Source organism: Botrimarina colliarenosi (genome assembly GCF_007859955.1).
GTDB lineage: Bacteria > Planctomycetota > Planctomycetia > Pirellulales > Lacipirellulaceae > Botrimarina > Botrimarina colliarenosi.
On record NZ_SJPR01000005.1, the window covers coordinates 1 to 57,671 of the forward strand.

Here is a 57,671-nt window from a genome sequence, read left to right on the forward strand (position 1 = left end):
CCCCCACGACTCGCGTGCGACGCCGGATCTCTCGCATCAGCCGCTCCAACGCGTTGTTCGTCCGCAGCCGCGTCCAGTGCTCTCGCGGGTAGCCCATGTAGGCGAGCGTCTCACACGCTCCCTCCTCAACGCACCCGGCCGCCTTGGCCAGTTTCATGCCGCGGAGCTTCTCGACCACGTCGGCCGCCTTCTTGAGCGCCGCCTCGCGGTCCTCCTGGGCGTGGATCGCCTTGAGCATCGCCGCGACCTCGCGAGACTTGCTCTTGGGAACCGTCGACAGCACGTTGCGGTACCAGTGCACCGTGCAGCGTTGCCAGTCCGCCTCGGGGTAGAACTCGCCGAGCGCCTCGACCAGACCCAGGCACTTGTCGCTGGTCACCAGGCGAACGCCTTTCAGGCCACGCTCCTTCAGGTGACGCAGGAACTGCCGCCAGCTCTCGGCGTCTTCCTTGGCGCCCTCGGCCACGCCCAGCACCTGCCGGTAGCCTTCCTCGTCCACGCCGATCGCCACGAGCACCGCTACGTTCTTCACCTCGCCTCCCCACGAGCGTTTCAGCCACACCCCATCCAGGGCGATGTAGGCGAACGAGCCCTCGATGGGCTGGTTCCGCCACGCCTCGATCCGCTCGTAGAGCTTCTGGTTGAGCTCGCTCACCGCGCTGGGCGACACCCGCGTCCCCCACAACGCCTCGGTGATGTCCTCCACCCGGCGGACGCTCACCCCCGCCAGGTACATCTCCATCAACGCCTCCTCGACCGAGGATTCTCGCCGCCGGTACCGCTCGATGATCTGCGACTCGAACGGCAGGCTCCGCAAGCGAGGGACCTTCAGCTTCACCTCGCCCGCCTTCGTCTGCAGCTTCCGCTCGTACGAGCCGGCCCGCCTGTCCACCCGCTCGGCCGAACGCTCGTAGCGGCCCGCCCCGCACAGCCGGTCCGCCTCCGCGTCCAACAGCCCGTTGAGCGTCTCTTCCACGCTCGAGCGGACCACCTCGTCCACGTGACCACGCACGGCCTCCTCGTCCACCTGGACCATCCCGCCATCTACGCCTCCTGCTACACTCGACATCGGTCGCCTCCTGGCCTTGGTAGGGGTTCGAATCTCACAACTCGATTCCTACCAAGCCGGGGCGGCCTCTCATATGTGCGCAACTATCCGGACGTTATCGCTGCGATTGCTTCCCAATCATTTAGACTTCCAAAGCCGATAGCGTCTAGACTTCGTGACTCACACTCGAAGATTTCTGAGCTAGGGCGTCACGTAAACGATGGCCGATACTTGGATGCAGAGAAGCATTTAAGTGCTTTTGGCGAATCATACAAATCGGCCGTAACAGCGGCGGCCGGGTGGCGACTAAAGTGGTCCCTTCCACTCCGAAGTCGAGTCAACTCCGATGCCAACGAAGATGTCGACTCTTTCGATTTGCAACCGACATCCAAAGAAATGTCTCGAGTGATGGAACTCGTCCACAAGCGAGTTACGTCGCAGTCCCTCAACACCTTTGCAGTGCACGCACCCGCAAAACTCTTACGCACCCCCGGCCTAGCGAAGTCGGAGACTGTTATTGACGAACTCAGGGACTGCATCTTCGTCGTAAGATTTCAGGACGGCGATACGCACATGCTCAGCCTGCCAGAGCTTATCGCTTTTATCCACTCATTGGTCATGGCCAAAATCTTGCATGACAAGGCGGAGCGAATCGCCCAAGTATCGAGTCCACAGCAAGGGGACGACTTTTCGTTCAATTACTCGATTAACTTTAGAGAAATCATGCAGCCGCAGAGTGTTATTTCCCTGCTAGATTTGGTTGAATTCGCGGAAACCCCTAGCGATGAATAGCTAGGTATCAGACTTCCCCCAAGTTTGCGGCGGGTGGCACCGACGCAAAGGATCGGGCGTGCCACTGACTCCGCCAGTGCGGTCCTGGGAATCGCCCCGCCGGCAGGTCACAATGGCAAAGCCAGTGGCTCACCAACGCCCACCAACCGACGGCGCCCGATATCCGTGAAATACCTCGCTCTTAGCTTTGTTGCCGCCCTCGTCGGTCTGCCCGCCCTCGCCGCGGATCGGGTCGCCGTCCCGCGTCCGGCCAACTTCGTCTCCGCCGAGGACTGGGGCTCACGGCCTGATCCGATTCCTGACGAGCGCCGGCACACGCCCCAGTTCGTCACGCTCCATCATGCCGGGGTGCGGTGGACCATCGATCGCGACCCGGTCGAGTTCATCCGCAACATGCAGGCGTGGGGCAAGCGGCGGCCGGAGATCGAGGAGCCGCCGCGCAACACGTTTTGGGCCGACCTGCCGTACCACTTCTTGATCGCTCCCGACGGGCGGATCTTTGAGGGGCGGTCGCTCGACTACGAGCCCGAGTCGAACACCAAGTACGACCTAGCCGGCCACCTCGGCGTCGAGCTGATGGGCAACTTTGAGGAGCAGCGGCCGAGCCCCGCCCAGGTCGAGTCGGCCGTGCGGCTCGTCGCCTGGTTGGTCGCGAAGTTCGACCTGACGCTCGAGGCGATCAGCACGCACGCCAAGGTCGCCGACGGGCAGACGAGTTGCCCGGGGCGGGATTTTAATCGCTATATGGAGGGGAGCCCGTCCCAGTTCGAGAAGTGGGTTGGCCAGGTGCTGCGAGGCGAGGAGCTGATGATCGACCTCGGCCCGCCGCTGGAAGAGGGTCCGACTGAGTTGATCACCGAGTCGACGAAGCCGACCGAGTGACCGTGGCCTAAGGTGGTCATTTGTGGGAGGGGTCTCCAGACCCCGATGACGCGCACCATCACGTAGCGGAATGGATACCGTTATCGGGGTCGGGAGACCCCTCCCACAGTCGTTGTACTCTTCATATAACCCACGAGGGTCATATAGCCCACGAGGGGCCTTACGGCGCCTTCGTCTCGCCGCGCAGAAGCAACTCGCCGGGCCGCACGTCGACGCCGGTGAGCCGTAGCGCTTTGTCGTGGCCCGCCTTGATGCGGTCGAGATCGACCACCACCGCGGCGGTCTCGCCCGTTTGTGAGAGGCGGATCGGGCCGATCTCGGCGAGCGGGGTCTGGCGGATCTGCGCCATGATCGCGTCGAGCGGCAGCGACAGACGGCCGATCTTCGCCGACTCGATCTCGAGGGCGAGCTCGTCCGACTCGGTGACCAGCGGCAGCAGGGTCACCGACAGGATTCCCTCGATGCGGCTCATCCGGCTGCGGGCGGCGAGGATGACCTTGCCCTCTTCGAGCATCACCCGCGGCGCCAACAGGCCCGCCTTCTGAAAGCCGGGGAAGTCGCGTTCGAGCCGCAGGGCGAGCCAGGCGTTGATCTGGTCGGCCGTGACGCGGCTCTTCCACTCCGGGAGGGCCCGGGTGTCGCTGACGAGCGTCGAGAGCTGGCTCTCGAACTCGCGGCGCTGGGTCTCGGCGACGGCCGGGTCGACCTCGACGACCGCCTCGTAGGCGGGCACCGCCGCGGTCGCCGACTTGTAGAGGCCAAAGACGACGCCGATCGCCACGAACACCATCAACCCCATCGACGCGAGCACGATCAGCGCCAGCCGCCGGAACCCGCCAGCCACGCGGACGCCTTCGGCCGGCGCCTCGCTGTTGGCGGGATCGATAACGGCGGGGTCCGTGACGGCGGGCGTCGCGTTCTCGGCGGGTTCGGAGGGCGTCGTCATGGGCGGCGAATCGTAGGGTTGGCCGGCGATGGCGTCAAAGGAAGTGAACCACCAAGGAACGAAGGAACAAAGTTTTTTGCCCGCGAATAACGCGGAGGGCCGTGAATTGAAGTGCTAATTTGCAGGCCCGATTAGCGGAGATTCGCGTCATTCGCGGGCCTTTGTCTTTTTCCCGTCCGTCGTTCCTTGGTGGTTCCCTAATCCGTCGAGGCGTTGACCATCAGCGGGGGCGGGCGAGACAATCTGGCCCTTTGACGCTCCGCCGGCGCCGCCGGTTCTGCTAGCACGACCTTTATTCTAGACGCCGATGTCCGACGCCGACCCCGATCTGACCGACCCGCTGGTCGCCCGCCGCAAGAAGCTCGAGGCGATTGCCGCGATGGGGATCGACCCGTGGGGCCAGCGGCTCGACGACCACACGCCGATCGCCGAGGTCCGCGCCCAGGCGGGCGCCGTGAAGTACCGCTGCGCCGGCGGCAAGGAGGTTGACCTGCCCCCTTTTGACTCAGGAGAAGCGGCTGTCGAAGGCCTCGACTTCCGCGCGTGGAAGGCGGCCCAGGACGCGGAATACGGGGACGGCGAGCGGGGCGAGATCACCGGCCCGACGCTCCGCGTAGCCGGCCGGGTGGTGCTGATGCGGACCGCCGGCAAGCTGGTCTTCGCCAGCCTCCGCGACCAGACGGGCGACCTGCAGCTGATGATCGGCAAGCAGCAGGTTGGCGACGACTGGGACCTCGTCGACAAAATCGACCTGGGCGACCTGATCGCCTGCGACGGCACGCTGGTTCGCACCAACACGGGCGAGCTCACCATCGCCGCCACGGGGCTGACGTTCCTCACCAAGAGCCTCGAGGTCCCGCCCGAAAAGCACCACGGCCTCACCGATCCCGAGGCGCGGCAGCGGATGCGCTACGTCGACCTGGCGTACAACGACGGCGTGATGCCGAGGTTCCTCGCGCGTAGCCTGATCGTCCGCAGCATCCGCGAGTCGCTCGCCGAGCGGCGCTTCGTCGAGGTCGAGGGGCCGACACTCCACGCGATCGCCGGCGGCGCCGCGGCCCGGCCGTTCACGACGCACCATAACGCGCTCGACATCGACCTGTTCTTGCGGATCGCTCTGGAGCTGCACCTCAAGCGGCTGATGGTGGGCGGCATCGAGCGCGTCTATGAGATGGGCCGCGTCTATCGCAACGAAGGGATTTCGCCCCGGCACAATCCCGAGTTCACGATGATCGAGCTGTACCAAGCGTACGGCGATTACAACTCGATGATGGACCTCACCGAGGCGCTGATCATCGACGCGATCGACCGGCTCCGCGAAGCGGGCTACGCCCCCAGCGGCGACAAGCCGTACGTCTTGCCATGGGGCGACGACACGATCGACTTCACGCCGCCGTTCAAGCGCCGCACCTACGACGACCTCTTCCAAGAGTACGCCGGCTGCGACCCGAACGACGAAGCAGCCGTCGCTGCCAAGGCGAAGTCGATGGGCTTCGCCGTCGTCGACGAGGCCGGCGCGCCGCGGCACGCCGACGTCATCAAGAGCGAGGTCTTTGAGGAGACGGTCGAGGACGCGCTGGTGGGCCCGATCTTCGTGACCGACTACCCCGCGAGCCTCTGCCCGCTGACGAAGCGCAAGACGGGCGCCCCGCACATCGCCGAGCGGTTCGAGCTGTTCATCAAGGGGATGGAGCTCGCCAACGCCTACACCGAGCTGAACGACCCCGACCTGCAAGAAGAGCTGTTCAAGAGCCAGCTGGCGGGGCTCGACGAGTCGGAGTCGATGGCCAAGATGGACGACGACTTCGTGCGGGCCCTCCGGCACGGCATGCCCCCCGCGGGCGGCCTGGGCATCGGCATCGACCGCCTCGTGATGCTGCTGACCAACAGCCAGACGATCCGCGACGTGATCCTGTTCCCGCTGCTGCGGCCGGAGCGGTAGGGCGGGGCGTCTCCGTAAGTTTGACCGGATCGGCGGCGGCGGCTTAAGCTGCCCGGGTCTTCACCCTGGGCGCTGCCGCTATGCATGGTCTCCACGTTTCTGCCGCTGCGATGGCGATCGCCGCGTCGCTGCTGCCCGCCCCGGCGGCGTGGGGAGTGGTGATCGACGACTTTTCGTCCGGCGCGTTCGCTTACACCGCGACGAGTCCCTACGCGCCGTCTGCCGCGTTCGTGCAACAGGGCGCCGATTTTGCCGGCGGCGGGACGCCTCCGCTGGGGTCGCTGCGGACCTTCGATCGGCTCGCGGCGAGCGGCGGCGTGGGGTCGTCATCGACCTACGCCGTCAACACCTTGGACGGGCTCTTCCGAATCGACAGCGTCGATACGCAAGACCGAAACACTTACAAGTACTTCGATCTCACCTACGGGTCGCCGGACTCGCCGCTCGGTGTTGATCTGACGGCGGGGGGGGCGGATCGGCTAAGGCTGCGTTTCGTCGGCGAGGCGCCGGGCATTGGTTTAGATGTCCGTGTGGTTGGGATGGTTGAAGGGCAGACGTGGAGCTTGTCCACAAGCATCGGCGACATCTTCGCGGTCGGTCCCGCCGAGAGCATCGTCGATTTGCCCTACAGCGAGTTCTCCGGCAACCTGGCCGCCCTTCAGGACGTCGTCACGATGTCATTCTCGTCGAGTCGTCTGCAGGCCGACACCGCCATCGACCTGATCGAAACCGCCACGGCGCTGCTCACCGGTGATTTCAATCGAGACGGCGTCGTCACGCTCCAGGACCACGCCTTCTGGAGCGACAGCTACGCCGGCGTCCGCGCCATCCGGGTCGACGGATCGCTCTACGTGCCGACGAGTTCGCGGCTCGACGAAACGACCGTCGACGCCAATCGCGACGGCGCCATCAACGCCGCCGATTACACGGTCTGGCGTGACGCGTACGCGACGGCGACGGCCCAGGCGACCGCCGCCCCCGAGCCGACGGCGCTGCTAACTTGCGGTATGGCGATGCTGCTCGCGGCGGCGGGGCGATGTCCCGCGCCGAGGCGGGCCTGATCTGGCGCCGCGACAGTGCCGCCAGTACGGTCGTCGGTTCCTTCCGTCCTCCGCCCCGAGCGCTGTTTCAAATGTTCAAGATCCCCTACGGCGACGACCTCGCCAAGCTCTTGCTCCGCCTGATGGCGGGCGGGCTCATGCTCTTTCACGGCGTTTCGAAGCTGACCGGGGGGATCGACGGCATCGCCGGCATGCTCACGGCGAAGGGGCTCCCCGAGGCCATGGCTTACGGCGTCTATGTCGGCGAGGTGCTGGCGCCCCTGCTGCTTGTCGTCGGCTTGTTCACACGGCTGTCGGCGGCGGTCTTTGCCTTCAACATGGTGGTCGCCGTCGGGCTCGCCCACGCGGGCGAACTACTGTCGGTAGGCGAACATGGCGGCTGGGCCGTCGAGCTGCAGGCGTTCTACCTGTTCACGGCGCTCGCCATCGTGCTAGCAGGCCCCGGGGCGTTCTCGATCGACGGCCAGCGGCGGCGTGCCGGCGCGAAGCCCGAGTAGCGACAAACGTCTTTGGACGTGGCGGCTTGATCTGGCGGCTGGCGGGGTGGTGCTGGTACGGTTCGCAACCCGCTGCCGACCGTCCGCTGCCCCCCGTCTGCTAGCACGCATGTACAAACTCGTCCTCTGCCTCCGCTACCTGCGGACGCGCTGGATCGCCCTGGCGTCGATCATCAGCGTCACGCTCGGCGTGGCGACCATGATCGTCGTCAACAGCGTCATGGCCGGCTTCACGCACGAGATGCGCGACCGCATCCACGGCATCCTCAGCGACGTGATCCTGGAGGCCCGCAGCCTCGACGGCGCCCCCGACGCGGCGCGCCACATGGAGCTAATCCGCAAGCAGGCGGGCGACCTGATCGTCGGCATGAGCCCCACGGCCCAGGTGCCGGCGATGCTCGGCTTCACCGTCAACGGCCAGCGGGTGAACCGCCAGGTGATGCTGATCGGCATCGACCCCAAGACGTATGGCGAGGTGAGCGACTTCGGACGCTTCCTCCAACACCCGGCCAACCGCGGCGAGCTGCGGTTCGACCTCCACGAAGGGGGTTACGACACGGCCGACCATCAAGCCGAAGACCCCGCCAAGGCCGCCCCACGGCCGATGATGGAGACCGCCGGCTGGGAACACCGACGCCGCAAAGCGTTCTGGCAACAACGCGAAGCGGAGCTAGCGAAACGACTGGCGAAGTCGGAAGTTGCTGAGGCAACGACCCCCCCAACAGAATCCACAACCCGCGATCAGCAATCCGCAATCGCCGACCCCTTCGCCAAAGCCGAGGCGGACAGTGGTGAGGTCGGCGAGACGTTCGATCCGACCTCGCAACAACACCCGGGCGTCGTGCTCGGGATGGCGCTCGGCAGCTTCCGCGACGCGTCGGGCGAGGACAAGTTCTTGTTGCTCCCCGGCGACGACGTCGAAGTGACCTACCCGATGTCGACAACACCCCCCAAGCCGGGCTCGGCGTTCTTCACCGTGGTCGACTTCTATGAGTCGAAGATGAGCGAGTACGACTCGTCGTTTGTCTTCGTGCCGCTCGACGTGCTGCAGGACAAGCGTGGCATGATCGACCCGACGACCGGCGTTGCGAGCTTCAACTCGATCCAGATCCGCTGCAAGCCGGGTGTCGACCTCAACGCACTGCGTGATCGCCTGCAAGAAGTCTTCGACCCGCGGGCTTACGTCATCAGCACTTGGCAAGACAAACAGGGCGCGCTGCTGGCTGCCGTCTCGATGGAGACCGCCGTCCTCAACGTGCTTCTCTTCATGATCATCGCCGTCGCCGGCTTCGGCATCCTGGCGATCTTCTACATGATCGTCGTCGAGAAGACCCGCGACATCGGCATCCTCAAGAGTCTCGGCGCGGGCGCGGGAGGCGTCATGGGGGTCTTCCTCGGCTACGGCCTGACACTCGGCGTCGTCGGCGCCGGCGGCGGCATGGTCGGCGGCCTGCTATTCGTCGCCTACATCAACGAGATCGCCGACGTCCTCGCCTGGGTCACCGGCACGCCGGTGTTCGACCCGGCCGTCTACTACTTCGCGAAGATCCCCACGGTCGTCTACCCACACACTGTCGCATGGATCGTCGCCGGAGCGATGGCGATCGCCATCCTGGCAAGCGTGCTGCCGGCCCGCCGCGCGGCGGCGCTGCATCCCGTTGAAGCACTCCGCTGGGAATGAGTACGAGTGCGGATTTCGGATTGCGGATGGAAGAAACCAGGGAACCCACAGTGACAACACAAGCCGCAATCCGAAATCCCCAATCCGCAATGGCCCCCACGGTCCTCGCCGCCCGTGGCGTCACCAAGACGTACCGCAAGGGCGCCGTCGCCGTGCCGGTGCTGCGCGGCGCCGACATCGACGTCGCCGAGGGCGAGATGCTCGCCATCGTTGGGCAGTCGGGCAGCGGCAAGAGCACGCTGCTGCATGTGCTGGGGACGCTCGACCGGCCGGACGAAGGCGAGGTGCTTTACCGCGGGCAGCGGATCGACACGCTCAGCCGCCGGCGCCGTGACGCGTTCCGCAACACCGAGTTGGGGATGATCTTCCAGTCGTACCACCTGCTCCCCGAGCTGACGGCGCTCGAGAACGTGCTCGCCCCGGCGATGATCCGTTACGGCGTCTTCGCGTATCTCGGCAAACGGCGTCAGCTACGCGAGCGGGCGACGGCGTTGCTCGAGCGTGTCGGCCTCGGCCACCGGATGACGCACAAGCCGCGCGAGCTCTCCGGCGGCGAGATGCAGCGCACCGCGATCGCCCGGGCCCTGATGAACGAGCCGCGGCTGCTGCTCGCCGACGAGCCGACCGGCAACCTCGACCCCACCAGCGGCGACGGGGTGCTCGAACTCATGCGGGGCCTGAACCAAACCGACGGTTTGACGGTCATCATGGTGACCCACGACCGGGCGATCGCCGCCCTGGCCGACCGGACGGTCACGCTCGTCGAGGGCCGCGTCGCCGAAGAGGCCGAGGGCCTCCGCGTGCAGGGCTGACGCCCGATTCTTGTGGGAGGGGTCTCCGACCCCGATTACGGCATCCATTCCGAAACGTCGTGGTGCGCGTGATCGGCGTCGGAGACGCCTCCTACAGGTAAGGACGCTTACGGCTCGCCTGCTGCCCCTGCCCGCCCACGTCTCCAGTGTTAGAATCATGCCCCTTGCCCAAGCCACCCACCTCCAATCTCTTCCCGCTTCCCTCATGTCCCGCACCGTTTGGATCAACGGCGATCTCGTCCCCGCCGAGCAGGCGACCGTCAGCGTCTTTGACCACGGGCTGCTGTACGGCGACGGCGTCTTTGAAGGGATGCGGATCTACAGCGGCAAGGTGTTCCGCCTGAAAGAGCACCTGGAGCGGCTCTACGAGTCGGCCAAGGCGATCTGCCTGACGATCCCCATGCCGCCGGAGGCGCTCGTTGACGCGACCAACCTGACGGTCGAAGAGAACGCCCTCGAGGACGGCTACATCCGCCTGCTGGTGACACGGGGCTCGGGCACGTTGGGGCTCGACCCCAATCGTTGCGGCAACCCTCAGGTCATCATCATCGTCGACAAGATCGCCCTCTACCCGGCCGAGCTCTACGAGAACGGCCTCGAGATCATCACCTCGAGCGTCATCCGCAATCACCCGGCCGCCCTCAGCCCGCGGATCAAGTCGCTCAACTACCTGAACAACATCCTGGCGAAGCTCGAGGGTCTGCAGGCCGGCTGTGTCGAAGCGCTGATGCTCAACCACAAGGGCGAGGTCGCCGAGTGCACGGGCGACAACATCTTCGTCGTTAAGAAGGGCGAGCTCTACACGCCGCCGCTCGACGCCGGCATCCTGGCGGGCATCACCCGTGAGGTGGTCCTCGAGATCGCCGACGCCGACGGCGTGCCGACCTGGGAGGCGTCGATGACCAAGCACGACGTCTACGTCGCGGACGAGGTCTTCCTGACCGGCAGCGCCGCCGAGGTGATCCCCGTCGTGAAGGTCGACAGCCGGCAGATCGGCGACGGCCGACGGGGCCCGGTCACCAAGCGCCTGAACGAGCTGTTCAAGGCCGCCGTTCGCGCTTGAGCGATGCGCAAAGGCGAGGCCGCGCTGAACTATGCTGGGAAGGACCCACCCCTTCCCGCCCGCGAGTCGGTGATGTTCGACGCGAAACCGCTTTGTCGCCTCGCTATTGTCGCCACCGCCATGGGGGCAGGCGTCACGCAGGCGGAGCGGCCGCGCCTTCGTGATCTGGGCGTAAGCGTCGGCATCTTTGCGCCCGGCCGGCTGAATGCGATCACCGACGTCGGCGGCGTCCGCGTCGGCCACGACACGCTGATCGAAGGGGACCGCGTCCGCACCGGCGCCACGGCGATCCTCCCCCATGGGGGCGACCTCTTTCAACAGAAGGTCCCCGCCGCCATCGTCGTCGGCAACGGCTTCGGAAAACTGGTCGGCTCGACTCAGGTCGAGGAACTCGGCCAGCTTGAGACGCCGATCTTGCTAACCAACACCCTAAACGTTTGGGAAGCGGCGGCCACGCTGGTTGAAGCGACCCTCGCCGCGCCCGGTAACGCGGACGTCCGCTCGGTGAATCCCGTTGTCGGCGAGACGAACGACGGCTATCTCAACGACATCCGCAGCCGACCGCTGAGGCCTGAGCACTTCCGCGCCGCTTTGCGGGCCGCGTCCCCGGGACCGGTCGCGGAGGGAGCGATCGGCGCGGGGACGGGCGTCCGGACGATGGGCTTCAAAGGGGGGATCGGCTCCTCGTCGCGGCGGTTGCCGGGGTCGCTCGGCGGCTACACCGTCGGCGTCCTCACGCAGACCAACTTCAGCGGTCTGCTGACCATCGCCGGCGCGCCGGTGTGGCGTGACCTGGGCCCGGCGCCATACCCCGAGCACGACCTCTCCTCCAAAGACGGCTCGTGCCTGATCGTCGTCGCCACCGACGCTCCGCTCGACGCTCGACAGCTCAAACGCCTCGCGCGCCGGGCGCTGATCGGCATGGGCCGCACCGGCGCCGACTTCTCAAACGGGAGCGGCGACTACGTCATCGCCTTTAGCGCCAACGATGCGGTTCGCATCGACGCCGACACGCCCGTCGCCACGATTCCGCGTCTTGCCGAGGTGGGCCTGACGCCACTCTTCGAAGCGGTCGCCGAGGCGACCGAAGAGGCGATCATCAACGCCCTGCTCCGCGCCACCACCGTCCGCGGGCGCGACGGGAACATCAGCGAAGCGATCCCGATCGGACCGCTCAAAGAATCGCTACGTCGCTACGGCGTCACCGCCGACGACCTGCCCTGACCCGCCGTCAACGGGTTCTGACCAGCCGTCAACGGGTCGTTGTTTCCTCAACGTCCGTCTCGTCCGCCAGGCGGTGGGCGAACTTGCTGAACTCGGTGTTCTCGACCGATTTGTACTCCGCCAAGCGCCGGTTCGTCTGGTCGATGCGGTGACGGTCGTCACGGGAGAGGATCCACGTCACGAGGTGCTCGGCGCGGAGGTCGGGCTCGCCCTCGATCAGACCGCTGTAGAGCTCGACTTCGATCGGCACCACGTCGCGGTTGGCGAGCGCCTCGTTGACGAGCATCCGCGGCGCCGGCGGCAGGCCCGCCTCGAGCAGCGTGTGCAGTTGGGCGTAGGCGTCGAGGAACGCCCGCAGCTCTTTCATCGCTTCGCGGCTCGCCACCGGCATGGTCACCAGGCGATACGACATCTGCTTGCTGACGAACCGCATCTCGCCGGTGTCGGCGTCGAACGCCTGATCGAACGAGGGGTCGCCCGTGAAGCGCAGGAACGGGTCTTTGTGAACCGCGGCCCAGCGGCGGAGCTTGGTGGTGGCGATCGCGACGCGGTCGGCGCCGATCTCGGTGCGATACTCCCGCGTCGTGTCGAGCAAGACGAACCGCCCCGGCTTGTCGGCCGCGCCGGGTCGGAAGATGGTCACCCGGTGGTCGGCGTCGCGGAAGTCATAGGCGGCCCCGCCGGTGAAGAGCGTCACGCTCTGGCTGGCCGGCTCTTCCTCGCCGGGGGCGAAGACGCGGGTCTCGATACGAAAGTCGGCCGCTGCGGCAGTGAGCGCAGAAGCAGCGACGAGGGCGAGGGCTAGCAGTTGGCGCATGGCGACACTCTTCGGGTACGGATCTCCGAGCGCCCGGACGTTATCAGTGTCACGGCGTGGAGTGAAGAGCGAATGCCGAGGGCGCCGCTAGCGTCCGGCGTGCCCGCCGCCCCACATGTCGAAACCAACGCCGATCTCATAGAAGCGGCCGATTGTTTCGCAACGCATCACCTCGGACTCGACGGCGATCCAGGCATTCGGGATCGTGAGCGAACGCCAACGGAGCGCCAGCCGCTGATTGCCGATCGACCGCGTGTGCGCCAGCCGCGCGCCGGTCATCGACAAATCGCCGACCAGCACCGGGAACGCTGGTCCGCAAGGCTCGCCGTTTGGCCGCAGAAGGACGGCCGAGGCGACCACATCAACCGGAAGACGCTCGTCCAAGCGACGATTCCCCTGCCCGTGTTGCTGCTCGTTCTCGAGACGCCGGTGCCGTGCTCGCTCGACGCACTTCGATAGCGACTCGAGCAGGCTACTCGGCATCGAGTCGCTGATCAGATGATCGCCAAGCCGCTGCTGGATTGTCGCCGAGCGCCGAAGCAAAGTGGTCTCGATCAAGCAGAGCTCTTCCCCCTCGACGGGCGGAGCGACGGCCTCGTTTTCCACCGGTACGAGGCGGTTCCGCGGCAGGAGGGCGGCCGCTTTCGCGCCGAGCAGCTCGGCGTCGATGGGATCGACAAAGGCCCCGTCGAGGCGCTGGTCGAGCCGCCGTAGCACCTCCTGACCCGAGTCGGGCGAGAGCGCCGCCAAGACCTTGGCTCCGTTGCGGCGAGCGAAGGCCGTGGCCGCCACCTTGAAGTGCATCGCGTCGGGTTGGCGGAGGTCGAGATAGAGCAGATCGTATTTTCCGCCCCGGATCCTCTCGATCGCCAGCTCGGGGCGGTGCACAACGTCGCTCCCGATCCCCTGAGCCGCGAACGCGCGAGACGCGACGCTGCCGCGCAGGATCTTGCTATCGAACACAAGCGACTTGCCGCGCGAGGCCCCGCCGTCAGCCGCTCGGGCGTGAGCGGGAACGGCAATCTCCATGGAAGTGAGGGAAGACATGGGCGGGTGTTTGGTGTTTTGACAGCCGTGCTCGGGACGTTTTGCGAAGGACGCGTGCGCAAAGCTAGGGCTCATAATCCAGGTATTCGTTCTGTGACTTTGCGGTCCTCCGAAATACTACGGACCCGCTGCCGATTGTGACGGTGACGCGGCCTACGACAGACGCCGGCGCGGCCGAGTGCTGTTAGAGACAGGAAGCCTGACAGAACGGGTCGCAAAGCGTCGTCACAGCGAGTGGTGTTCCGCCCGGTGCGGGGCCCCTCGGTCTGCTACACTGCCGGTTCCCCGAGAGGGCTGGGCGACCGCCGGGCGCTGCGAAGCGCCGGGAGGAAAGTCCGGGCGGCGTAGGACAGGGTGGTGGGTAACGCCCACCAGTCGAAAGGCTAGGGAAAGTGCAGCAGAGAGTAGACCGCCTAAGGGAGCGGTCAGTGTTCAGCTGTCAGCGATCAGACGCGCAAGCGGCAGCTGAAGGCTGACAGCTGATCGCTGACCGCTCCCCGGCAAGGGTGAAACGGTGCGGTAAGAGCGCACCAGCGGGCGGGGTGACTCGCTCGGCTTGGTAAACCCCACCCGACGCAAGGCCAAACAGGGGGCAGAGCTTGTCCGGCTCGCTACGACCCCCGGGTGGGCCGCTTGAGGCGACGGGCAACCGTCGTCCTAGAAGAATGGTCGCCGCCGCCGCCCCCCTTCGAGAGAAAGGGGTCGGCGGAGACAAAACCCGGCTTACAGGCCCTCTCGGGGCCTTTTGATTGCGGAAGGGAGATTTCGGATTGCGGAATGGCTGTCGCCACTGCAAACGGCGGCCTCTGGCTATCATTCCGCAATCCGAAATCCCCATTCCGCAATCAAAAAGAGCCGCCCCGGCCCATCAGGACCGAGGCGGCTTTCGTTCTTTCGTCATGGTGGCCCGGCCGGGGCGCCAGAACTCAGAAGCCCGACTTGAACGGGCTGTCGCCGTTGGAGTGGCTGGCCGAGGGCGCCGGGGTCGGCGTGCCGGTCAGCGACGGCGTTGTCGTCGTCCGACGCTTCGGCAGGGCGGTCTGGTCCGCGGGGATCAGGTCCTGCTCGATCATCTGCAGCAGCTTCGAGATACAGAGCTTGTTCATGCTGGTCCGGAGGTCGTGGGCCTCGGTCCGCAGGTACTCGTGCATGCTCTTGGGGAGGCGGACCGTGATGACACGGGTCGGCTCGCTCTCGCTGTCGGCGGTCGCCTTATTCTCGCGGAGCTTGACCAGCATCTTCTGGACCTGGCTGAACTCTTCCGACCGCTCGAAAGCGGTGAGGTCGTCGAAGTTCGGGAACGTGCGGCGGATGACGCCGTCGATACCCATGACTTCGCGGAAGAAGGTGACCCAGTCGGGCGACTGCTGGCACAGACGCTCGGCGACCTGCAGGAGCTGCTGGTACTGAGGGTTGGTTTCGGTGGGCTGGCTATTCGTGGACGTGGCGTTGATCGGGGACTCGGTCAGCACGGCGTGCGTCTCCATCCGTTCGTGCGGGGGGGCGGTGGGGCCAACTCCAGCCCCACGTACGCTGGCATTCTCTGACGCCAGCAAACGACCCCCTCACACCCCGTTCGGCGCCAGCACTTGCAGCGAATCCGCCCCGCTGCCTATCTGGCGGCAGCCGCTGCTTAACCTCCAGGCACGGCCGCCGTGCACAAACCTTGTGCACGGCCTCTTTTCCCGCTCCGCTGGGTGTCCAGTGAAATCACCCGATGAATCTTTAGCCGAAACCCTGCTTCTGAGAGCAAATCACGCCCCCACGTGGCAACTTGGGCGAACCACGCAAAAAACTCCGGGCGCTGACGCTTCCGGCTCCCACCCAGTTGGGCTAGGAGCCGGAAGCGTCAGCGCCCGGAGTGGAGCGCGACCATGTCTTGCTAGCAAGCGGCCGACCGGCGGCGTCAAACGACCGAGTCGCGGATCCGCTCGAGCAGCGCCTTCGTCAGCTTGATCCCCTCGTACTCGCACGGGTTGCCCCCCTCCCACTCGATGCCGACGTAGCCCGAGTAGCCGTGGTTGAGCACCGTCTTCATCACCCGCGGGAAGTCGGTCTGGACCTCTTCGCCGGCGTCGTTGAACTCGTAGCTCTTGGCCGACACCGCCTTGGCGAACGGCATCAGGTCTTCCATCCCCTGATAGCGGTCGTACCAGACCGCGTCGGGGGTCCCGCGGCCGCTGATGCAGAAGTTGCCGAAGTCGGGCAGCGTCCCCACGTTCGGGCGGCCGACCCGCCGCATCACGCCGGCCAGCCACTCGCCGTTGCTCGACAGCCCGCCGTGGTTCTCCACCAGCACGTTCAGGCCGTACTGGTCGGCGATCTCGCCCAGCCGGCCCAGGCCGTCGGCCGCCAACGCTAGCTGCTCGGCGTAGCTCCCGCTCGACTGGGCGTTCACCCGGATCGCGTGGCAGCCGAGCTCGCGGGCCGCTTCGAGCCATTTTTTGTGGTTGTCGATCGCCTGCGACCGCTTCGCCCCGTCGGCGTCGCCCAGGGCGCCCTCGGCGTCGACCATGATCAGCACGCTGCGGACCCCGTGGTCGTCGCACTGCTGCTTCACCTTGGCGACATACTCCGATCCGGCCTGCTTATCCCCCCACAGCTGGCTCACGTACTCGACCGCGTCGATGCCGAACTCTTCCTTCGTCACCCGCGGAAAGTCGAGATCGGTCAGGTCCCCGCCGCGGATCGCCTTGTGGAGCGACCACTCGGCCAGCGAAATCCGGAACGGCACGACTTTCTCGGCGGCAAAAGCCCAGCGGGGCGCGGCGGCGACGGCCACCCCGGCGGCGGCTGTCTGGAGAAACTGACGGCGGGCAAGCGACATCGGGTGAAGACCTCGGTGGTGTTCCGGACGCGGGACAGAGGGACCCATCTTCACCCCACGGACTGCCCAATGCAATCAAGGGCCCCATGCAATCAAGGGAACCGCCTAGACGCCAACAAGGGAACCGCCAAGACGCCAAGGCCGCCAAGGATCGCCAAGTTCAATCCTTCAGACAGGATGAACAGGACCGACAGGATCAACCCTCCGCCTGATCCGGTTGATCCTGTCAATCCTGTCCAAGGACTTCCTGGCGTTCTTGGCGTCTTGGCGGTTTCTCCCTCCCGCCCGTTGACCCCCCGCGCCGGCCTACCGAGAATCGCTACCCCAACCCAATCCCCCCACGCCCGAAGGCGCGCCGCCGGCCCCCTCATCCGGTCGCCCGCGCAACCTTCAGGCCCCAAGCCTCACTCCGGAGCCCTCATGGCCGCCTCCCCCATCACGATGACCGCCGGCAAGCTCAACGTGCCCGACGAGCCCATCGTGCCGTTCATCGAGGGCGACGGCATCGGCCCCGACATCTGGAAAGCCAGCCAGCTCGTCTTCGACGCCGCGGTCGAGAAGGCCTACGGCGGCAAGAAGAAGATCGCCTGGAAAGAAGTCCTCGCCGGCCAGAAGGCGTTCGACCAGACCGGCGAATGGCTCCCCGAGGCCACGCTCGAGGCGTTCCGCACCTACCTGATCGGCATCAAGGGCCCGCTCACCACGCCCGTCGGCGGCGGCATCCGCTCGATCAACGTCGCCCTCCGCCAGATCCTTGACCTCTATACCTGCCTGCGTCCGGTCCAGTACTTCACCGGCGTCCCCTCCCCCGTGAAGCAGCCCGAGCTGACCGACATGGTCATTTTCCGGGAGAACACTGAGGACATCTACGCCGGCATCGAGTTCGAGCACGGCTCGGACGACTGCAACCAGTTCAAAACCCTCTTCGCCGAGGCGTTCCCCGAGCGCTGGAAGAAGGTCCGCTTCCCCGAAACGGCCGGCATCGGCATCAAGCCCGTCAGCCAAGAGGGGACCGCCCGCCTGGTGAAGGCCGCCATCCAGTACGCGATCGACAACGACCGCGACTCGGTCACGCTGGTCCACAAGGGGAACATCATGAAGTTCACCGAGGGCGCCTTCCGCGACTGGGGCTACCAGGTCGCCGCCAGCGAGTTCGACGCCCAGCCGCTCGACGGCGGGCCCTGGCACGTTATTAAGGGGGGGACGCACGGCGCCAAGCGGGACATTGTCATTAAGGATGTCATCGCCGACGCCATGCTCCAGCAGATCCTCACCCGCCCGGCCGACTACAGCGTCATCGCCACGCTCAACCTCAACGGCGACTACATCTCCGACGCCCTGGCGGCCTGCGTCGGCGGCATCGGCATCGCTCCCGGCGGCAACATCAACTACGCCACCGGCCACGCCATCTTCGAGGCGACCCACGGCACCGCCCCCAAGTACGCCGACCAAGACAAGGTGAACCCGGGCAGCGTCATCCTGTCGGGCGAGATGATGTTCCGCCACCTCGGCTGGACCGAGGCGGCCGACCTGATCCTCAAGGGGATCAACGGCGCCATCGGCGCCAAGACGGTCACGTACGACTTCGAGCGTCAGATGGAAGGCGCCACGCTCGTGAAGTGCAGCGAGTTCGGCAAAGCGATCATCAAGCACATGGGCTGAGCCATCCCCCCCGTGAGCCGTAGGCGCTAGCCTCGGGCAGCCCACCGAACCGGCCCCCACGCCGTCAGGGAGCGAACGAAAAAACAACAACGCCGCGATGGGGACACCCCCCCATCGCGGCGTTTTTCATTCGCTGGCTCGAACCACCAAGGAACCAAGGAACAAAAGCAAGCTCCTGTAGGACGGGTCTCCGACCCCGATCACGGCGCCCTGGCCGTTGGGGCCGGCTGCGAAGGAAGGGAACCACGAAGGGCACGAAGGACACGACGGCCGGTGGCGTGGGACCGACCGCCGCGGCTGGTGAAGCGATTAGTAGTTTTCGCCTAGCGCCGAACGAATAGTGCCGCCAGAGAACCCAAGTAGGACATATGTCGGCACCGCTTTGGTATCCTGCCTGCTTGCGTGCCACCCGTCGGCCAATCGTAGATCTGGCTGTGACTGTTACTCCAACTGACAAGAGACGCCATATCAGACGGCGACGCCCACCCGACAGCATTGAATGCAAACGCATTCCGACCTTTCTTACCACAACCCGACAAAATGATCGCATCCGCTTACTATGTAGATAGCTATTCCTGCTTTCGCAATGCAGCAATCGGGTTTGATTCATTCACACCAATTACCGTGATTATAGGAAAAAACAACAGCGGCAAATCTAAGCTTCTCGATTTTGCACAAGAGTTATGCGCAAACACAATTGACACTGCAAAGCACAGGACCAACGGGACCGCCACGCTAGATGAGCAAGGATTGAAATCAATTTTTAGAGAGGGCACTAGCGGCGGTGAACTAGGCTCGTATGAAGACCACTGGAGCGGCCACGGCAGCAAACTTATCGGATGCAAAGTGCAATGGCAATCAGACACTGCAGGAAAAATAGACATAACAGTGCCGCAAGATTATCACCACGGCAACAAAAACATACAGATGGCAAGGGAAAAGTATATTGCCGGCGCACTGCGGCGCGCGACAACGCCGCTTTCTAACAAAACTTTTCGTCGCATCCTAGCAGATCGGGACATTCGCGCCGAACCCGCATCGTATGAAACCAATATTTCCGCAGACGGGACCGGCTCCACTAACACCATCAGACGAATCCTCACCAGCTCAGAGCTAGACGAGTCACTGGTTAGATCAACGCTACTGAATGGAATGCAAACGGTATTCGGTTCAGATGCTGATTTCACACGCATCGAGATAAAGCAGCATGACGGCGAAGACGGTGACACCAAACTCCGGGAGGTTTTCTTCGAAGAGCCTGGAAAGGGACTTGTGCCATTAGGGCAATCCGGCAGCGGCCTAAAAACAGTACTTTTGGTACTGCTAAATCTTCTTGTAATCCCCACTGTCGAGAAACGCGATCCGAGTAAGTACGTGTTCGCACTTGAGGAACTCGAAAACAATCTACATCCTTCCTTACTAAGGCGTCTTTTCGATTTCATCACTGATTTCGTCTCCCAACAGAAATGCTCGTTACTGATAACTACTCATTCAAGCGTCGCTCTTGATTACTTTGGGACGTGCAATGACGCTCAAATAATTCGAGTGTTTCATGACGGAAGTTCTGCTACTGCCTCTAGGGTCCTAGCTCACTTTGACAGAGTCGGGCTCATTGCGGAACTTGGAGCTAAACCATCCGATTTACTTCAAGCAAATGGAGTGATCTGGGTGGAAGGTCCTTCGGACAGAATCTATATCAACCGAATGATCGAGCTCTATTCAGACGGGGAACTCCGGGAAGGACGTGACTACCAATGCGCGTACTACGGCGGGTCTTTGCTAGCCCGAGTAGAATTCTGTGATCCGGAATCGGAGTCGGCAGAACTATCCAACTTACTTCGCTTAAACAACCACGTGGCTATCATATGTGACGGCGATCGCACTGCCTCCTCCGGACGCAGATCGCGAATAAAACCTCGCGTCGAAAAAATAAAAGAACAGCTAGCGACCATTCCCAACAGTTATATTTGGATTACTGACGCTAAGGAAATCGAATGCTACATACCATCGCAAGTGTGGAATACCATTTACAAGAAGAAGGGTTTGCCCGACCCTCGTGTGCACGATTCGTTTCCAGACGGCCCGTCTGGTGACGACCATTACGTTTTTCGAGAAATATCCAAAACTTCTTTTAACAAGTTCGATTTCTCACTAAAATCTGCTCCCAAGCTAACAAAAGAATTACTCGAAGGGAAGTTTGACATTGAAGCCGCGATGAATGATTTAATTAAGTGCATTCGAAAATGGAATGAATGATTGGTGCTGCAACTCGGCCGGGCGTCATGCCCACGCTGAAGCGCGAGGGCATGGCGCCCTCTCTCGTCGGCTCCCACGCTCACCCCGTCGGCGCCGGTTTCTTGCCCCTTCCCGCAATCGAGCCCACCTCCACGGGGCGGCCGTCGTGCCCTTCGTGTCCGTCGTGGTTCCCCTCTCCTTCCCACGAGGAGCCTCGGGCGCCCATCGTCACTCGACGGGGGCGGGGCGACCCCTGAGTCGGCGGTCCGGGCGCGTGATTCCGCCGTTCTAGTACTTGAACCAAGTGTTTTTTGGGATTTTTTCCGGCGGCCGTGAGCGGCTTTTTTGGGGGGTCTCGGCGCCCCCTCGATTGGGTGGTCTCTGCCGACGCCGCCCCCCACCGCCGGCCGCTGAATCACCGAGGGTTTTGAAAACGGGGCGCTAATTCCTAGGCGCTGCGGTGCGCAAAAGCGACCTCGCCGATCGGGCGCTTCGCGCCTCGTCTGCCGGCCTTATCGACCCGTTCAACCGCGCCGCACTGCTCGACTCGCGCCGCCGTTTGTCGCTAAGCTGCCCGCACTTTTCACAAGGCCCGTCGTTCGACGCCGAGGCCCCCTTCCAATCGGAACGTTTTGCTAATGGAGACACCCTTGTCCATGCCCCACCGATGCGCCTTGCGCGCGCTGCTCGCCCTGCTCGTCACGGCGGCGGCCTCTAACGTCGGCTTCGCCGACACGCCCCTCAACCTGCTGTTCATCGGCAACAGCTTCACCGCGGGGGGGCCGATCGCCCACCTCGTGCGTGACCTCGCCACCGACGCCGGCTGGGCGACGCCGAACGTCCAGTACGTGGCCCCCGGCGGTCAGTCGCTCGGCTTCCACACCACGAACCCCGACACCGTGAACGCGATCGGCCTGGGGGGTTGGGACTTTGTCGTGCTGCAAGAGTTCAGCACCGGCCCGACCGACAACGCCGGCAACCCGGCCGCCTTTAAGAGCAACGCCACCGCGCTGTACGACCAGGTGAAGCTCTCGAGCCCCAACGCCAACGTGGTGCTCTACGAGACCTGGGCGCGGGAGGCCGATCACTCGTTCTACCCCGGCACGTTCACCGACCCGGCCCAGATGCAGGCCCAGCTGCGGACCCACTACAACGACGCGGCCGACAACTACATCCCGGCCAACTCGACCGCCGCGGTCAAGACCGACGTCGTGGTGGTGCCGGCCGGCGACGCCTGGGAGAACTACCTGAACTCGGGCGGCACGATCCGCCTGCACGACACAGACGACTACCACGCCGGCCCGAACGGCCAGTACCTGTCGTCCGCCGTCATTTATTCGACGATCTACGAGCGCTCGGTGGCGGGGCTCAGCGGCCTGGTGGCCGCCCCGGCCGACGCGGCGGTGCTGCAGACGTTCGCCGACGCCACGACCGGCATGACGATCACCGGCGGCCCGATGGGCAACGGTTTGTCGCCCCTCGCCGCCGGCGGCGGGATCCTCATCGACTTTGGTGGCACGGACCGCCCCACCGCGGCGCCCTGGAACAACTTCAACGAGTTCCTCACCGGCAGCAGCCTGATCAACGTGCTCGACGATTCGGGCGCGACGACCAGCATCGACGTGACGCTCACCGACGGTTTCTCGGGGGTCAACTCCGCGGGCAGCGCGGGCAACACGCTCGGCTACCCCACGACCGCCACGAGCGACAGCTTCTACACCGGTTCGTTCGACGGCCACGAAGCGGCCCTGCCGAACCGCGCCCAGGTGACCATCAGCGGGCTCGACCCCAGCCTCGTGTACGACCTGGCGCTGTTCAGCTCGCGGACCGGCACCGACTCGGGCATGGGCCGGCTGACCCGTTACACCGTCGACGGGCAGTGGATCGACTTCGACGTGTCGGACAACACCGGCACGGAGGTCCTGTTCGCGAGCGTCCCCGCCGCGGGCGACGGCACGCTGACGCTCGACGTCGAGGTCAGCCCCGACGGGACGGGCCGCTTCGCGTACCTCGGCCAGCTCAAGCTCACCGCGCACGCGGTCCCTGAGTCGACGAGCCTGCTGATGCTGGGCGTCGGCGGCCTCTCCCTGCTGCAACGCCGCGGGCGCTGAGCTAGCGCTACGCCATCGGATCGCCAGCAGCCGCCCGCCCTCACGGGGGCGGGCGGCTGCTTTTTTGTTTCGTGGGGACGGTGTGTCTGATCGGAGGACGGTGGCGGTGTGGACCGCCTCACGTCATCGGGTTGGGGGAATCGAGCGGACGAGAACTACTCGGGCTTTGGCTGTTCGGCTGGCAGCCGGAGGCGGAGTAGCGTCTGACCGGTCGGCTCGTGGGTCGATTGGCCGAGGGGGATGAAGCCATGGCGGGCGTAGAACGCGCGGCCGATCGGGTTGGCCTCGAAGACCTCGACCTCGAGCGTCCCCTTCTCCTCTCGGGCCCGTTGCAACAGCGCGCCGCCGATCCCCTGCCGGCTGTAAGGGGGATCGACGAAGAGGCCGCCGATTTCCGCGCCGAGCAACGCCACGAACCCAACGACCCGGCCCTCGGCGACCCCGCCCTGGCCTTCGGCGACCCAGACCCAGGTCTCGGCGTTGGGCAAGTAAAGGTTCGGCAGGTTGTGTCGTTCTTGCGTGAGGAACGCCTCGCTTAAGAACGGGTGGGCCAGCCGAGTCGCGGCTTCCCAGACGGCGACCACGTCGGCGACGTCGTCCTCTTGGTACTTACGCAGCATCAGCGCCCTCCTGGCGACGGTTGATGGGGACCCGCCCCAACCGACGACACGACGCCTCGGGCGGCGTTTCGGTAGCAGGCCGGCTCTCACCGCAGACCCCGCCGGCCGCCTGAAGGTTCACGCCGAAAACCGCCCCGCTGCGGCGGCGACCCGTCGCGAGGGGCGAAAACAGGGGGAAAACACGGAACGAAGCCCCGAGGGGGGCTTGGTGGGAGGGGTCCGCGGCGCCCTCGCCGTCGGGGACGGCGGGGCGGGGAGGGAACCACGACGGATGAATTTGCTAAGCAGTACGCGACTGCCAACCGCGCCGCGACCGTCAGGGAGCGACCGGAAATGACGAGACCGCGATGGGGTGCTTTCTCCTGGTAGCGGTGTTATTGCGTTTGGGGTAGTGTACTTCCTTGATGGGCGCCACTGGCGTGTAGCTATGTTAGCTGCCACCCGATAGTCGAAGGCTATCGAGGTTCTTCATACTGAGGCCGTCTCGGGACTAGCAACCATGCTGAGCAGATTTCATTGCCAGCGAAAATGCATGCGGATTGCGACGATCTGCACTCTAGCTTCTGCGGCTTTCTCTTTGATTCAAGAGAAAGCCGTGGCCGATGAGCCTCTGAGACGCCTTACTGCTCGTGGCCTGCTTGTAAGCAATACCGCAAGTCTTACAAAGTGGAGCACGAAAAAAAGTCATCACAACATTGGTGAGAAAGGGGATCTCTTCGCTTTTAGCGTTCGGTTGGATCCAGGCGAGCGGCTTACGGTTGGCGTTTACCTTTACGCAACACCGCTGAAGCTCAGAGCGAACGGGCTGGCGGGCGGCATTGATGGCCCCGAACGGCCAGTCCCCGTTTCTGAAATAGGCGCCAAGTGGGGACACAAGTCCCAGTCGCTTCATTGCGCTGGTTCATGGGTCATGGTTGACAACCCATCCACATATGGTAGCGAGGAAACCGTTGCAATTTTTCTGCCTTACGCAGTGATCGGGCTTGCCGATGGGCCCTACATTTTTCGGTACCGCATTCGTGTAATTAACCGAGTTGACGGTAGCGTTTTCGACTCTTTTTTTGCAAAGTATAGCTATTCGGCATTCGTTAAGCCCGGCTCGCTTGTTGCAACGAGTAGCTTGGCTTCCAAACTCAATGACACCCCTTTTGTCTACCTTGATTACGAAGGCGTCAAAGAAGAGGAGGAGCAAGGATACATTCCTTGACGAAAATGGCTCGGACACTTCGAGATATCCACAAGGATCCTTTCATTTGGGTCATGCTTTCACTCTTCGTCCTCTGTAATATTTGCGTGCTGGTCACGTATTGGGAAATACACACAAAAGTTAACACGAATAACTTACATGGCCAGCTCTTTGCGATTCGGTTAATGCAGGTTACGCTCGGCATGGTCATCGGGTTGTCGACGACTTTCCTTGGGATAGTAGCAGCTTGGTTTGGGCTGACCGAGAACGCTGCGTTGGAGGGGAGTTCGGGGGCAATTTCAGCCAAGATGGCAGCTGTAGGGCCCGGTGCTCTTCTGATTCTTTGCGGCACGTTGATTGTCTACACGTGCATAAATAAAGAGTTTTACCATCAATCTCTTGAACCGATTTCTACATTGGATTCGATTAAGCCGGTCGTGGAATCAAATGAAAACACTTAAGGCCGGCCCGGTGCCATGCCCACGCCTTAGCGCGCGCATGTGAAGTGCCGAGAGTCTTTCCATAGACCACATGCCCACGTTGGGCGCCACTGCTGGCTCGTCCAGCAGGGCGAAGCGGGCGCCAGGGCTCCACGGCGGGACGAGCCAGCCGTGGCACCCGTCCTTAGGCCCCCATCCCCAAAACAGAGCCCGCCCCACGGTGCGGCCGTCGTGCCCTTCGTGCCCGTCGTGGTTCCCTCCTTCTTCCCACGCCCCGCCATCGCGGCGTCCTTTCCACGGCCAACCCACCGCCAACCCACACCCCCTCCCCTGGCCCGGGCGGGTTACAATCGCCCGGATGGACGCTCCCAGCTTTGTCGGCCAGCTCTGTGAGGGAGCTTTTAACACGCCCCTCTACCGCCTGACGGTGCGGCCCGAGGGGCTCGTGTTTCGGTACCGGTCCGAGAAGGTGCTGCCGCGGGACGAGGTCCGGGCGGTGCGGCTCTGGCGGGCGCCGCTGGTCGGGTGGATCGCCCCGGGGGGCGTCGTCATCGAGCACACGTCGGCCGACTTCCACCAACGGCTGCTCTTCAAGACCTTCCGCTGCCGCCGCCTGAGGGACGCCCTCCGCGACGCGGGATATGCGTAGCGCCCGGATCACCGGCGCCGTCGGAATATTCGGCATAGCACCTCGCTAAACCGGCCGCCCCAAAGCGGCGAATAGCGGCAAGTTCCGACGGCTACTAGACTGGTGGCTCGCCGACTTCGCTAGCGATCCGTGGGCGCCGGCCGTTCGCCATCGGCCTCTTCGATTCGAGTCATGCAACCCACGATCACCGCGAGGAAACGATGCCGTCTAGCTACCTGATTTCGGCCAAGTCGTGGGTAGAACGCCGCTTCCTGCACTCGAATCTCGCGTTCTCAATCAGCAAGACGCCGCAGCAGAGCGACCTGCAGCGGGTCGTCGATCTGCTGCGTCCCTACGATGTCGGCGTGCCGCTCATCCGCGTCGGCGGCGACGGCGATGGTGGCTACCTCGTCCCCGACGACCTGGAAGGCCTCGAGGCGTGCTTCTCGCCGGGCGTCAGCCACACCGCGAACTTCGAGCTCGAGATGAACCGCCGCGGCGTGCCGTGCCATCTGGTCGACGCGTCGGTGTCGGGCCCGCCGATCGACCTGACCGACGCGACCTTCCAGCCGAAGTTTTTGATGTCGTATAGCTCCGACGGCACGACCTCGCTCGATGAGTGGGTCGCGTGGTCGGGCGTGAAGAGCGACGACCTCGTCCTGCAGATGGACATCGAGGGATGGGAGTACGAGGTGCTGTCGGCGTGCTCGGATCAGCTGCTCAGCCGCTTCCGCGTGATCATCCTCGAGCTGCACCGTCTGGAGCGGCTCTCGCAGGCGCCGTTCTTGCAGTTCTTCCGCGGGCTGATGCAGCGGCTCAGCGGGATGTTCACCGTCGCCCACCTGCACCCGAACAACTGCGTCCCCTCGATGACGATCGCCGGCGTGGAGGTCCCGCCGGTGCTTGAGCTGACGCTCGTGCGCAACGACCGGGTGAAATCAAAAACGCCCGTGACGGGCCTGCCGCACGCCCTCGACGAGCTGAACGTGCCAGCAAACCCCGCCAACGATGTCCCGTCGTATTACTGGCAGGCGTAACGGGCTATTGGCAGACGCAGCGGGCTGTTGCGCGCGTCACTTCGGTGGGCTGCCGGCCTGACGGCAAGATCACGTCGCCCGGCAGCGTTGGGAAGCGCTGTCAGTCGGCGAACAGACCGGTCGCGTACCAGATGCCGTTGCCGCCGCGCTGGATATCGTAGGCGTACGCGCGGTGGGGGCGGCTGACGCCGCGCCAGTGGCCCGACGAGTGCCGCCACGACGCCACGCAGTCGACGACCGAGTCCATCAGCGTCTGGCCCGGCCAGCTCTCGGCGCAGACCTCGGTGACGCTGCTGCCGGCCGCGCTGCTGAGACGCTGAAAGCGGCTGCTGAAGTTCTGGTGCCCCTGCCGGCGGACGCGGGCCTGGAACGAAGCGTGCTCGTTGGCGCCCGACGCGAGCGCCGCATGGAACCGCCCGCCGGTGCTCTGCGGTGCCTCGGGGTGCATCCGCACGGCCCACACCAGCGACCGCTGCGTGAGCGTCCCGGCCGGCAGGTCGATGGCGGTCGCCAAGCCTTGCGGGCTCCAGCGGTAGTACTTGCCGTTGGCGAAGGGAAGCGCCGTCACGGTGTGGCCGTAGTAGGGGGCGCCTTCGTGCTGCAGATCGACGATCGCGAGCCCCGCCCCGCCACGCAACTCGCTGAGGGCGGCGAAGTCGGCGAGCCGCCGCGACGCGCCGTCGACGTCGATCGTCGTGTCGAGATCGGCGCGGAAGAGCGTCATCGCGCCAAGCTTCTCACGGAGCTGCGGCCGCGAAGCGAGATACGCCTCGAGGGCCGCCTGCTTCGCAGCGGTCGACGCCGAAGTCAGGCTGACCAGCAGCATCCGCTGTTGCTCGGCCGCTTCGCGGTAGGCGGCGTAGTAGTCGGTATGCCACTTGAGGCCACCCGCCTCGACTGTCTTTTCATCAACCTTTTCATCAACGGCGTCGTCTTCGGCCGGTTGATCTTCGACAGCCTTCCCTTCGACGGTGTTGCCATCGAGCGGCGATTCAACCGCGGGGGTTTCGTCGGCACGGCTATGAACCGTCGCGAGCAACAGAACCGACAACGTCAGCAGGCGAATTAATAGCACGGTAGCCTCCGCAGGTGGGTGACTCGGCGCGCAAGGGCCGCAGCGGCGAACGGTCGCCGGCCGAGTCGATCTTGGTGAGGCCGTCCCTCGGAGGGGGCGGCGGGGTGTTCCGGTGAGGGGACCCAGCCTAGCCCGCCGGCGCCTGTCGGGGGACCCGCCGGAAGAGCTAGAAACCCTCGGATTTGCGCGGAATGTCCGAGGTGTCGCCGCGACAAGGACTCGTCCGCAGGCTATTCGCAAAGCCGACTCTCGCCCGGCGCCCGCCGGACCGATACGATTCGTCCGCGGACGCCCGCCGCCCCTGTAGGGCAGCCCCTGCCCGCCCAACGCCCTGCCCCAGCGAGCCCCAACGATGGCTTATCTCACCACCCGCGACGACGTGAGCCTGTACTACAAAGACTGGGGGAGCGGCACGCCGGTGGTCTTTAGCCATGGCTGGCCGCTGACGGCCGACGCCTGGGAGGCCCAGATGTTTTTCCTGGCCTCCAACGGCTGTCGCTGCGTCGCCCACGACCGCCGCGGTCACGGCCGCTCGAGCCAGCCGTGGCACGGCAACGACATGGACACGTACGCCGACGATCTGGCTCAGCTCTTGGAGGCCCTCGACCTCCACGACGTGGTCCTGGTGGGGCACTCGACCGGCGGCGGCGAGGTCGCGCGGTACATCGGCCGGCACGGCACGGAGCGCGTCGCGAAGGCGGTGCTCGTCGGCGCGGTGCCGCCGCTGATGGTAAAGACCGACGCCAAACCGGGAGGCCTGCCGATGAGCGTCTTTGACGGTTTCCGCGAGCAGTACCTGGCGGACCGCGCGCAGTTCTTCCTCGATGTGCCGAGCGGGCCGTTCTACGGATTCAACCGCAAGGGCGCCGAAGTCTCGGAAGGTCTGATCCGCTCTTGGTGGACGCAAGGCATGATGTCCGGCCACAAGAGCGCCTTCGACTGTATCGCGGCGTTTTCCGAGACCGACTTCACCGAGGACCTCAAGAAGTTCGACGTGCCGACCCTGATCCTTCACGGCGACGACGACCAGATCGTTCCGATCGATAATTCGGCGCGGCTGTCGGCGAAGCTGGTGAAGGACGCGACGCTGAAGGTTTATCCCGGCGGCGCGCACGCCCTCGCAGACACCTGTAAAGACGAGCTGAATGCGGATTTGCTGGCGTTTATTCGGTCGTGAATCTGACTTTCAAATCAACGCGTCGGCTGGTTGCTCAATTCATTTGCCGTGAGTGCTTGGACCCTGAGAGTGGAGACGAGGTTTCTGGCTTCTCGTTGCCCCAACCCTCCCCAGGCCGTCATCCATCGCGGTATTCTGAGCGGCTCACCCGGAACCGCACCGAGCCCCCCCTCCCCTTCCGATGGCCCACCGACTCCTGCTGCTTGTGATCTCCCTCCTCGCCAGCGCCCCGGCGACGGCCCAGCACCTGGTCGCCCACCGCGGCGCGTCGCACGACGCGCCGGAGAACACGCTCGCCGCGTTCCGGCTCGCCTGGGAGCAGGGCGCCGACGGCATTGAAGGCGACTTTCACCTGACCGCCGACGGACAGATCGTCTGCCTGCACGACTACGACACCCAGCGCGTCGCCGGCCGCAAGCTGGTGGTCAAGGACGCGACGCTCGAGGAGCTTCGCGCGCTGGACGTCGGCGCCTGGAAAGACGAGCGGTTCCGCGGAGAGCGGACGCCAACGTTCGCCGAAGTCGCCGCCACCGTGCCAGCCGGCAAGCTGCTGTTCGTCGAGGTGAAGTGCGGGCCGGAGATCGTGCCGACGCTCGCCGACGCGCTCGCAACCGCCCGCGACGAGGTGGGCCTCGCCGCCGAGCAGATCGTTATTATCAGTTTCCATGAAGACGTGATCGCCGCGTGCCGCAAGCGGCTCCCGACTTACCAAACGCAGTGGCTGACGGGCTACAAAGAGAAAGCGGGCCGCTGGACGCCGACGGCCGATTCGGTCGCGGCGACACTAACCGGCTGTGGCGCTGGCGCGCTCGGCTGCCAAGCGGAGCGGCGCTATTTCGACGACCGCTTCGTCGCCGATCTACGTGATCGTGGGGCGAGCCAGGGGGCCGACTTCCGGTTTGGCGTCTGGACGGTCGACGACCCCGAGGCGGCCCGCTACTACCGCGACCTGGGGGCGTGGTCGATCACCACCAACCGTCCCGGCTGGTTACGACAGCGGCTGGCCGACTAACCGAGCACGCGCGCCGAGCGACCCGTCCCAAGAACGCCGGCGGCGGCGAACAGAGCGAGGACAAGCGTTGTCGGCTCGGGGATGGCGAGCGACCGGAGCATCGCCGCGAAGGCGCCCGTGCCGGCGCCGCCGTAGTACGCGTTGTAGTCGCGTTTGAACAAGGCGAAGTCGTCGTAGTCGTTGTCGCCGTCACCATCGAGGTCGCCCGCCAAGGCCTGCTGGGCGCCCGACTGGCCCGACAGGTCGGCGAGGTGGTTCGCATTGAACTGAAGCCAGTCGGACGCGTCGAGGACGCCGTCGTCCGTCAGATCGCTCCGTGAGAACGGCAGCAGGTCGAACGCGATGCCGGCCAACGGCGCGGCGAACACGGTGCCGTGGTGGGCGTTGGGGCCGACCGGCATCGTTGATTCGGCGGTCCGGTTGACCCAAGAGCTGGGGTCGGTCGGGTCGTCCGACGTGGCGACTCCCAGGTAGCCGGCGCCGTAGGCGTCGTAGTAGAGGTGCCAGGTGTCGCCGATCTTGATGATCGACGGCCCCTCGGTCGCGTTCGGCTCGATCCCCGAGGTGGGGCCGACGATCACAGGGTTGTCGGTCGTCCACGGCCCTGCGGCCGTCGGGCCGGTGGCGAGGCGGATATTCTTTTGCCCGTTCTGCTCGTCCTTGATCGGCATCAGGTACTGCCCCCCCGCGACATCGCGGGCGATCATCGCGTCGATCACCGTCGCGTTGTTGTAATAAAACACGCTTGGTGCGGTGTACGTTGAGAAGTCGTCGGTCGTGATCGAGTAGAGCTTGTGGTCGTCATTGTCGAGGTTCGACGCGAAGACGATCTGGTAATGCTCGGCGATCTCGTCGTAGAGGATCTCGGGCGCCCAGGTGTGATCGACCGTGACGCGCGGGCCCCAGACCTCGACGAGTTGGGGGTCGGTCCAGTCCTTGAGGTTCGCCGACGAGGCGTAGCCGATCGTTTTGGTGCTGATGCCCGAGGTCCAGACCATGTGGAAGCGGCCGTCGGGCCCGTAAACGACCGACGGGTCGCGGGTCTGGTCCTCGGCGTCGGACCAAGCTGCCGGCGGGACGAAGACCGGCTGGTCGTTGTTCATCGAGTCGAACTGCAGGCCATCGGGGCTATAGCTGAGGTAAACGCCGCTATGCCCGCCGTCGGGCCACGGCCCTTTGAAGTAGGCGTAGATGTACCCCGTCCCCTGCGCCCGAGCCACGCCGCCGAGCAGCATGAGCGGCACGAAAACAGCGAGAAAACGACGCTGGGCGGTTTTAGAAAGGCTCAAGCGTTTCATCCAGACGGCGGTGTCAGATCAGAGAGGAGGAGAAGCGTCGCAGCCGGCTAGCCAGCGGCAGCGAGACGATCCGCTGCAAAAACCTGCTATATCTTTAGCATAACAACAGAAGTAGCCTCAGACCACCGTTTTGGGGCCGGGACGATCCGGAAATCGGTCCTTCGTTTCGGGAACGTCGCCGGCTTAGCCGGCCGCGTAGACGTTCCGCGGCTCGCTCGAGACGTTGCCCCGCGCCCACTCGACGCAGCTCGGCATGCCGAGCGAGATCCAGGCGCCGGTCAGTAGCGAGACCGCCAGCACGCCGACGGTCGCCCCGCCGATCAGCACCATTTGGCTGAGGCGATCGACCGACGCGACGTCGTCGAGGTTGCCGAGATGGCAGAGGCCGCTGTCGCCCGGTAGATAAACGACGGCGACCGGGTCGCCCTTCGAGAGGGCGTTCCATTCGGCGGCGTTGGCGCCGCTGGTGAGGCTCAGTGTCTGGCCGTCGTGCTGGACGTCCATCGCGACGCGGTAGTTGGTCGTGCGGCTCGAGCCCGAGCCGGTGGTGAACTGGCGGAGCCCCGTGACGGTGGCGGTCGCTTCGACCCCGTGCTTCGAGAGTTGGCCCATCTGCAACGACGAATAGAGCCCAACGCCGACGAGCGTCAGATTCGCAAACGCGATCATCAGACAAGCGATGAAAAACTCACGGCGGGCGAACATTGGCGTCACTCTCGGAACGGGAGCGAATTGGGGGCGGGAGCCGGCGGGTTGCGGCTATCTGCAGCGCGATTGGGATTGGCAAGCGTAGGCCACAAAACGGGGCCAAACGGGCGGGCCCGCGATCTTGCGGGGCGAGCTGATCTTGGCCCTCTCGGCGGCACGGCTTAGGTTGAGCGACCTGCGCCCCTCCCCCACCTTGGCTCAACCACTCCGCCGATGAATCTTCTCCGCCTGCGCGTAGCAACCGTGGTGGCGTCGCTACCACTCGCTTTCCTCGTGGTAGCCACGCCGACGACGGCCCAGGCGCCGCCGATGCCGGTAGCGGCCTCCGCCGAGGAGGACCGCATCGTCGTCGACGCCACGACCGTCTTCGACGAGATGCTCGCCGCGCCGGGAACGGCGATCCCACGGTCGATGCTCGCCGGGGCCGAGGGGGTTGTGATCGTTCCCCGGGTCGTGAAGGGGGGCTTCATCGTCGGCGCCCGATACGGCCGCGGCGTGGTGGTCGCTCGCGACGCACAGGGGGTCTGGCGGGCGCCGCTCTTCGTGACGATCACCGGCGGCAACATCGGCTGGCAGGCGGGCGTGCAGGCGACCGACTTGGTGCTGGTCTACCGCTCGCAACGCGGCGTCGATTCGCTGATGGCGGGCAAGCTGACCCTCGGCGCCGACATCGCCGCGGCGGCCGGCCCGGTCGGCCGCGAGGCGGGGGCCGCGACCGACACGTCGCTCACCGCCGAAGTCTATTCGTACTCGCGCAGCCGCGGGCTGTTCGCCGGGGTGTCGCTCGATGGGTCGGTGCTGAAGATCGACCACGCCGCGACCGCCGCTTACTACCGCCCGCCGGCCGGCTACACCCCGGTCCAGCCGGGAACGCCCTACATCCCCGAGGGGGCGCAGCGACTGGCCGCTAAGGTCGTCGAACAGACCGCGCCGGCGACCGCGCTCCCCGCTCCCGAACCGTCCGGCGGGCAGCCCGGGATCGGAGCGCCGAACGCGCTGGACGACGCGGCGTCGACCCGCGACCAGCTGGCCGACTTCGCGCCGCGGCTCTACCGGCTGCTCGACCCGGCGTGGCAAGGCTACCTGTCCCTGCCGGCGGAAGTTTTCCAAGAGGCGGGCCACCCGAGCCCCGAGGTCCTCACCGCGGCGGTAGGACGCTTCGAAGCCGTGGCGGCCGACCCCCGTTATACGAATCTCGCGGCGTTGCCCGAGTTCCAAACGACGCGCGGATTGCTGCGTCATTACGCCCAGGTGCTGGCGAACACGCCGCGGACGCTGGCCCTGCCCCCGCCGCCACAGTAACCGCGCCGCGCTCGACTGCGTAGAATAAGGGTGAGGGCCACGCGGGGCGTGGCGACGGTCGCCGACGGCTCGCAGTGGCCGCGCGGAGGGCCCTTCTCATGAACCTTCAAGGCATGCCATCGCACGCCGCGTCGCTGATCCGCCAGGGCGGAGTGGCCGGCATCCTCGTTGTCCTCGCCGGCTTGGTGTACGACTCGCCAACGGTCGTCGTCATCGGCCTGCTGACGATGATCCTGGCGACCTACGCCGCGATCTGCACCGGCAACCGGTCGTTCTAGGACGCTCGGTGTGCAGCCGATTCCCCCTCCCTGTTAGGGAGAGGTTAGGGGAGGGTCTTAGCGTTCAGGCGAGGGAAGGTGAACCTTTGCTGAACGGTTTCGCCCTCCAGCGGTTTGTAAAAGCTGAATCATAGGATGAGCCGATTGGGCGCTAGCCCCGGTTGAATCACCAAGAACCGTGGCTAGCGCCAAAACGGCTCGTGGAGCAAACCCTCATTTCTAGCTTTGACAAAGCACTAGGCCCTCCCTGAAAGGGAGGGGGATGACCCTGCCTACGGCAGCATCACGTTGCCCGGCAGCGTGGGGAAGCGCTGCGGCTTGCACCGCGCGCCGAGGTCGACCGTTTGGTCAACGACTTGTGTCGTTCCCGAGCGGACAAAGCGGACAGTCGTGAGTCCGTAGTGCCGTTCGAACTGCGGCATCATCCAGTAACAGCCGTCTTGGTTCGGCCAGCGGCCGGTGTCGATCTTGGTGCCGTCGAGGCGGGTGATGACATCGCCCACTTTCAGGCCGAGCTGGCTGAGCGGCGAGTCCTCTTCGATCTCGACGATCCGGGCGCCGGCGAAGACGATCCCCTGGAACTGCGGCAACTGCAGCGCCTCGTCGAGGTGGAAACGGGCGCGCCAGCGTTGCGACTCGTAGACCTCGCCCCGGCGGAGCCGTTCGAGGGCGGCGTCGCGGGCCTCGGTCGAGTTGATCGGCACGCCGAGTTGCTGGGCGGACGAGGCGCCGGCAAAGGCGAGCAAGAAAGCAACCGCTAGCAGCGATTTCATGGCGCAGGCTCCGAGGGGGGTGAGAACCGGCGCAACTTAGCGGCCCCGCGCGGGTCCGTGAAGCCGACGTTCAATTCGGTGTGAGGAGGATAAGCAACAACTTCTTGGCGTTCTTGGCGTCTTGGCGGTTACTTACCCCTGACGTTCTACTCCGACGCCTTCTCGTACCACTCGACGAGGTCCTTCCGCAGCTTCTCGAGCGAGGGCTCGTGCACGTACATCATGTGCCCCCCCTCGTAGTAGCCGGTCGTGAAACGCTCTCGCAGGGCGTCGGTCGTCATGGTGTGGTCGCGGGTGTGCTTCATCGCAAACGCCGGGGTCGCTAGGTCGAAGTAGCCGCACGCGGCGAAGACTTCGAGGGCCGGGTTCTTGACCATCGCGTCGCGGAGCCGCTCGGCCGTCGTGACGTAGCGATTGATGAACGGCTTGTAGTTCCACGGCTGGACCGAGGTGAGCGTCTCGTAGACGCGGTCGTCTTGGTAGTCGAGGTCGTCGGCGAGGTAGGCGTTCATGCCGGCGCAGAAGATCCCCTCGAAGGCCGCGTCGCTAGGGTCGTAGTCCATCGACTCGCCGGCGCCATCAACGCCGGGGCCGACGTAGCGGCTGTCATAACGGCCGATCAACTGGTTGCGGCCGCGGAGCAGTTCCTTGCTGAACCGCCACATGCTGACGCGGAGGTCGGTCGCTTCGAGGTACTCCTCGGAGAGCCCCGTCAGGCGGGCCGCCTCGGCGACGACTTCCTTGCGCTTCTCTGCCGGCATCGCGGCGCCCTGCAGCAACGCGTCGGCAAAGTCGCCGGCGGCGAACGCCTCGGCCTCGGCGACGACTTCCGTCAGCGGCTTGCCGAGCAGGTCGTCGTCGAGCGCCTTGTGACGCCAAGCGGTCGCCGCGTATCCCGGCAGGAACAGGACGTACGGCAGGTCGTTGTTGTCTGCGAAGCCGAGCGTGCTGAAATCGAGCACCGCCGAGACGAGCACCACGCCGTTGAGGTACATGTGGTAGCGGTCTTGCAGCAGGTCCGACAGACCGCCGGCGCGGAGGCCGCCGTAGCTCTCGCCGAGGATGAACTTGGGCGACTCCCAGCGGCGGAACTTCGTGGTGTAGTCGTGGATGAACAGGCCGACGCTGCGGAGGTCTTCCTCAAGTCCGTGGAACTGCTCACGCTTCTCGCCCTCGGTCGGGCGGCTGTAGCCGGTCCCCACCGGGTCGATGAACACCAAGTCGGTGACGTCGAGCAGCGAGTAAGGATTGGCGACCAGCTTGTAGGGGGGCTCGGGGAACGACGCGTCGTCCGGCAGCCGGACTCGCTTCGGCCCCAGCATCCCGAGGTGGAGCCAGACGCTTGAGGCGCCGGGGCCGCCGTTGAAGCAGAACGTCACCGGCCGGTCGGGGTCGGCCTCGGCCTGCCCGTCGTCGCCGAGGCCGCCGCGGGTGTAGGCGACGAAGAAGATCTCGGCCTTCGCGTCGCCGCCGTCGTGTTTCTGCGGGAGCTTGCCGGCGGTCGCGACGTAGGCGACCTCCTCGCCGTCGATCGTCACGGCGCCGGTGGTGACGCGCAGCTTGGGCGTTTCGTCGTCTTCTTTCTTGTCCTTGGCGTCTTCTTTCTCGGACTTCTCCGTCTTGTCGGACTTGGAAGTCGTTTTGTCGTCGGCGCTCGCCACGCTGTGGCAGCCGATGATCGCGAAGACGAAGCAGCAAACGAAGAAGCGGCGAATCATAGGGGCGGGACCGTCGGTGAGGCGTCACGGGAGAAGCCCCCAGCCTAGTCGCCATCCGGCCTGACTGCGACCTCCCCGGCCACCGGTGGTGGTGCGGTGGGACGCCCGTTGCGGTGAATCGTCGCGGGGGCGGGTGTTCACGTTGCCTCGCCCGGTACGGGGCGTGAAGATGGCTCTCCGAGGCGGACCGTTGGAAGGGGATTCCGTCCACCTCGCCCCGCCCTTAGCCCCCGCCTCTTTCTATGCTTCCCAGCGGTCGCAACGATGCGCGAAGCCTCCTCGGGCTCTTCAAGTTTTCCCAGGTCCGTTCGCTGGTGACGACCGCGGCGTGCCTGTCGGTGGCGACGCTCGTCGCCTTTGGGCCGCAGTACCCGGGCCTCAGTGAGGCGGGTCACCGGGCGTTGTTCGTTCTGCTGTTCGCCGCCGGGATGTGGATCACCGAGGCGATCCCCGCCTTCGCGACCAGTCTTCTGACGATCGGCTGCCTGATCGCGCTATTGGGGAAGCCCGACGGGGTCTACGCGACCGACGCCCACGACTGGGAGCAGTTTGTGACGCCCTGGGGGAGCCCATTGATTTGGCTCTTCTTCGGTGGGTTCTGCCTGGCGACCTCCGCCGAAAAGACCGGCCTCGACCGCTGGCTCGCCGCCCGCGCGTTGGGGCTTTTCGGTCAGCGGCCTGCCATGCTGCTGCTCGGTTTAATGCTCGTCACGGCGGTGCTGTCGATGTTCATGTCCAACACGGCGACCGCCACGCTCGTGCTGGCGATGATGACGCCGATCTTCGCCGCCCGCGCCGCGGGCGACCCCGTTTCCAAGGCAATCGCGTTGGGAGTCGCCTTCGCGGCCAACATCGGCGGCATGGGGACCATCATCGGCACGCCGCCGAACGCCATTGCAGCTGGACTTCTGCAAGGCGAGTCGGCCGTGAACTTTGCCGAGTGGATGATCCTAGGCGTTCCGCCTTCGCTGGTCCTGCTGGCGATCAGCTGGATTTTTCTCGTCGTAGTCCACCTGCGCGGCGCGGCCTTCAGCAGCGAACAAGGAATCCTCTTCCACGCCGGCGTCGCTTCCGACCCGACGCCGCTCTACAAACAACAGGTCGTCGTCGCGACCTTCTGTGTAACGGTTGGCCTCTGGATGACGAGCCCGCTGCACGGGCTGCCAACGACGCTCGTCTCGTTCGTGCCGACCGTCGTGCTTACGTCGACGGGCATCCTCACGGCCGCGGACATCCGCCAACTTCCTTGGGATATCCTGCTGCTCATCACAGGCGGGCTGTCGCTCGGCGTGGCGATCGACAACACCGGCCTCGCCGAGTGGGCCGTCGGACTGCTCCCGATCGACGGCCTCTCGCCCGTGGCGTTGGCGATTGGCTTCTCGTACATAACGCTCGTGATGTCGAACCTGATGAGCAACACGGCCGCGGCGAACATCGTGCTGCCAATCGCGATTGCGGTGCTCGGCGCCGCCCAGGCGGCCGGCGGCGACGCCCGCATGGCGGCGCCAATCGCCCTGTCGGCTTCCGCGGCGATGTGCCTACCGATCTCGACGCCCCCCAACGCGATCGTCTACGGCGCCGGTCACCTGCGGGTGAAAGAGATGGTCATCGGCGGCGTCGTGATCGGGCTGATCGCCCCGCCCATCCTCGTCTTCTGGTCGGCGTTCGCGATTGGCTGGCTCTAATCGCCGACGCAACTTGGTTACGGCTGCAGCCGAACGCGTCGCCCCGTCGCTGCCGACTCGCGCGCGGCGTCAAGGATCTCGACCACCAGCAGGTTGTTCTCGACCGACGACAGGGCGTTCGGCTCCGCCTCGCCTCGCACGACGGCGGCGAGGTGGGCGAACGGCTCGGCGTCGCTCGCGGGGAGTTCGGGCGCCGCCAGCTCGATCGGCCGTGCTTCGCCCTGTCGCCAACTGCGGAACTTTTCGGTTCCGAGGCTCGTCATCTGGCCCGTCGCGCCGTAGAGGGCGGCGTCCTTCACGCTGTGCGGCCAGTTCCAAGACGCCTGCACCACCGCCACCGCGTCGGGGTACTCGATCGTGATCGTCGCGTCGTCGTCGACCCGCTCGTAGACGTCGGGCTTGAGCCGCTTCGTTACGCAGCTCACCGAGAGGGGACGTTGCCCGTCCATCAGCCACGTCGCCAAATTGGCGCCGTAGCAGCCGAAGTCGGTCACGGCCCCACCGCCGTTCTCCACAGGATCGAGCAGCCAGTCGAGGAACGGCTGGCGACAACCGATCTCGACGGGCCCCGGATGCCCCATCCGAAAGACCATCCGCCGGGTCGGCCCTTGGTCGCCCGCGTCGATCTGGCGTTTCATCCCGCGTAGATTGCGGTACCAGGTCGTTTCGTAGTTCGTCAGCAGGGCGACACCGGCGTCCTCGGCCGCCGCAGCCATCGCCCGGGCGTCGGCGAGGTTCGTCGCCAGCGGCTTCTCGACCATCACCGCCGCCCCCGCCGCGACGCAGGCGAGTGTCTGCTCGTGGTGGGCTCGGATGCCGCCAAACAGCACCGCCGCCTCGGGCTTAGTCTCTCGCAGCAACGTCGGCAGATCGTCGTAATAGAGATTGGCGTCGAGCCCGGCGCCCCGCATCCGCTCATCAGCGAGCGCCCGGTCGGGCTCGTAGACGGCGACAATCTCAAGGTCCCCCCAATCGCGCGGGCGACCCAACAGGCCGAACACATGATCATGCGACAGCCCCACCACCGCGACCCGCATGGGTTCGGCGGCGCCGGCGGAAAGCGGGTCAGCCGCCTGCAGGGTTAGAAGTACCAACAGCACCAAAAGAGCATGCACCCGCATCACCAACTCCTGAAGACCGGCCGAGAAGAATTCGACCCCCATCATAAGCCGAAGCGTCCCCGCTTGTCGGTCCTGCGCACGGACCGACGTGGCGTTGAGTGAAAGGCGCTCGCGTCTCGCCCCCCGTCGAAGCGAAATAACAGGCGCTGAACTCCGGCCGGCGTTGGGCTAGACTCGCCCGGCCCGCCCCCCACCGCCGAGGATTCCCGTTGAGCACCTACCGCACGGCGCCCGATCCCAACGAAACCCGCATGCCAGGCGGGATCCCCTTCATCGTCGGCAACGAGGCGGCCGAGCGGTTCAGCTTCTACGGGATGAAGGCGATCCTGGCCGTCTTCCTCACGAAGCACCTCGTCGGCCTCGACGGTGGGCCCGACAACCTGTCGCCCGAAGAAACCAAGGAGGCGATCAGCTGGTTTGTCGCGTCAGCCTACGCGACCCCCTTCATCGGCGCCCTGATCGCCGACCGGTGGTGGGGCAAGTACCACACGATCCTTTGGCTATCGCTCTTCTACTGCGCCGGCCATGCGCTGATGGCGATGGTCGATACGCCGCTGGCGGAGATGGTGCGGTCGCGCTACATCCTGTTCGCCGGCCTGGCGCTGATCGCCTGCGGGTCGGGCGCGATCAAGCCGTGCGTCACGGCGCATGTCGGGGACCAGTTCGGACCGAGTAACAAGCGCCTGCTGACCCGGGTCTATAGCTGGTTCTACTTCTCGATCAACATCGGCGCCGTCTGCTCGCAACTGCTCACCCCCTGGCTCCTGAACGACCCGCGTTTCGGCCCCGCCTGGGCGTTCGGCGTCCCCGGCGTGCTGATGGCGGTGGCGACCTTCATGTTCTGGCTCGGCCGCCACCAGTTCGTTCACGTCCCGCCCGCCGGCAAGGCGTTCTGGAGCGAGACCTTCGGCGCCGATGGCGTCAGGGCGCTGGCGAACCTGACGCCGCTGCTGTTGTTCGTCGCCATGTTCTGGTCCCTCTTCGACCAGACGGCCAGCGCCTGGGTGCTGCAGGCCGATAAGATGGACCTGCGGGTTCCGCTGCTGGGGATCACGATGGACCCCTCGCAGATGCAGTCAATCAACGGCATGTTCGTCTTGACGCTCGTCCCGCTGTTTTCGCTCGTGGTCTACCCGGTTGTCGATTGCTTCATCCGGGTGACGCCGCTCCGCAAGATCGGCGCCGGGTTGTTCATCGCCGCGGGGGCGTTCGCCGTGTCGGCCCTCATTGAAGGGCGAATCGACGGTGGCGAGACCCCGAGCATCGTCTGGCAAGTGATCGCCTACTTGTTCTTAACGGCGGCCGAGGTGCTGATCTCAATCACGATGCTCGAGTTCTTCTACACCCAGGCGCCGCGCCGGCTGAAGTCGATCGTCATGGCGTTCTGCATGCTCAGCATCTCGCTCGGCAACGTCTTCACAGCGCTGGTGAATCGGTTCATCGTGCGAGAAGACGGCACGCTGATGCTAGAAGGCGCGAGCTACTACTGGTTCTTCGTCGGGTCGATGCTCGTCGTGGCCTGTGGCTACTTGCTGTGGGCGCCCTTCTACCGCGGGCAAACGTACTTGCAGGGCGAAGACGAAATAGTCGCCGACGCCCACGGATAAACGCCCCGGTCCCCCTCCCTTTCAGGGAGGGGTTAGGGGAGGGTGAAACCGTTCCCCACAGGTCCGTTCTCCTGTCCTGATCGCCCCGACCCTCCCCTAGCCCCTCCCTGAAAGGGAGGGGGATGCCAATCTCCTGGCGGGCTCACTTCCCGATACAAAACTTCCCAAAGATCTCCCCAAGCACCTCGTCGGTGACGACCTCGCCGACAACGCGGCCGAGGCCGTCGAGCGCCTCGCGCAGTTCTAGCGACACGAGCTCGTCGCCGATGTCCACCGCGTCGAGCGCCCGGGCGAGCGCCCCGGCGGCTTGGGTGAGCCCCGTGCGGCAACGGTCGGCGGTCGCGGCCAGCGTGCCGTGCGACGATTCGGCGAGCCGCGAGGCGATCGTTTCGGCGAGTTCGGCGACGCCCTGCCCGGTCGCGGCGCTCGTGGCGAGCCAGCCTTCCGACATCGTTGCGGCTGATGCGTCAACCATCGTCGCCACGCTAAGCCGATCCACCAATGTCGTCAGGGGCGCCGGTCCCGCGCGGCGGCACTCAACGAGTAGGTCGGCGTCGCGTACGACGGCCGTGAGACGGTCGCGGGCGACGCGGTCGATGGCGTCGATCGCCGCCGTCTCGTCGTCGCCTGCTGTGTCGATCAAAGCGCACCGCAAGCCGTTGATCTCAATCACAGCGGCCAGCGTGTCGCGCGTCACCCCGGCCGCATCGGCGACGATCGCTTGCGTCCGCTGCGATTCGACGCCGTAGCGTTCGACCAACACGTTGAACAGCCGGCTCTTGCCGACGTTCGGTGGGCCGATAATCGCGACCAATGGCAGCCGTTGGGCGTCGTCACGCTCGGCGATTTGCGAGGCTGTCTCATCGACGAGCTTCGCCGCCGCGGCAAGCCGGCGGCGCAGCTCGTCGGCCTCGACGAAACGGATATCCTCTTCCTCGACAAAGTCGAGGCCCGCCTCCAAATCGGCAAGCAGCCCCAGCAGATCGACGCGCAGCCGGTGCAACGGCGTCGAGAGCCCGCCGGCGAGTTGTTCGAGGGCCGCCTCGAGGCGTTCGTCGCTGCGGGCGTCGATCACCGACAGCACCGCCTCGGCCTGCGTCAGGTCGATCCGCCCGCCGAGCAGCGCCCGCAGCGTGAACTCTCCCGGCTCGGCGAGCCGTGCGCCCGCCGCGAGGCACGCCCGCACCACCGCGTCGAGCACCGGTGGCGAGCCCAGCGTGTGGAACTCGACCGCGGGTTGCCGGGTGTAGCTCCGCTCGTCGGGCCAGACGAAAAGGTCGGCCGGCAACTCGTGCGATCGGCCGGCGAGCTCGATGCGGAGCGTCTGGTCCGCGAAGCGACGAGGTGAGTTCCCCTCGAGGGTCGCCCCGCACAGCAGATGAGCGATCGAGACGGCCCGCGGCCCCGACAACCGCACGACACCGCGTCGGCTCGCGCCGCGCGCCGTGGCGATTGCGGCGATCGTGTCGGCGACGTCGGGTGTCATGTTGGTTCACTCCCGGCGCTGGCGCTTAGGGCTCCCGCGCAATTGGGTGGAGAGCCCTAAGCGCCAGCGCCGGGAGTCGCGCCATCAGCGATCTACCACCAGCGACTTGCGACCAGTCACTCTCCAACCACTCACTCTCCACCAACTCACTTCCGCTTCTTATTCTTCGCCTTCTTAGCGGCCCGCGCCTTCACCGCGCTGTTGGCGGCCGACGGCGATTTCACGGTCGACGTCGTCGGCGAGATCGCGCTCGTCTCCGGCGGCGTAGGCCGCGGCAGCATCTTCCGCTCGGCGATGCCCCACAGGCTCGAGGCGATGAAGTAGATACACAAACCGCTCGGCACCTTGAAGAACATCAGGCCCATAAAGAGCATCATGTACTTCATCATCTGCTGCTGCATGCGGGCCTGATCGTTGGTCGGCTCGGGCATGAACAGCTTTTGTTGCAGCAAGAACAGCCCGCACGTCGCCAGCGGCAGCAGGTTGAAGTACGGCCCGAAGCCGAACAGGCCCTGCCCGTTGTCCATCCACTGCGGCGTGTAGGCCGACCAGTCGTAGAACATGTCGGGCGCGGCCAGGTTGCTACAGAAGCGGATTGCGTCGCTGATCAACGGCGCCTGCCGCAGCTCGACGTCGACCGCCAGCGCCCGGTAGAGGCCCATGAAGATCGGCAGCTGGATAAACATCGGCAGGCAACCGGCCGCCGGGTTGTAGTTGTGCTTTCGGAACAACTCCTGCTGCGCCTGCGAGCGCTTCGGCATGTCGTCCTTGTAACGCTCGGCGAGTCGATCCATCTCCGGCTTGAGCTGCTGCATCTTCACCATGTTCATCGCCGTCTGCCGGCTGATGGGGAACATGGCGCCGCGGACGCAGATCGTCAGCATCACAATCGCGAGGCCGTAGTTGCCAACGATCCCATTGAACGTGTGCAACAGCCACAGCATCGGCTTGGCGACCCAGCCGAACCAGCCGTAGTAGAGGATGTCGTGTAGCGAGTGGTTGGCGTCGTCGTTGGCGGAGTAGGCTTGCAACAACTCGGGCAGTTTCGGGCCGGCAAAGACGCGAAAGTCGTCGGTCGCCGTCGCGCTGTCGCCCCCCGCGGCGCCGAGCGTGACCGGCTCACTCTCGAGGACCAGCGACGTGTTCTGCCAGCGCGCCTGGTCCCGTTTGGGGAGTTCCTCGGTCGCCAAGACGGCGCGGACCTCGGCGGTGCGGACCTCGGCGAGCGACGGCTTTTGAGGGATCACGATCGACGCGAAGTACTGCGCATCGACGCCGGCGAACGCCAGCGGACGCCCCTGCCCCATCGGGCGGACATCGCCGTCGGCGACGCTCTTGGCGGCGTACTGCGTGAGCCGGTCGTTGGCGAAGCGGACCACCACGTCGCGGAGGCCAAAGCTGCCCCAGTCGCCGAAGAAGCTGCCGTCGCCGCGGCCGATCTTGTTGGCGTACCAGTAGCCCTCGATCGGCAAGCCGTTGGGCCCGGTCAGCTCGTAAGCGACCGTCTGCGGCTCGTCGCGGAGGTTCCGCACCTCGACCGCCAAGTCGAAGTGGTACGAGGGGAAGGCGTGGTTCTCACGCTCGGTTTCGGGCGTCTCGACCACGCCGAACCGCTTCACGACCTCGAGGCCGAGACCGGCCAACCGTTGGCGGAGCGTCACGCTCTCCGCTTCGCGATCGTCGACAGTCCACGGCTCGTCGGCGAGCTGACGGTTTGCTTCGACGATCGCCGGGGCGTCGCTGCGGAGCCCGTTCGCCGACGCCAGACGCACGACGAAGGACGGGACCGACTGGAACTTCTCCGCCTCTTCGGGCGAATGGAGACGGATGTTCTCGACCTCGGGCCGCATCAGGTCGAGCGGCTGCCGGCGGAGTTCGGCGGTGAGCGTCTCGGGCTCGCCGTTGCGCGCCACGCTGAGTTGCAATTCGCGGCCGGGCTTCGTGGCGTCGATGACCAGCAGCAGGTCGCGGGCGGTCGTCACCTCGATCGCCTTGCCCGGCTTGGCGCCGAGGCGCTGGACGCCGGTGATGACGTCTCCGGGCTCGAGGCCCGCCGCTTCGGCCGGCGTGCCGGCGCCGACGATATTGACGAGGGCGCCGCCCGACGGCGCGTCGGTCAGCGCCAGCTGGCCCAGATAGCCGCTCCGGTCGTCGAGGTCACGGTAGTTCTCGCTGGCGAGCTCGACGCGTTCGATGGCGCCGCCAACATTGTTGACGGTAAGCAGCATCCGGTACGCGCCGTTGGGGTCGGCCGACCCCAGGGCGATCCGCTCGGCCTCGGCGGGCGCCTCTTCAAGGTCGGCGGCCTCCTCGGCGGGCAGGCTCGGCTCGACCTCCGCGTCGGGCAACGGGGCTTCGACCGCAACTTGCGCAGCGGCGTCCTCGACCGGCTTCTCTTCGACCGGCGGGGGCGCTGTGCTGTTGAACAGCATCAACGTCGCCATCGCGATCACCGCAAACAGCAAGAAGCGTTGGTCGAACGGTTGGTCGCCGCCACGTTGCGGGCGGCGTTGTTGGATATCCATTCGCCTGGGAGGGAGAGTTCGGCTTCGCAGCCGGAGGGAGTCGAGTTGTCCCCTCCCCTGTGGGGGAGGGTCGTGGTGGGGGGATGCCGGGCACCCGCGTCACCCCCACCCTACCCCTCCCCCACAGGGGGAGGGAATGAACTAGCCGTTTCGTCCGTCAGCGGCCTTGCTTGATGCGGTCGCCGAGGAAATTGTCGAGTTCGGGCGTGCCGTAGATCAGGTCCGCGGTCTTGTCGATGTCGTAGTCGACGCGGTGGAACGTGATCCGATTGTCTTCCTGCACGACGTAGCAAGCACGCGGGTCGCCATCGCGGGGCTGGCCGACCGAGCCGACGTTCACCATGAACTTCTGGTCGCTAACCTCATAGACGTAGTTGGCTTCTTCGGGCGTGATGAAGTTGCGGCTCTCGGTGAAGACGCCCGGCACGTGGGTGTGGCCCTGGAAGCAGCCGTGCCCGATCAGGCTGAAGAGCTTCTCCATCTTCTTCTGGTTGTAGATGTCCTCGGGGAAGACGTACTCGTTCACCGGGTTGCGGGCCGAGCCGTGGACGAACAGCCAGTCGCCGTCGCGGTGGACGCGTGGCAGGCCGCCGAGGAAGTCCCAGCGCTTGTCGACTTGGTCGCGGTCGCCCTTGGTCGACTCGAGCTGGTCGCGGGTCCAGAAGATGGCCCGCTCGGCGCCGCTGTTGAACCCTTCGGGATCGAACAGCGCGCCCTGGTCGTGGTTGCCGAGCAGCGCCACCTTGCAGTTGGCCATCACGGCGTCGAGGCACTCGCACGGCTTGGGGCCGTAGCCGATGACATCGCCGAGACAGAATATCTCGTCGACGACTTGGTCCTTGATGTGCGCGAGGACGGTCTCGAGCGCCTCAAGGTTGCCGTGGATGTCGCTGATAATGGCGCGTTTCAAGGCGGCTGCCCTCCCGAGCCGGGGCCGATGGCTGATAACTTGCTGGGGCGATAACTTGCGTGGACGACTTGTTGCGAACGCGCGGTCGCCGCCGCGGTTCAGCCGACCCGTCTGCCGCCGACGAACGACCGTTCCCCGGCGGCTGCAACGAGGGCGCGACCGGCCCCGTCGGCCCCCCTCGCGCGAAGCCAAAACACTAGACGGGGCTTTGACTTCGGTCAAGCCGGCCGGCCTCAGCAGAACCACGATCCAATGCCCAACGCGACCCCCGACGCCCCGAATCCGGCCCCCCAACCCGCCCAGGCGGGAAAGTGGCTGGCGATCGAGACCTCCGGCCTCTTCGGATCGGTCGCTGCGGGGCAGGTCGACCGGAACGGGTGCGAGATCGTCGCCGCCGAGACCCTGCCACGCGACGCCCGCTCGGCACGCACCCTGGCGCCGACGATTCAGCGCCTGCTCGGCCGGCTCGGCTGGGCGCCCGGCGACCTGACGACGGTGGCCGTCGCGGTCGGCCCCGGGTCGTTCACCGGGCTGCGGGTCGGTGTCACCACCGCCAAGGCGTTCGCCTGGGGGATCGGCGCCGCGGTGCTTGCGGTCGATACGCTCGACGCCCTGGCCGCAGCCGCCACGCCCCCGGACGCCTCCGATAGCCGCCTGACGACAGTGGTTGACGCTCAGCGGAGCGAACTGTTCGTCGCCCGTTTCTCCGCGGGCGGCGGCGAGTGGCGCCGTGAAACCCCCACCAGTCGGACGACCGCCGCCGCCTTGCAAGCCGAACTCGGGCCGGCCGACCGCGTCGTCGGGCCCGCCGCGGCCACGGTCGGAGGCGATCCGAGCGAGCCGCAGGCCGACGCGGTGCTCCGCGTCGCGTGGCGCCGCTGGCTAGCGGGCGAGGCGGATAGCGTCCTGGCGCTCGTGCCGCAGTACTACCGTGCGAGCGCCGCCGAAGAAAAGCTGGCGACCCAATGAACAAGGGTGAGCCGTCGGCGCTATCCGCGGGTTGAAGCGGGTACCAGGGTTCACCCGCGGCTAGCGCCGACGGCTCATCGAAGATCGTGTTTCGTCACGCCGCCGCCGCGATCGCTTCTTTCGCCGCCGCGATCGTGGCGTCGATGTCGGCTTCGGTATGGGCCGCCGAGATGAAGAGCGCCTCGTACTGGCTGCACGGCAGGTAGATGTTGCGGTCGAGCATCTCCCAGAAGTAGCGGCCGAAGCGGGCCGTGTCGCACTCGGCCGCGTCGCTCCACGAGCGGACCGGGCCGTCGTGGAAGAAGAGCGTCACCATGCTCCCCATCCGCTGCACCACAGAGGGGACGCCAGCGGCCTTGGCGGCGCCGGCGAGGCCCTTCTCGAGACGCTCGCCAAGCTTCTCGAGCTTCTCGTACGGTGGGTTTTCACGCAGCGCGCGGAGCGTCGCACAGCCGGCGGCGGTCGCCAGCGGGTTGCCGCTCAGCGTGCCGGCCTGGAAGACCGGTCCCTCGGGCAGGACCTTCGCCATCACGTCCGACCGCCCTCCGTAGGCGCCGACCGGCAAGCCGCCGCCGACGATCTTGCCGAGCGTCGTCAGGTCGGGCTCGAGGCCGAGCCGCTCTTGGGCGCCGCCCAGGGAGAGACGGAAGCCGGTCATCACCTCGTCGCAAACTAGTAGCGCGCCGTGCTCACGCGGCAGGTTGCTGAGCGCTTCGACAAACGCCGGCGACGGGACGACGACGCCCATGTTGCCACAGACCGGCTCGAAGATGACCGCCGCGATCTCGTCGCCCTGCTTGGCGAACGCCTCTTCGAGCGCCGCGGCGTCGTTGTAAGGCAGCACGATCGTGTCGGCCGCGGTCCCCGCCGTGACGCCGGGCGAGTTCGGTACGGCGAGGGTCGCCGCCGCGCTGCCGGCCGCCACCAGCAGGCTATCGACGTGGCCGTGGTAGTTGCCGGCGAACTTTACGACGCGGTCGCGTCCCGTGTAGCCGCGGGCGAGGCGGATCGCGCTCATCGTCGCCTCGGTGCCCGAGTTGACGAGTCGGACGCGTTCGACGCTCGGGACCGAGTCGATAATCAGCTGGGCGAGGGCGCTCTCCCCCTCGGTTGGCGCGCCGTAGCTGGTCCCGAGCGGCACGGCGGCGGCGAGCGCCTCGACGACTGCCGGGTAGGCGTGCCCCAGAATCATCGGTCCCCACGACCCGATGTAATCGAGGTAGCGGTTGCCATCGAGGTCCCAGAGGTGCGGCCCTTCGGCGCGGGCGATGAATAGCGGCTCGCCTCCGACAGCGCCGAACGCCCGCGCGGGGCTGTTCACGCCGCCCGGCATCAGGGTCTTGGCGTGGGCGAAGGCGGCGCGGCTGTTCGCGTAACGGTTGTCGGCGGCGGGCATAGAGGGGGCGGAAAAGTGATTTTGACGGAAGTCGCTAATGCAGTGACTACCGCAACGCCCCGTCGGGGGCAACGGGCGCCCGACCCGACGCCGACGCCTCGCCGGCGAGAATCGCCCGCGCCTGGTCACGCACCGCAGCGGTTTCGGCCGACTCGGGCGCGAGGGCGAGGACCGCTTCGGCGACCGACGGGAGGTCGCCCGCCGCGGCCTTGGCGAGCCTTTTCACGAAGTAGTCGGCGATCTGTTGGCGCTGTTCGGCGTTCTCTTCACGCAGGCGTTGGGCCTCGCCGGCGGCGAGCTTCGCCAGAGTGGTCGTCTCGACCGAAGGGTCCCGATCGGTCCGCAGCAGCCGGCTCAACGCGTCGAACGCCGCGGCGCCGGCCGCCGGGCTGGCGCCCGCCAATTCGGTGGCGCGCTGCATGAGGAGCTCCTCGGGCGTCTCGACGTCGCCGCCGCCGATCCAGCGGGCCAGCTTCATCCGCCGCCGCTTCTGCTCGAGTTGCAAGGTCCGGGCCCACTCGGCCACCTCCTCGGCGCGTTCGTCGTCGGGGAACCGCTCGACAAAGGTTTGGGCCGCCTCCTGCGTCTTGGCCGAGACGTCTCCCCGATCGACCCCGCTGGCGACCCGATAGTAAAGCGTGTCGGCCGAAGGGGGCTGGCGGAACCACCAAAGCCCCCACACGAGCGACGCCACCATCAAACCGATCACCGTCAAAAGCCCCAGCACCGACGCCCAACGCGACGCCTCGGCGGCGGCGCGGTCGGGGTCGACGTGCGTGTAGGTCGCTCCCTCGGTGACGATCGATCCTGTCGGCGACGCCAAACGCTGACGCTCCGACGTCGGCGGCAGGACCTCGGTCTCGACCACGTCGCGGGTCACGGCAAGCGCCAACGCGTCGGTGGCCTCGTCCCCTGTCTCGGCCTCCGCGGCAGCGGCGGCGGTGTGGTACAGCTCGAAATCGTCCGCCGCCACACGGGCAAGCCCCTGGGTCATTGCCTCAAGGCGTCGCGCCACGACCCACGTGTTGGGGAACCGGTCGGCTGGGTCCTTCTCGAGCAGCTTGCCGATGATTCGTTCGAGTTCCTGGGGCGTATCGGGGGCGAAACGCCGCACCGGTTCGGGGATCGCGAAGCGCTGCAGCTGGAGCATCGCGGCCATGTCGGCGGCGCGGAACGGCGGCCGGCCTGTCAGCAGCGCGTAGAGCACGCCGCCGAGGCTGTACTGGTCGCAACGCGCCGTCACGGGGGTGCCGGCCGCCTGCTCGGGCGACATGTAGTCGGCCGTCCCGAGGACGCCGCCGGCGATCGTCACCCCGGTCGAGCCAAACATGCGCGCGATGCCGAAGTCGGCGAGCTTGGGCATCCCATTGGGCGCGAGCAAGATGTTCGCCGGCTTCAGGTCGCGGTGCACCACGCCGTGGTCGTGCGCGTGCTTTAGCGCGCGGCAGACCTGGATCGCGATCTGCGTCGTCTCACGCCAGTCGAAGCGGCGGCCGTTGCGGAGCTCCTCTTCGAGGCTCGGGCCGTCGACCAGCTCCATTGCGTAGAAGAGGACGCCCTCCTCCTCACCGTAGCCGTTGAGCCGGACGATGCCGGCGTGGCGCAGCGCCTTGAGCGATTCGATCTCTCCCTCGAACCGGTCGCGGAACCCCTCGGCGACCGCGAGCCGCGGGCTGAGGATTTTGACGGCGACCTCGTCGCCCGTCTCGCGGTGCCGTGCCCGATAGACCGCCCCCATGCCGCCTTTGCCGAGCGGCGTGCCGAGCGTGTAAGGGCCGAGGGAGTCGGGACGCATCCAATGCGGGGGGCCAAAGCAGGCGAGTTCGTCAACACCACCAGCTTAGACGGCGCGCCGGGCGCCAGCTAGCACGTCAGCGATGCCGGATCGGTCTTGCGACGCTCGGGACGCTCCCCCTACAAGCCGTAGCGGGTCCGGAGACTTCTCCGCGCGCCCGACTCGACATCACTATCGACCTGCTCGTTCGGACCGTGAGGGCCAACGATGAAAATGCTCGTGCTACTACTGCTCGCCACCATCGCCGCACCGGCGCTGGCGATCGATACGGTCGCTCCGGCCCGCTATGAGATCGCGCCCGAATCGCCCGCCGACGTGGCGCCGCTCGAGCCCACGCCAAAGGCTCTCCCGTCGAGCCAGCCGCAGCCTAATCAGCCGCAGCCGAGCAAGACGCCGGCGACTTTCGAACAGCGGCTGATCGCTCTAGAGATCGCCCTCTCGACCATCGTTGTTGAGCGGCCGACGCTTTGGCGATTCGACCGGCTCGGCGACGAGGCGGCCGACCTGCTGACCGTCGCGACCGACGACGCCCAGCGTCGCGCCGTCCGCGACGTTGCGGCACGGATCGACAGCTTCCGCCGCCTCGGCACGCGGATGCGTGACAGCGATCCGCCGGCCACGCAGATGGCCGTTTCCGACCGCTCTGGCGTCGCCACGACGACGCCTGCGACGAACCCGACAGCCGTCGGCTGGCGGTCTCCGTCGGAGTTAATCGGTCAGGCTCCGAACAATCTCGCGCCCCCTTCGGCGCAACTCGCCTCGGCGCCCGTTGGCGATCGGCAAGACGCGCAAGGGGTGCTCCGCCCCGTCGTGTCGCAACGGCCCGACGCGCCGAAGTACGCCGTCATCGACGACCAGGGGAAGATCGCCGCCTTGGTCACGCCGACGCCGGAACTCGACGCCCGCTTCAAGAGCCTTGTCGGTCAACGCGTCGGCCTGCAAGGTCGCCGCGGTTATCGCACCGACCTGCGTCGCGAGCACCTTGTCGCCGAGCGGGTCACGCCGCTCGACACGCTGCGTCGCTAAGGCCGTGTTCCGAGTAGGCGTTCAGCGGAGCCGGTCTCGGATCGGCTCGACCAACGCGCCGACGCGGACATCCGGGTCCTGCGACGCAAGTTCGAACGCCTTCTCCACCAGCTGCCGGCTAGACGAACTCCCCAGCGCCGAGATCGCCGCGGCACGGACCGCGGCCGACTCATCCGACGCGAGCGTCAGCAGCACGCGCGCCGGGTCGCCGCCCTGGTCGGTCAGCAGCCGATTCACGAGCGCGACGCGATCCTGGGGGTTCGAGGCGAGCAGCCCCTCGACTTGGCCGCGAGAGACCGCGCCGTAGCCACGCTGCTGAAGTTCGACTTGAACCGCCGCCAAACGCCGCTGCTCGGGCGACTCACTGGCGTCGAACTCCCTCGACGGCGCGCGGGTCGGGCCGCTTGCCGTTGGCGTAGAGGGGACAAGACTGGTCAGCCGCAGCGCCTCGGCCAGGAGTGGCAGGTCGGGCAAGTCGGCCGGCGCCGTGGTGGTCTGGTCGAAGAGGGGGTCGGAAGTCGCCGGCCCCTGCGTCAGTTCGGTTGTGGTTTCGAGCTGGGGTCTCCGCCACTTGGTGGCGACCCGCGCCGCGGGGGGTGGTAGCCACGCCGGTTCGACGGCGGCCGGCGCCGGCGCTTGCGGCGCGCTGCGGACGGGCGTCGGCTCGGCTTGTACGACGGCGCTCGGAACTGGTTCGGCCACCGGCGCCGGCGCGAGGGGCCGCGGGCGTTCCGCGACAGTCGGCGGCGACGCCACAACGACCGGCGCGAGCCGGGGCGTCTGCGCGAGGACCGTTAGCGTCGTGTCGATGTCGGCCAGCAGGGAGATCCGTGGCGCGGGCTCGAGCGTCTGGGCGCCGATCGCCAACTGTCGCGCGACCCATTCGGCCCAACGGCTTCCCTCGTCGGTGAGTTCTCCCTCGACATGATTCAGCGCCGCGACGATCCGAGGCGCGAGCCGCTGTAACGACTGACGACTCCCCCGCTGGGCTTGGCTGAGGGCTTGGTTGAGCTTTGCCGACGCCACGTTACGGGCGTTGACGCCCGCTTCGCCCGGGTCGGTCAAAGCGACCGGCATCACATGGGTTGGCCAATCGTCGCGCGTCGCGGCGACAGCGGCGCTGCCCCCTTCGAGGACCAAGCGGCGGGCCTCGGCGTCGAGGCGGCTGTCGGCCACCCGCCACACGCCCCCCAGCGCAAGCGTCGCCAGCACCGCCCCCACGAGGGAGAGTCGGAGCCATGCGAGGAGAGACGGCGAGAGTCGGAGCGGTTGGCGCATCGGTCCGAAGCATCCCCGCTACGCGGCGTCGCGGGCAAGACCGATCGCACGACAGCGGCGCCGGCGCCCGACAAAACGCTCACGTCCCGGCGCCCCTACAACCGAACTAATTGGCTTAGCCGAACGACCTGGCTGGCTTAGCCGGGGCTTACGGGGCTGAACTGATTTAGTGCGACCCGCCCCCGGGCGGGAAGCACGAACGCCGCGTCCTGGGGGGGAGTTATGGCGTTCCGACCGGGGGGGTCGGGCTGCGCAAATCGATGTCGGCGAACCGTGGGGCCCGTGGCCTTCGCGATCGCGCTCTGTTTGTCACCAGCCCCGCTCCACGCCCAAGACGATGGCGGGAGCGAGTCGCGTGAAGCGCGGCAGGCGGCGCTCCAGGCGATCCCTTGGCGCCATCTCAACGCGATCGACCGCCCGCTGGTCGAAAGCGTCGTGGCCGACGCCACGCTCTACCGGCAGTTGCCAACCCGCATCATCGATTGCGACGACGAGATGTTCGCCTACTTGGTGGACCACCCAGATCTCATCGTCGACTCGTGGAACGTGATGGGAGTGAGCCGCTTGCAGCTCGCCCCGATCGCGCCGGGGCGCTACCGGGTGGCCGACTCGGCCGGAGCGGTGGGCGACATCCGTGTGCTGCACCGCGATGGGGGGGGTGCGGAGCCGCTACGGATGTTGCTCTTGGCGGACGGCTCGTACCAAGCGGGGCCCATGCCCAGCTCGATCGATGGGCAGAGCGTCTTGTTGCTCCGCGCCGAGAGCGTCGAGGAAAGCAACGGCCGTTGCTACCTAACGACTCGGCTCGACGCCTTCATCCGCTTCGAGGGCCCCGCCACGAAGCTCGTCGCCCGGACACTCAAGCCGCTGATCCTGCGGACGTCGGACCACAACTTCATCGAGACGATGCGGTTCGTGTCGCTGTTCTCGCGCACCGCCGAGACGAACCCGGCCGGCATGGTCCGACTCGCCAACCACCTGCAGCAGGTCGAAGAACCGACCCGGCGGGAGTTCGCGGCGATGTGCCAGGCGACGTCCGAGCGGTACGCCGAGCGCCGCCGCGAGCGCGCCAGGTTGGCGACAGCGGCGCCGGCTGTCCTGCGCTGACGCACCGTCGATCGATGTTGCGGCGGCCGATCAAACCGGAGTCGATCCTCCGGTGGCGCCGTAGACCTCGGCGGTGACGTAGCTGGCCGCGGCGGAGGCGAGCCACACGAATAACGGCGCCAGCTCCGCCGGTTGCGCGGGGCGGGTGAAGAGGGTGTTTTCACCGAACTTGGCGACCTTCTCTTCCGGCATTGTGGACGGGATGAACGGCGTCCATACCGGGCCCGGGGCCACCGCGTTGACGCGAACCCCCTGATCGATGGCAAGTTTGGCGAACCCCTTCGTCAGGCTCACCAGCGCCGACTTGGTGGCGGCGTACGCGAGCAAGTAAGACGACGGATCGTACGCCTGAATCGAAACGGTGTTGATAATCGACCCGCCAGCGGGCAAGTGATCCAGCGCCGCCTTGCTCAGATAGAACGGCGCGAAGACGTTGGTGGCGAAAGTCTTCTCGAATTCCTCGTTGGAAAATTCGTCGGGATCACCGCCGGTCCGCTGGAACGCCGCGTTGTTCACGAGAAGATCAAGCTTGCCGAATTGACCCACGGCGGCGTCCACCAAGCGGACGGCCGTCTGGGGATCGGTGAGGTCGCCGCCGTAGAGTTGCGCGTTGACGCCGCACTCTTTCACGACTTCGAGGGTTGAACGGGCGTCTTCGTCCTCGGAGAGGTACGCGATCATCACGTCGGCGCCCTCCCGGGCGTAAGCAATGGCGACGGCGCGGCCGATCCCGCTATCGCCCCCGGTGACGATCGCGGAGAGTCCCTTCAGCTTGCCCGATCCCTGGTACGACGATTCCCCATGGTCGGGGACGGGGTCCATGGCGTCGGTCGCTCCCGGCGGCTTTTGGCTCTGCTTCGGGAACGGGGGCTGGGGATAAAGCGTCCGAGGATCTCGCAATTCGATTTGATCAGGTAGTTCGTTGACGGCGAGCATCGAAGGCCTCCCTGGCGTGTTGAGGGGTAATCCCGGCGTTTAACGCAAACGACGCGCCAGAGACTTTTGGTGTGGGCGCCGGTCGAAGACTCGCCAAATCGCTAGCGCCGCCGGTTTGGCTGGTCTCTGCGCAGCCATTCGGACCGCCGCTGGCGCGTCGGCTGAGCGCCAGGGAGCCGCCGTCGATCACTCGCAGCGGCGCCGACGAGTAAGCGTTCGTCCTGTCGAAGCGTCTCGCGCTTCGGCGTGAATGGCGCTGTTTAGTGATTTCCGCAGCCGGTGGGACGAGAGCCCTTAACGCCAATCCGCCCAATCCAAGAATTCGCGCCGGGTACCCGCTTCCACTCCCGGCGCTGGCGCTGAGAGCTCCATCAAGCGCAGTGGGCTCCACCAAGTTTGGCATGCTTGGCGTCTCCCTCTGAGGCGCGCGGCCTACGCTCGGCGAAGCCGGGCGCGTAGAATCGGGTCCCCACCTCAGCGACTCCCGCCTGCTGAAACGCGCCGGCTGCTAATGACCGGCGCCGGCTGTAACGACCGGAACCATGAAGAAGCCCGCCCCTGATGGCGCCGTCTCGGCGCGCGTTGAAACAGACCCCGCTTACGCTTGGGTGATGCTGCCGCTAGCGATCTTGATGCAGATCGGTACGAGCCCGGGGCAGACGTTCGGCGTCGCCCTGTTCAACGAGCCGATGCGGCAGTCGCTCGCGCTGTCGCACACCGAGCTCACCGGCGCGTACATGATCGCCAGCGCCCTGGCGGCGATCCCCTTGATGTGGATCGGCCGGCGGATGGACCGGCACGGGCTGCGGCGTGTGTCGCTGCTGCTCGTGGCGGCGGTCGCGCTGTCTTGCTTCGCGATCTCGCGGGTGCACGGGGTCGTCGGCCTGACGATGGGATTCTTCTTGCTCCGCGCCTTCGGTCAGGGGGGGCTGTCCCTCGCGTCGGGCAACACGCTGGGGATGTGGTTCTCGCGCCGGCTGGGGCTCGCTTCGGGCGTGGCGGGGGTCGGCATGTCGATCGGCATCGCGTTGATGCCCTACATCTACAACTATTTGATTGATCACTTCGGCTGGCGCCAGGCGTACGCGATGGTCGGCCTGGTCATTGCCGTAACGCTGTTGCCGCTGCTTGCGCTGGCGTATCGAAACAACGACGAGACATCGTCCAACGAGACCGTCACCGAGGTGTCGCCCGCCCGTTCGCTCTCGTTCCACGCGGCGCTTCGGACGCCGGCCTACTGGGCCGCTCTCTCGTGCGCGGCGCTGACCGGGCTGATCTGTACGGCGGTCTTCTTCAATCTGACGCCGCTCTTCGAGCGGAACGGCCTGACGACCCGCGACGCCGCGGCGGTGTTCAGCTGGGTCGCGGCCGCGATGGCGTTCATGCAGCTCAACGGCGGGATGCTCGCTGACCGCGTCCCGTTGCGGGTGCTGATGGCGATGGCGATGGCGCTGCTCGGCGCGGGCGTGTTGGTGATGGGCGAAGGGGTCACGCCGCTGGCGGTGAACCTGGGCGGCGTCCTTCTCGGCGCCGGCCAAGGGCTGATGGCGGTGACCGGCAACACCCTCTGGCCGCGTTACTTCGGCCGCCGCGAGCTCGGCTCGATCCGCAGCAGCGTTTGGACAGCGACCGTCGCCGCTTGTAGCGTGGGGCCGTTCATCATGGGCCTGACGTACGAACTCACCGGAGGCTACGGGCCGTCGCTCTGGCTGTTCGTTTCACTGGCGGCGGCGGTGTCGTTCGGGAGCCTTGTCTGGGGCGCGCCGCCCGAGCTGCAGACTCAGCCGTCGCGCCCGCAACCGGCGATCGCGGCCGGGTGAGCCTTCGAGCGTGCCAAGACCTGGAACCGCTTAAGAGAAAGAGGCGGCTACTGAAAGGGCAGAGAATCGACTCGCCCGGTCGGCGCCACTACATTGAGTGAACCGTCGCTCGCCTACGAGCGGCGCGCCGCTGTTCGGCGGCCGTGCCCTCTGCGAGTCCCTGCCGCCCGATGAAAATCGCCATCGCCTCCGACCATGCCGGCTACCGCTACAAAGAGCGGATCAAGGCTCACCTCGCCGAGCTGGGGCATGAGGTCGCCGACCACGGTTGCCACTCGACCGAGTCGTGCGACTATCCGGATTTCATCCGCCCCGCCGCCGAGGCGGTCGCCAACGGCGGAGCCGACCGCGCCATTGTGCTGGGCGGGTCGGGCAATGGCGAAGCGATTGTCGCCAACCGGGTCCGCGGCGTCCGCTGCGCCCTGTGCTGGAACGTCGAAACGGCGGAGCTCGGCCGTCGCCACAACAACGCCAATTGTCTGTCGATCGGCGAACGGCAAGTGAGCGAAGAGCTCGCTCTGGCGATTGTCGACACGTGGCTCACAACGCCGTTCGACGGCGGACGCCACCAGCGGCGGATCGACTTGATCGACGCCGCATCCGCTTAGGGACGGCCGTAGCTCGGTTCGATTTGGTGGACTCTGACGAAGAATCACGTCGGCGCCCGGCAGTCACCTCTCGTGGGGGGGACGCCCCCTTGCCGGGGAGTTTCGCCTATCTCTGAGGCGCCCAGCGGGGTATCCTCCCCTCCACTCGACGCGGTCGGGCTCCTTGCCCCGGTGCGTCTCCCGCCGTCCCGTGGCCCGTTACGCGGGCCACGCCCGCCCCTACGCTCTCCCCCGCGACGGTCGCCGGCACGATCGAATCGTGACGCCGCCGACACCGCCCGCGGTGCGCTCCCTCTCCTTTCGACGAGACCCTCCGACCGATGATCGATCTGCTCATCAAGCGCGACGCCAGCCTCAAGACCGAACTGCTCTCGGGCCTCACGGTCGCCCTGGCGCTCGTGCCCGAGGCGGTCGCCTTCGCGTTTGTCGCCGGCGTTGACCCGTCCGTCGGCTTGTGGGCGGCCTTCTTCGTCGGCTTCATCACCTCGCTGCTGGGCGGACGCCCCGGCATGATCTCCGGCGCCACCGGCGCGATGGCGGTCGTCATGACGGCGTTTGTCGTCCTCTACGGCCTGGAGTACTTGTTCGCGGCGGTCGTGCTTTGTGGGCTGATCCAGATCACCTGTGGGCTGTTGGGCGTTGGCAAATTCATCCGGCTGCTCCCGCACCCGGTGATGCTCGGTTTCGTGAACGGCCTCGCGATCGTCATCGGCCTCGCCCAATTCGAACAGCTCAAGACCAACCGCCGCGTGGTCTACGACGACGCGGCCCAGGCGTTCGAGATCACCGGCGATTGGCTGAGCGGCGTGGGACTCATCACGACCGTCGGTCTGATCCTGTTCACGATGGCGATCATTCATTTCCTGCCCAAGCTGACGAAGGCGGTCCCCGGCACGCTGGTCGCCATCATCGCCGTGACGCTGCTGGTGAACTTCACGCCGATCAGCTCGGTGACGGTCAACGACTCGGTCGAAGAGATGAAGGCCCTCGCCGCCGAGAAGTCGGCCAAGACCCAGGTCTTCGAAGAAGAGAAGCCGGGCCTGCTCTATGCGGCGGTCGATGACCGCGGCCACGAGATCGCCGCCAGCGAAGTCGACGCCACCGCGCCGTCGGACGCCAGCCAGCGGATCGCCGGCCGGTTCGCGATCCCCGCGATCCCGCTGACGCTGGAGAGCCTGCTGATCATCGGCGGGCTCGCCCTCACGCTCGCGTCGGTCGGCCTCATCGAATCGCTGATGACGCTCACGCTGATCGACGAGCTCACCGAGACCCGTGGCTCGAGCAACCGTGAGTGCATGGCCCAGGGTCTCGCCAACATGGTGTCGGGACTGTTCGGCAGCATGGGGGGCTGTGCGATGATCGGCCAGTCGATGATCAACATCCGCTCCGGCGGCCGTCACCGCCTGTCGGGCGTCTCGGCGGCTTTGTTCCTGCTGGCTTTTATTGTCTTCCCGCCGCTCTGGCAGGCGATCGGCTTGATCCCCGTTCCGGCGCTGATCGGCG

The 57,671-nt window shown here is 66.2% G+C and carries 48 protein-coding genes and 1 other RNA gene (1 of these 49 running past the window's edge); 29 read left to right on the forward strand and 20 right to left on the reverse strand.

Annotation, left to right across the window (positions count from 1 at the left end):
• The coding region (locus Pla108_RS16220; protein ID WP_390615975.1) for an IS256 family transposase at nt 1–1,036 on the reverse strand (1,036 nt) is incomplete at its 3' end.
• A gap of 417 nt (nt 1,037–1,453) precedes the next feature.
• Between Pla108_RS16220 and Pla108_RS16225 the strand changes: the two genes are divergently transcribed.
• Together Pla108_RS16225 and Pla108_RS16230 are read left to right on the forward strand one after the other, a co-directional pair.
• A complete protein-coding gene (locus tag Pla108_RS16225) occupies nt 1,454–1,840 on the forward strand; it encodes a hypothetical protein (protein ID WP_146446025.1) in 387 nt (128 codons plus the stop codon).
• Nucleotides 1,841–2,005: 165 nt separating this feature from the next.
• A complete protein-coding gene (locus Pla108_RS16230) occupies nt 2,006–2,722 on the forward strand; it encodes a peptidoglycan recognition protein family protein (RefSeq protein ID WP_146446026.1) in 717 nt (238 codons plus the stop codon).
• A 160-nt stretch (nt 2,723–2,882) separates the two neighbouring features.
• On the opposite strand, the gene Pla108_RS16235 is transcribed toward Pla108_RS16230, so the two are convergent.
• Nucleotides 2,883–3,668, reverse strand: coding sequence for a hypothetical protein (locus Pla108_RS16235; protein WP_146446027.1), 786 nt, complete (start codon nt 3,666–3,668; stop codon nt 2,883–2,885).
• A gap of 307 nt (nt 3,669–3,975) precedes the next feature.
• Here Pla108_RS16235 and lysS point away from each other — a divergent pair, with 307 nt between their 5' ends.
• The 7 genes from lysS (at nt 3,976) to Pla108_RS16270 (ending at nt 11,948) form a co-directional block, all read left to right on the forward strand.
• Complete coding sequence (gene lysS / locus Pla108_RS16240; protein WP_146446028.1) at nt 3,976–5,610, forward strand: lysine--tRNA ligase; 1,635 nt, start codon at nt 3,976–3,978, stop codon at nt 5,608–5,610.
• A gap of 80 nt (nt 5,611–5,690) precedes the next feature.
• Nucleotides 5,691–6,671, forward strand: a complete 981-nt coding sequence (locus Pla108_RS16245; protein ID WP_146446029.1) for a hypothetical protein — start codon at nt 5,691–5,693, stop codon at nt 6,669–6,671.
• Between the two features lie 71 nt (nt 6,672–6,742).
• On the forward strand, nt 6,743–7,168 hold the full coding sequence (locus Pla108_RS16250) for a DoxX family protein (RefSeq protein WP_146446030.1): 426 nt from the start codon (nt 6,743–6,745) through the stop codon (nt 7,166–7,168).
• A gap of 109 nt (nt 7,169–7,277) precedes the next feature.
• Entirely contained in the window at nt 7,278–8,849 is a 1,572-nt protein-coding gene (locus Pla108_RS16255; protein ID WP_146446031.1) for an ABC transporter permease, read from the forward strand.
• An 89-nt stretch (nt 8,850–8,938) separates the two neighbouring features.
• Entirely contained in the window at nt 8,939–9,661 is a 723-nt protein-coding gene (locus Pla108_RS16260; protein ID WP_197526628.1) for an ABC transporter ATP-binding protein, read from the forward strand.
• 205 nt (nt 9,662–9,866) lie between these two features.
• Nucleotides 9,867–10,724, forward strand: coding sequence for a branched-chain-amino-acid transaminase (gene ilvE / locus Pla108_RS16265; RefSeq protein ID WP_146446033.1), 858 nt, complete (start codon nt 9,867–9,869; stop codon nt 10,722–10,724).
• A gap of 3 nt (nt 10,725–10,727) precedes the next feature.
• Nucleotides 10,728–11,948 (forward strand): DmpA family aminopeptidase, encoded by a 1,221-nt coding sequence (locus Pla108_RS16270; protein ID WP_197526629.1) that lies wholly within the window; start codon nt 10,728–10,730, stop codon nt 11,946–11,948.
• A 28-nt stretch (nt 11,949–11,976) separates the two neighbouring features.
• Here the strand turns inward: Pla108_RS16270 and Pla108_RS16275 are convergent, their stop codons facing one another.
• Both Pla108_RS16275 and Pla108_RS16280 read right to left on the reverse strand, forming a co-directional pair.
• Nucleotides 11,977–12,765 carry a hypothetical protein gene (locus tag Pla108_RS16275; RefSeq protein ID WP_146446034.1) on the reverse strand — a complete coding sequence of 263 codons (789 nt, stop codon included), beginning with the start codon at nt 12,763–12,765 and terminating at the stop codon, nt 11,977–11,979.
• Between the two features lie 87 nt (nt 12,766–12,852).
• A complete protein-coding gene (locus tag Pla108_RS16280; RefSeq protein ID WP_146446035.1) occupies nt 12,853–13,812 on the reverse strand; it encodes a PilZ domain-containing protein in 960 nt (319 codons plus the stop codon).
• A gap of 286 nt (nt 13,813–14,098) precedes the next feature.
• On the opposite strand from Pla108_RS16280, the gene rnpB reads away from it, so the two are divergent.
• Nucleotides 14,099–14,554, forward strand: an RNA gene (gene rnpB, locus Pla108_RS16285) — RNase P RNA component class A.
• A 184-nt stretch (nt 14,555–14,738) separates the two neighbouring features.
• Here rnpB and Pla108_RS16290 read toward each other — a convergent pair.
• Together Pla108_RS16290 and Pla108_RS16295 are read right to left on the reverse strand one after the other, a co-directional pair.
• Complete coding sequence (locus tag Pla108_RS16290; RefSeq protein ID WP_146446036.1) at nt 14,739–15,299, reverse strand: hypothetical protein; 561 nt, start codon at nt 15,297–15,299, stop codon at nt 14,739–14,741.
• Nucleotides 15,300–15,718: 419 nt separating this feature from the next.
• Nucleotides 15,719–16,639, reverse strand: a complete 921-nt coding sequence (locus Pla108_RS16295) for a sugar phosphate isomerase/epimerase family protein (RefSeq protein WP_146446037.1) — start codon at nt 16,637–16,639, stop codon at nt 15,719–15,721.
• 420 nt (nt 16,640–17,059) lie between these two features.
• Between Pla108_RS16295 and icd the strand changes: the two genes are divergently transcribed.
• From icd to Pla108_RS16310, 3 genes are all read left to right on the forward strand, one after another.
• Nucleotides 17,060–18,301: an NADP-dependent isocitrate dehydrogenase gene (icd, locus tag Pla108_RS16300; protein ID WP_146446038.1), complete on the forward strand. Its 1,242-nt coding sequence runs from the start codon at nt 17,060–17,062 to the stop codon at nt 18,299–18,301.
• A gap of 540 nt (nt 18,302–18,841) precedes the next feature.
• Nucleotides 18,842–20,557, forward strand: a complete 1,716-nt coding sequence (locus tag Pla108_RS16305) for an ATP-dependent nuclease (RefSeq protein WP_146446039.1) — start codon at nt 18,842–18,844, stop codon at nt 20,555–20,557.
• A 635-nt stretch (nt 20,558–21,192) separates the two neighbouring features.
• A complete protein-coding gene (locus tag Pla108_RS16310; protein ID WP_146446040.1) occupies nt 21,193–22,647 on the forward strand; it encodes a DUF4886 domain-containing protein in 1,455 nt (484 codons plus the stop codon).
• A 155-nt stretch (nt 22,648–22,802) separates the two neighbouring features.
• Here the strand turns inward: Pla108_RS16310 and Pla108_RS16315 are convergent, their stop codons facing one another.
• The gene (locus Pla108_RS16315; protein ID WP_146446041.1) at nt 22,803–23,267 is read right to left on the reverse strand and encodes a GNAT family N-acetyltransferase; all 465 of its coding nucleotides are present in this window, start codon (nt 23,265–23,267) and stop codon (nt 22,803–22,805) included.
• Between the two features lie 532 nt (nt 23,268–23,799).
• Here Pla108_RS16315 and Pla108_RS16320 point away from each other — a divergent pair.
• From Pla108_RS16320 to Pla108_RS16335, 4 genes are all read left to right on the forward strand, one after another.
• The gene (locus tag Pla108_RS16320) at nt 23,800–24,474 is read left to right on the forward strand and encodes a hypothetical protein (RefSeq protein WP_146446042.1); all 675 of its coding nucleotides are present in this window, start codon (nt 23,800–23,802) and stop codon (nt 24,472–24,474) included.
• Entirely contained in the window at nt 24,471–24,914 is a 444-nt protein-coding gene (locus Pla108_RS16325) for a hypothetical protein (protein WP_197526630.1), read from the forward strand. Before Pla108_RS16320 ends, Pla108_RS16325 begins: the two co-directional genes overlap by 4 nt.
• Nucleotides 24,915–25,251: 337 nt before the next feature.
• Entirely contained in the window at nt 25,252–25,542 is a 291-nt protein-coding gene (locus tag Pla108_RS16330) for a hypothetical protein (RefSeq protein ID WP_146446044.1), read from the forward strand.
• A 200-nt stretch (nt 25,543–25,742) separates the two neighbouring features.
• Nucleotides 25,743–26,558 (forward strand): FkbM family methyltransferase, encoded by an 816-nt coding sequence (locus tag Pla108_RS16335; protein ID WP_146446045.1) that lies wholly within the window; start codon nt 25,743–25,745, stop codon nt 26,556–26,558.
• 100 nt (nt 26,559–26,658) lie between these two features.
• On the opposite strand, the gene Pla108_RS16340 is transcribed toward Pla108_RS16335, so the two are convergent.
• Nucleotides 26,659–27,633, reverse strand: a complete 975-nt coding sequence (locus Pla108_RS16340; protein ID WP_146446046.1) for a hypothetical protein — start codon at nt 27,631–27,633, stop codon at nt 26,659–26,661.
• A gap of 352 nt (nt 27,634–27,985) precedes the next feature.
• Here Pla108_RS16340 and Pla108_RS16345 point away from each other — a divergent pair, with 352 nt between their 5' ends.
• Nucleotides 27,986–28,810: an alpha/beta fold hydrolase gene (locus tag Pla108_RS16345; protein WP_146446047.1), complete on the forward strand. Its 825-nt coding sequence runs from the start codon at nt 27,986–27,988 to the stop codon at nt 28,808–28,810.
• A 181-nt stretch (nt 28,811–28,991) separates the two neighbouring features.
• Nucleotides 28,992–29,822: a glycerophosphodiester phosphodiesterase gene (locus Pla108_RS16350; RefSeq protein WP_146446048.1), complete on the forward strand. Its 831-nt coding sequence runs from the start codon at nt 28,992–28,994 to the stop codon at nt 29,820–29,822.
• On the opposite strand, the gene Pla108_RS16355 is transcribed toward Pla108_RS16350, so the two are convergent.
• On the reverse strand, nt 29,819–31,111 hold the full coding sequence (locus Pla108_RS16355) for a glycoside hydrolase family 43 protein (RefSeq protein ID WP_197526631.1): 1,293 nt from the start codon (nt 31,109–31,111) through the stop codon (nt 29,819–29,821). The two genes, Pla108_RS16350 and Pla108_RS16355, sit on opposite strands and share 4 nt — an antisense overlap.
• A 192-nt stretch (nt 31,112–31,303) precedes the next feature.
• Entirely contained in the window at nt 31,304–31,825 is a 522-nt protein-coding gene (locus Pla108_RS16360; protein WP_146446050.1) for a DUF3592 domain-containing protein, read from the reverse strand.
• Nucleotides 31,826–32,041: 216 nt separating this feature from the next.
• Here Pla108_RS16360 and Pla108_RS16365 point away from each other — a divergent pair, with 216 nt between their 5' ends.
• Nucleotides 32,042–33,130 carry a lipid-binding SYLF domain-containing protein gene (locus Pla108_RS16365; RefSeq protein WP_146446051.1) on the forward strand — a complete coding sequence of 363 codons (1,089 nt, stop codon included), beginning with the start codon at nt 32,042–32,044 and terminating at the stop codon, nt 33,128–33,130.
• 98 nt (nt 33,131–33,228) lie between these two features.
• Entirely contained in the window at nt 33,229–33,408 is a 180-nt protein-coding gene (locus tag Pla108_RS16370; protein ID WP_146446052.1) for a hypothetical protein, read from the forward strand.
• Nucleotides 33,409–33,680: 272 nt separating this feature from the next.
• On the opposite strand, the gene Pla108_RS16375 is transcribed toward Pla108_RS16370, so the two are convergent.
• Nucleotides 33,681–34,181 carry a PDZ domain-containing protein gene (locus tag Pla108_RS16375; RefSeq protein WP_146446053.1) on the reverse strand — a complete coding sequence of 167 codons (501 nt, stop codon included), beginning with the start codon at nt 34,179–34,181 and terminating at the stop codon, nt 33,681–33,683.
• Between the two features lie 146 nt (nt 34,182–34,327).
• Nucleotides 34,328–35,899, reverse strand: a complete 1,572-nt coding sequence (locus Pla108_RS16380; RefSeq protein ID WP_146446054.1) for a S10 family peptidase — start codon at nt 35,897–35,899, stop codon at nt 34,328–34,330.
• A gap of 242 nt (nt 35,900–36,141) precedes the next feature.
• On the opposite strand from Pla108_RS16380, the gene Pla108_RS16385 reads away from it, so the two are divergent.
• A complete protein-coding gene (locus Pla108_RS16385; RefSeq protein WP_146446055.1) occupies nt 36,142–37,584 on the forward strand; it encodes an SLC13 family permease in 1,443 nt (480 codons plus the stop codon).
• Between the two features lie 17 nt (nt 37,585–37,601).
• Here the strand turns inward: Pla108_RS16385 and Pla108_RS16390 are convergent, their stop codons facing one another.
• Nucleotides 37,602–38,750: a Gfo/Idh/MocA family protein gene (locus Pla108_RS16390; RefSeq protein ID WP_197526632.1), complete on the reverse strand. Its 1,149-nt coding sequence runs from the start codon at nt 38,748–38,750 to the stop codon at nt 37,602–37,604.
• Between the two features lie 164 nt (nt 38,751–38,914).
• Here Pla108_RS16390 and Pla108_RS16395 point away from each other — a divergent pair, with 164 nt between their 5' ends.
• Nucleotides 38,915–40,312 carry a POT family MFS transporter gene (locus Pla108_RS16395; protein ID WP_197526633.1) on the forward strand — a complete coding sequence of 466 codons (1,398 nt, stop codon included), beginning with the start codon at nt 38,915–38,917 and terminating at the stop codon, nt 40,310–40,312.
• A 142-nt stretch (nt 40,313–40,454) separates the two neighbouring features.
• On the opposite strand, the gene Pla108_RS16400 is transcribed toward Pla108_RS16395, so the two are convergent.
• The 3 genes from Pla108_RS16400 to Pla108_RS16410 all read right to left on the reverse strand — a co-directional run bounded on the left by Pla108_RS16400 (nt 40,455) and on the right by Pla108_RS16410 (nt 45,233).
• Nucleotides 40,455–41,798 (reverse strand): tRNA modification GTPase, encoded by a 1,344-nt coding sequence (locus Pla108_RS16400; protein ID WP_146446056.1) that lies wholly within the window; start codon nt 41,796–41,798, stop codon nt 40,455–40,457.
• 146 nt (nt 41,799–41,944) lie between these two features.
• Nucleotides 41,945–44,323, reverse strand: a complete 2,379-nt coding sequence (locus Pla108_RS16405) for a YidC/Oxa1 family insertase periplasmic-domain containing protein (RefSeq protein ID WP_146446057.1) — start codon at nt 44,321–44,323, stop codon at nt 41,945–41,947.
• Nucleotides 44,324–44,480: 157 nt separating this feature from the next.
• Nucleotides 44,481–45,233, reverse strand: a complete 753-nt coding sequence (locus tag Pla108_RS16410; protein WP_146446058.1) for a metallophosphoesterase family protein — start codon at nt 45,231–45,233, stop codon at nt 44,481–44,483.
• A gap of 252 nt (nt 45,234–45,485) precedes the next feature.
• On the opposite strand from Pla108_RS16410, the gene tsaB reads away from it, so the two are divergent.
• Nucleotides 45,486–46,202: a tRNA (adenosine(37)-N6)-threonylcarbamoyltransferase complex dimerization subunit type 1 TsaB gene (tsaB, locus tag Pla108_RS16415; protein ID WP_146446059.1), complete on the forward strand. Its 717-nt coding sequence runs from the start codon at nt 45,486–45,488 to the stop codon at nt 46,200–46,202.
• Between the two features lie 94 nt (nt 46,203–46,296).
• Here tsaB and hemL read toward each other — a convergent pair whose 3' ends face one another.
• The gene (gene hemL, locus Pla108_RS16420) at nt 46,297–47,598 is read right to left on the reverse strand and encodes a glutamate-1-semialdehyde 2,1-aminomutase (protein ID WP_146446060.1); all 1,302 of its coding nucleotides are present in this window, start codon (nt 47,596–47,598) and stop codon (nt 46,297–46,299) included.
• A gap of 46 nt (nt 47,599–47,644) precedes the next feature.
• Entirely contained in the window at nt 47,645–49,393 is a 1,749-nt protein-coding gene (locus tag Pla108_RS16425; protein ID WP_146446061.1) for a serine/threonine-protein kinase, read from the reverse strand.
• Between the two features lie 213 nt (nt 49,394–49,606).
• Here Pla108_RS16425 and Pla108_RS16430 point away from each other — a divergent pair, with 213 nt between their 5' ends.
• Complete coding sequence (locus tag Pla108_RS16430; protein ID WP_197526634.1) at nt 49,607–50,419, forward strand: hypothetical protein; 813 nt, start codon at nt 49,607–49,609, stop codon at nt 50,417–50,419.
• Between the two features lie 21 nt (nt 50,420–50,440).
• Here the strand turns inward: Pla108_RS16430 and Pla108_RS16435 are convergent, their stop codons facing one another.
• Nucleotides 50,441–51,697: a hypothetical protein gene (locus Pla108_RS16435; protein WP_146446063.1), complete on the reverse strand. Its 1,257-nt coding sequence runs from the start codon at nt 51,695–51,697 to the stop codon at nt 50,441–50,443.
• A gap of 282 nt (nt 51,698–51,979) precedes the next feature.
• Here Pla108_RS16435 and Pla108_RS16440 point away from each other — a divergent pair, with 282 nt between their 5' ends.
• Nucleotides 51,980–52,804 (forward strand): hypothetical protein, encoded by an 825-nt coding sequence (locus tag Pla108_RS16440; protein WP_231934537.1) that lies wholly within the window; start codon nt 51,980–51,982, stop codon nt 52,802–52,804.
• Between the two features lie 30 nt (nt 52,805–52,834).
• On the opposite strand, the gene Pla108_RS16445 is transcribed toward Pla108_RS16440, so the two are convergent.
• Complete coding sequence (locus Pla108_RS16445; protein WP_146446065.1) at nt 52,835–53,740, reverse strand: SDR family oxidoreductase; 906 nt, start codon at nt 53,738–53,740, stop codon at nt 52,835–52,837.
• Between the two features lie 542 nt (nt 53,741–54,282).
• Between Pla108_RS16445 and Pla108_RS16450 the strand changes: the two genes are divergently transcribed.
• The 3 genes from Pla108_RS16450 to Pla108_RS16460 form a co-directional block, all read left to right on the forward strand.
• Nucleotides 54,283–55,560, forward strand: a complete 1,278-nt coding sequence (locus Pla108_RS16450) for an MFS transporter (protein ID WP_146446066.1) — start codon at nt 54,283–54,285, stop codon at nt 55,558–55,560.
• Nucleotides 55,561–55,730: 170 nt separating this feature from the next.
• On the forward strand, nt 55,731–56,168 hold the full coding sequence (locus tag Pla108_RS16455) for a ribose-5-phosphate isomerase (protein ID WP_146446067.1): 438 nt from the start codon (nt 55,731–55,733) through the stop codon (nt 56,166–56,168).
• A 320-nt stretch (nt 56,169–56,488) separates the two neighbouring features.
• Nucleotides 56,489–57,671 carry the 5' portion of a SulP family inorganic anion transporter gene (locus Pla108_RS16460; RefSeq protein WP_146446068.1) on the forward strand. The gene runs 509 nt beyond the window's last position, so only the first 1,183 of its 1,692 coding nucleotides appear in the window; its start codon is at nt 56,489–56,491; its stop codon lies beyond the right edge, outside the window.

Bases quoted from the DNA above. Each gene is read 5' to 3' on its own strand.
- Pla108_RS16235 (WP_146446027.1), bottom strand. From the start codon at position 3,668: ATGACGACGCCCTCCGAACCCGCCGAGAACGCGACGCCCGCCGTCACG.
- lysS (WP_146446028.1), top strand. From the start codon at position 3,976: ATGTCCGACGCCGACCCCGATCTGACCGACCCGCTGGTCGCCCGCCGC.
- Pla108_RS16245 (WP_146446029.1), top strand. From the start codon at position 5,691: ATGCATGGTCTCCACGTTTCTGCCGCTGCGATGGCGATCGCCGCGTCG.
- Pla108_RS16250 (WP_146446030.1), top strand. From the start codon at position 6,743: ATGTTCAAGATCCCCTACGGCGACGACCTCGCCAAGCTCTTGCTCCGC.
- Pla108_RS16255 (WP_146446031.1), top strand. From the start codon at position 7,278: ATGTACAAACTCGTCCTCTGCCTCCGCTACCTGCGGACGCGCTGGATC.
- Pla108_RS16260 (WP_197526628.1), top strand. From the start codon at position 8,939: ATGGCCCCCACGGTCCTCGCCGCCCGTGGCGTCACCAAGACGTACCGC.
- ilvE (WP_146446033.1), top strand. From the start codon at position 9,867: ATGTCCCGCACCGTTTGGATCAACGGCGATCTCGTCCCCGCCGAGCAG.
- Pla108_RS16270 (WP_197526629.1), top strand. From the start codon at position 10,728: ATGCGCAAAGGCGAGGCCGCGCTGAACTATGCTGGGAAGGACCCACCC.
- Pla108_RS16275 (WP_146446034.1), bottom strand. From the start codon at position 12,765: ATGCGCCAACTGCTAGCCCTCGCCCTCGTCGCTGCTTCTGCGCTCACT.
- Pla108_RS16280 (WP_146446035.1), bottom strand. From the start codon at position 13,812: ATGTCTTCCCTCACTTCCATGGAGATTGCCGTTCCCGCTCACGCCCGA.
- Pla108_RS16290 (WP_146446036.1), bottom strand. From the start codon at position 15,299: ATGGAGACGCACGCCGTGCTGACCGAGTCCCCGATCAACGCCACGTCC.
- Pla108_RS16295 (WP_146446037.1), bottom strand. From the start codon at position 16,639: ATGTCGCTTGCCCGCCGTCAGTTTCTCCAGACAGCCGCCGCCGGGGTG.
- icd (WP_146446038.1), top strand. From the start codon at position 17,060: ATGGCCGCCTCCCCCATCACGATGACCGCCGGCAAGCTCAACGTGCCC.
- Pla108_RS16305 (WP_146446039.1), top strand. From the start codon at position 18,842: ATGATCGCATCCGCTTACTATGTAGATAGCTATTCCTGCTTTCGCAAT.
- Pla108_RS16310 (WP_146446040.1), top strand. From the start codon at position 21,193: ATGCCCCACCGATGCGCCTTGCGCGCGCTGCTCGCCCTGCTCGTCACG.
- Pla108_RS16315 (WP_146446041.1), bottom strand. From the start codon at position 23,267: ATGCTGCGTAAGTACCAAGAGGACGACGTCGCCGACGTGGTCGCCGTC.
- Pla108_RS16320 (WP_146446042.1), top strand. From the start codon at position 23,800: ATGCGGATTGCGACGATCTGCACTCTAGCTTCTGCGGCTTTCTCTTTG.
- Pla108_RS16330 (WP_146446044.1), top strand. From the start codon at position 25,252: ATGGACGCTCCCAGCTTTGTCGGCCAGCTCTGTGAGGGAGCTTTTAAC.
- Pla108_RS16335 (WP_146446045.1), top strand. From the start codon at position 25,743: ATGCCGTCTAGCTACCTGATTTCGGCCAAGTCGTGGGTAGAACGCCGC.
- Pla108_RS16345 (WP_146446047.1), top strand. From the start codon at position 27,986: ATGGCTTATCTCACCACCCGCGACGACGTGAGCCTGTACTACAAAGAC.
- Pla108_RS16350 (WP_146446048.1), top strand. From the start codon at position 28,992: ATGGCCCACCGACTCCTGCTGCTTGTGATCTCCCTCCTCGCCAGCGCC.
- Pla108_RS16360 (WP_146446050.1), bottom strand. From the start codon at position 31,825: ATGTTCGCCCGCCGTGAGTTTTTCATCGCTTGTCTGATGATCGCGTTT.
- Pla108_RS16365 (WP_146446051.1), top strand. From the start codon at position 32,042: ATGAATCTTCTCCGCCTGCGCGTAGCAACCGTGGTGGCGTCGCTACCA.
- Pla108_RS16370 (WP_146446052.1), top strand. From the start codon at position 33,229: ATGAACCTTCAAGGCATGCCATCGCACGCCGCGTCGCTGATCCGCCAG.
- Pla108_RS16375 (WP_146446053.1), bottom strand. From the start codon at position 34,181: ATGAAATCGCTGCTAGCGGTTGCTTTCTTGCTCGCCTTTGCCGGCGCC.
- Pla108_RS16380 (WP_146446054.1), bottom strand. From the start codon at position 35,899: ATGATTCGCCGCTTCTTCGTTTGCTGCTTCGTCTTCGCGATCATCGGC.
- Pla108_RS16385 (WP_146446055.1), top strand. From the start codon at position 36,142: ATGCTTCCCAGCGGTCGCAACGATGCGCGAAGCCTCCTCGGGCTCTTC.
- Pla108_RS16390 (WP_197526632.1), bottom strand. From the start codon at position 38,750: ATGATGGGGGTCGAATTCTTCTCGGCCGGTCTTCAGGAGTTGGTGATG.
- Pla108_RS16400 (WP_146446056.1), bottom strand. From the start codon at position 41,798: ATGACACCCGACGTCGCCGACACGATCGCCGCAATCGCCACGGCGCGC.
- Pla108_RS16405 (WP_146446057.1), bottom strand. From the start codon at position 44,323: ATGGATATCCAACAACGCCGCCCGCAACGTGGCGGCGACCAACCGTTC.
- tsaB (WP_146446059.1), top strand. From the start codon at position 45,486: ATGCCCAACGCGACCCCCGACGCCCCGAATCCGGCCCCCCAACCCGCC.
- hemL (WP_146446060.1), bottom strand. From the start codon at position 47,598: ATGCCCGCCGCCGACAACCGTTACGCGAACAGCCGCGCCGCCTTCGCC.
- Pla108_RS16425 (WP_146446061.1), bottom strand. From the start codon at position 49,393: ATGCGTCCCGACTCCCTCGGCCCTTACACGCTCGGCACGCCGCTCGGC.
- Pla108_RS16430 (WP_197526634.1), top strand. From the start codon at position 49,607: ATGCTCGTGCTACTACTGCTCGCCACCATCGCCGCACCGGCGCTGGCG.
- Pla108_RS16435 (WP_146446063.1), bottom strand. From the start codon at position 51,697: ATGCGCCAACCGCTCCGACTCTCGCCGTCTCTCCTCGCATGGCTCCGA.
- Pla108_RS16445 (WP_146446065.1), bottom strand. From the start codon at position 53,740: ATGCTCGCCGTCAACGAACTACCTGATCAAATCGAATTGCGAGATCCT.
- Pla108_RS16450 (WP_146446066.1), top strand. From the start codon at position 54,283: ATGAAGAAGCCCGCCCCTGATGGCGCCGTCTCGGCGCGCGTTGAAACA.
- Pla108_RS16455 (WP_146446067.1), top strand. From the start codon at position 55,731: ATGAAAATCGCCATCGCCTCCGACCATGCCGGCTACCGCTACAAAGAG.